At 34.0% G+C, this 56,966-nt stretch carries 70 protein-coding genes (1 of these 70 running past the window's edge); 15 read left to right on the forward strand and 55 right to left on the reverse strand.

Features of this window, described 5'->3' with window-relative positions:
- Positions 1-1,140: the 5' portion of a ParM/StbA family protein gene (locus tag AC1DKZ_RS11600; protein WP_002013097.1), read on the reverse strand. The gene continues 30 nt to the left of window position 1, outside the view; the window shows 1,140 of its 1,170 coding nt (coding positions 1-1,140); its start codon is at positions 1,138-1,140; its stop codon lies off the left edge, out of view.
- A gap of 209 nt (positions 1,141-1,349) precedes the next feature.
- Between AC1DKZ_RS11600 and AC1DKZ_RS11605 the strand changes: the two genes are divergently transcribed.
- Positions 1,350-1,751, forward strand: coding sequence for a hypothetical protein (locus AC1DKZ_RS11605; RefSeq protein WP_078185610.1), 402 nt, complete (start codon positions 1,350-1,352; stop codon positions 1,749-1,751).
- A gap of 41 nt (positions 1,752-1,792) precedes the next feature.
- Here AC1DKZ_RS11605 and AC1DKZ_RS11610 read toward each other — a convergent pair whose 3' ends face one another.
- From AC1DKZ_RS11610 to sleB, 6 genes are all read right to left on the reverse strand, one after another.
- Positions 1,793-2,329: a DUF1697 domain-containing protein gene (locus tag AC1DKZ_RS11610; protein ID WP_404492609.1), complete on the reverse strand. Its 537-nt coding sequence runs from the start codon at positions 2,327-2,329 to the stop codon at positions 1,793-1,795.
- Positions 2,330-2,493: 164 nt separating this feature from the next.
- On the reverse strand, positions 2,494-2,991 hold the full coding sequence (locus AC1DKZ_RS11615; protein ID WP_242245678.1) for a GNAT family N-acetyltransferase: 498 nt from the start codon (positions 2,989-2,991) through the stop codon (positions 2,494-2,496).
- Positions 2,992-3,018: 27 nt separating this feature from the next.
- Positions 3,019-3,375: a hypothetical protein gene (locus tag AC1DKZ_RS11620; protein ID WP_002085167.1), complete on the reverse strand. Its 357-nt coding sequence runs from the start codon at positions 3,373-3,375 to the stop codon at positions 3,019-3,021.
- Between the two features lie 104 nt (positions 3,376-3,479).
- Positions 3,480-4,076, reverse strand: a complete 597-nt coding sequence (locus AC1DKZ_RS11625) for a YhcN/YlaJ family sporulation lipoprotein (protein WP_002085166.1) — start codon at positions 4,074-4,076, stop codon at positions 3,480-3,482.
- 26 nt (positions 4,077-4,102) lie between these two features.
- A complete protein-coding gene (ypeB, locus tag AC1DKZ_RS11630) occupies positions 4,103-5,443 on the reverse strand; it encodes a germination protein YpeB (RefSeq protein WP_476996271.1) in 1,341 nt (446 codons plus the stop codon).
- A gap of 15 nt (positions 5,444-5,458) precedes the next feature.
- Positions 5,459-6,238 (reverse strand): spore cortex-lytic enzyme, encoded by a 780-nt coding sequence (sleB, locus tag AC1DKZ_RS11635; protein ID WP_113936330.1) that lies wholly within the window; start codon positions 6,236-6,238, stop codon positions 5,459-5,461.
- Positions 6,239-6,382: 144 nt separating this feature from the next.
- Here sleB and AC1DKZ_RS11640 point away from each other — a divergent pair, with 144 nt between their 5' ends.
- A complete protein-coding gene (locus AC1DKZ_RS11640) occupies positions 6,383-6,715 on the forward strand; it encodes a DUF3889 domain-containing protein (protein ID WP_002147449.1) in 333 nt (110 codons plus the stop codon).
- A gap of 66 nt (positions 6,716-6,781) precedes the next feature.
- On the opposite strand, the gene AC1DKZ_RS11645 is transcribed toward AC1DKZ_RS11640, so the two are convergent.
- From AC1DKZ_RS11645 to kynU, 5 genes are all read right to left on the reverse strand, one after another.
- Complete coding sequence (locus AC1DKZ_RS11645) at positions 6,782-7,405, reverse strand: Pr6Pr family membrane protein (protein ID WP_215575840.1); 624 nt, start codon at positions 7,403-7,405, stop codon at positions 6,782-6,784.
- A 20-nt stretch (positions 7,406-7,425) separates the two neighbouring features.
- Complete coding sequence (locus AC1DKZ_RS11650) at positions 7,426-8,343, reverse strand: serine hydrolase domain-containing protein (protein ID WP_476996272.1); 918 nt, start codon at positions 8,341-8,343, stop codon at positions 7,426-7,428.
- A 126-nt stretch (positions 8,344-8,469) separates the two neighbouring features.
- Positions 8,470-9,309, reverse strand: a complete 840-nt coding sequence (kynA, locus tag AC1DKZ_RS11655; protein WP_044444363.1) for a tryptophan 2,3-dioxygenase — start codon at positions 9,307-9,309, stop codon at positions 8,470-8,472.
- A 33-nt stretch (positions 9,310-9,342) separates the two neighbouring features.
- Positions 9,343-9,972 (reverse strand): arylformamidase, encoded by a 630-nt coding sequence (gene kynB / locus AC1DKZ_RS11660; RefSeq protein WP_476996273.1) that lies wholly within the window; start codon positions 9,970-9,972, stop codon positions 9,343-9,345.
- 2 nt (positions 9,973-9,974) lie between these two features.
- Positions 9,975-11,261 carry a kynureninase gene (kynU, locus tag AC1DKZ_RS11665; RefSeq protein ID WP_476996274.1) on the reverse strand — a complete coding sequence of 429 codons (1,287 nt, stop codon included), beginning with the start codon at positions 11,259-11,261 and terminating at the stop codon, positions 9,975-9,977.
- A 159-nt stretch (positions 11,262-11,420) separates the two neighbouring features.
- On the opposite strand from kynU, the gene AC1DKZ_RS11670 reads away from it, so the two are divergent.
- On the forward strand, positions 11,421-12,032 hold the full coding sequence (locus tag AC1DKZ_RS11670; RefSeq protein ID WP_476996275.1) for a TetR/AcrR family transcriptional regulator: 612 nt from the start codon (positions 11,421-11,423) through the stop codon (positions 12,030-12,032).
- A 47-nt stretch (positions 12,033-12,079) separates the two neighbouring features.
- On the opposite strand, the gene AC1DKZ_RS11675 is transcribed toward AC1DKZ_RS11670, so the two are convergent.
- The 6 genes from AC1DKZ_RS11675 to AC1DKZ_RS11700 form a co-directional block, all read right to left on the reverse strand.
- Entirely contained in the window at positions 12,080-12,319 is a 240-nt protein-coding gene (locus tag AC1DKZ_RS11675; RefSeq protein ID WP_002136675.1) for a DUF3953 domain-containing protein, read from the reverse strand.
- A 21-nt stretch (positions 12,320-12,340) separates the two neighbouring features.
- Positions 12,341-12,586: a DUF3977 family protein gene (locus tag AC1DKZ_RS11680; protein WP_000873838.1), complete on the reverse strand. Its 246-nt coding sequence runs from the start codon at positions 12,584-12,586 to the stop codon at positions 12,341-12,343.
- A 115-nt stretch (positions 12,587-12,701) separates the two neighbouring features.
- A complete protein-coding gene (locus tag AC1DKZ_RS11685; protein ID WP_476996276.1) occupies positions 12,702-14,552 on the reverse strand; it encodes a sigma-54-dependent Fis family transcriptional regulator in 1,851 nt (616 codons plus the stop codon).
- Between the two features lie 314 nt (positions 14,553-14,866).
- The gene (locus AC1DKZ_RS11690) at positions 14,867-15,205 is read right to left on the reverse strand and encodes an NIPSNAP family protein (protein ID WP_002127705.1); all 339 of its coding nucleotides are present in this window, start codon (positions 15,203-15,205) and stop codon (positions 14,867-14,869) included.
- Positions 15,178-15,774 carry a GNAT family N-acetyltransferase gene (locus AC1DKZ_RS11695; RefSeq protein WP_107886811.1) on the reverse strand — a complete coding sequence of 199 codons (597 nt, stop codon included), beginning with the start codon at positions 15,772-15,774 and terminating at the stop codon, positions 15,178-15,180. Before AC1DKZ_RS11695 ends, AC1DKZ_RS11690 begins: the two co-directional genes overlap by 28 nt.
- 12 nt (positions 15,775-15,786) lie before the next feature.
- Complete coding sequence (locus tag AC1DKZ_RS11700) at positions 15,787-16,557, reverse strand: DeoR/GlpR family DNA-binding transcription regulator (protein ID WP_476996277.1); 771 nt, start codon at positions 16,555-16,557, stop codon at positions 15,787-15,789.
- A gap of 251 nt (positions 16,558-16,808) precedes the next feature.
- On the opposite strand from AC1DKZ_RS11700, the gene AC1DKZ_RS11705 reads away from it, so the two are divergent.
- On the forward strand, positions 16,809-17,300 hold the full coding sequence (locus AC1DKZ_RS11705) for a hypothetical protein (RefSeq protein WP_060751402.1): 492 nt from the start codon (positions 16,809-16,811) through the stop codon (positions 17,298-17,300).
- Between the two features lie 49 nt (positions 17,301-17,349).
- On the opposite strand, the gene AC1DKZ_RS11710 is transcribed toward AC1DKZ_RS11705, so the two are convergent.
- Positions 17,350-18,006, reverse strand: a complete 657-nt coding sequence (locus AC1DKZ_RS11710) for a DUF4085 family protein (RefSeq protein ID WP_476996278.1) — start codon at positions 18,004-18,006, stop codon at positions 17,350-17,352.
- A 220-nt stretch (positions 18,007-18,226) separates the two neighbouring features.
- Between AC1DKZ_RS11710 and AC1DKZ_RS11715 the strand changes: the two genes are divergently transcribed.
- On the forward strand, positions 18,227-18,820 hold the full coding sequence (locus tag AC1DKZ_RS11715; protein ID WP_000914462.1) for a hypothetical protein: 594 nt from the start codon (positions 18,227-18,229) through the stop codon (positions 18,818-18,820).
- Positions 18,821-18,988: 168 nt separating this feature from the next.
- Here the strand turns inward: AC1DKZ_RS11715 and lpdA are convergent, their stop codons facing one another.
- The 7 genes from lpdA to AC1DKZ_RS11750 all read right to left on the reverse strand — a co-directional run bounded on the left by lpdA (position 18,989) and on the right by AC1DKZ_RS11750 (position 26,631).
- A complete protein-coding gene (gene lpdA / locus AC1DKZ_RS11720) occupies positions 18,989-20,368 on the reverse strand; it encodes a dihydrolipoyl dehydrogenase (RefSeq protein WP_431181749.1) in 1,380 nt (459 codons plus the stop codon).
- A gap of 15 nt (positions 20,369-20,383) precedes the next feature.
- Complete coding sequence (locus AC1DKZ_RS11725; RefSeq protein WP_476996279.1) at positions 20,384-21,583, reverse strand: dihydrolipoamide acetyltransferase family protein; 1,200 nt, start codon at positions 21,581-21,583, stop codon at positions 20,384-20,386.
- A 27-nt stretch (positions 21,584-21,610) separates the two neighbouring features.
- Positions 21,611-22,645, reverse strand: coding sequence for an acetoin:2,6-dichlorophenolindophenol oxidoreductase subunit beta (gene acoB / locus AC1DKZ_RS11730; protein ID WP_074608677.1), 1,035 nt, complete (start codon positions 22,643-22,645; stop codon positions 21,611-21,613).
- A 17-nt stretch (positions 22,646-22,662) separates the two neighbouring features.
- Positions 22,663-23,661 (reverse strand): acetoin:2,6-dichlorophenolindophenol oxidoreductase subunit alpha, encoded by a 999-nt coding sequence (acoA, locus tag AC1DKZ_RS11735; protein ID WP_476996280.1) that lies wholly within the window; start codon positions 23,659-23,661, stop codon positions 22,663-22,665.
- A gap of 169 nt (positions 23,662-23,830) precedes the next feature.
- Positions 23,831-24,310 carry a DinB family protein gene (locus tag AC1DKZ_RS11740; protein ID WP_476996281.1) on the reverse strand — a complete coding sequence of 160 codons (480 nt, stop codon included), beginning with the start codon at positions 24,308-24,310 and terminating at the stop codon, positions 23,831-23,833.
- Between the two features lie 41 nt (positions 24,311-24,351).
- Positions 24,352-25,548 (reverse strand): MFS transporter, encoded by a 1,197-nt coding sequence (locus tag AC1DKZ_RS11745; RefSeq protein WP_476996282.1) that lies wholly within the window; start codon positions 25,546-25,548, stop codon positions 24,352-24,354.
- Positions 25,549-25,671: 123 nt separating this feature from the next.
- On the reverse strand, positions 25,672-26,631 hold the full coding sequence (locus AC1DKZ_RS11750) for a helix-turn-helix domain-containing protein (protein ID WP_476996283.1): 960 nt from the start codon (positions 26,629-26,631) through the stop codon (positions 25,672-25,674).
- Between the two features lie 135 nt (positions 26,632-26,766).
- Here AC1DKZ_RS11750 and AC1DKZ_RS11755 point away from each other — a divergent pair, with 135 nt between their 5' ends.
- On the forward strand, positions 26,767-27,612 hold the full coding sequence (locus AC1DKZ_RS11755; protein WP_476996284.1) for an SDR family oxidoreductase: 846 nt from the start codon (positions 26,767-26,769) through the stop codon (positions 27,610-27,612).
- Between the two features lie 39 nt (positions 27,613-27,651).
- Complete coding sequence (locus tag AC1DKZ_RS11760) at positions 27,652-28,104, forward strand: GrpB family protein (RefSeq protein WP_476996285.1); 453 nt, start codon at positions 27,652-27,654, stop codon at positions 28,102-28,104.
- 108 nt (positions 28,105-28,212) lie between these two features.
- Here the strand turns inward: AC1DKZ_RS11760 and AC1DKZ_RS11765 are convergent, their stop codons facing one another.
- The 5 genes from AC1DKZ_RS11765 to AC1DKZ_RS11785 all read right to left on the reverse strand — a co-directional run bounded on the left by AC1DKZ_RS11765 (position 28,213) and on the right by AC1DKZ_RS11785 (position 30,731).
- Positions 28,213-28,596, reverse strand: coding sequence for a DUF4181 domain-containing protein (locus tag AC1DKZ_RS11765; protein ID WP_002142055.1), 384 nt, complete (start codon positions 28,594-28,596; stop codon positions 28,213-28,215).
- A 165-nt stretch (positions 28,597-28,761) separates the two neighbouring features.
- A complete protein-coding gene (locus tag AC1DKZ_RS11770) occupies positions 28,762-29,079 on the reverse strand; it encodes a DUF4181 domain-containing protein (protein ID WP_082180372.1) in 318 nt (105 codons plus the stop codon).
- A gap of 62 nt (positions 29,080-29,141) precedes the next feature.
- On the reverse strand, positions 29,142-29,984 hold the full coding sequence (locus AC1DKZ_RS11775) for a PP2C family serine/threonine-protein phosphatase (RefSeq protein WP_476996286.1): 843 nt from the start codon (positions 29,982-29,984) through the stop codon (positions 29,142-29,144).
- Positions 29,962-30,453, reverse strand: coding sequence for an HIT family protein (locus AC1DKZ_RS11780; RefSeq protein ID WP_219375864.1), 492 nt, complete (start codon positions 30,451-30,453; stop codon positions 29,962-29,964). The genes AC1DKZ_RS11775 and AC1DKZ_RS11780 overlap by 23 nt, the downstream gene beginning before the upstream one ends.
- Before the next feature lie 104 nt (positions 30,454-30,557).
- Positions 30,558-30,731, reverse strand: a complete 174-nt coding sequence (locus AC1DKZ_RS11785; RefSeq protein ID WP_002085128.1) for a glycine zipper domain-containing protein — start codon at positions 30,729-30,731, stop codon at positions 30,558-30,560.
- Positions 30,732-30,946: 215 nt separating this feature from the next.
- Here AC1DKZ_RS11785 and AC1DKZ_RS11790 point away from each other — a divergent pair, with 215 nt between their 5' ends.
- Positions 30,947-31,183 carry a hypothetical protein gene (locus tag AC1DKZ_RS11790; RefSeq protein WP_476996287.1) on the forward strand — a complete coding sequence of 79 codons (237 nt, stop codon included), beginning with the start codon at positions 30,947-30,949 and terminating at the stop codon, positions 31,181-31,183.
- Between the two features lie 47 nt (positions 31,184-31,230).
- On the opposite strand, the gene AC1DKZ_RS11795 is transcribed toward AC1DKZ_RS11790, so the two are convergent.
- Complete coding sequence (locus tag AC1DKZ_RS11795) at positions 31,231-32,067, reverse strand: ABC transporter permease (protein ID WP_476996288.1); 837 nt, start codon at positions 32,065-32,067, stop codon at positions 31,231-31,233.
- Positions 32,060-33,265 carry a quaternary amine ABC transporter ATP-binding protein gene (locus AC1DKZ_RS11800; RefSeq protein WP_476996289.1) on the reverse strand — a complete coding sequence of 402 codons (1,206 nt, stop codon included), beginning with the start codon at positions 33,263-33,265 and terminating at the stop codon, positions 32,060-32,062. Before AC1DKZ_RS11800 ends, AC1DKZ_RS11795 begins: the two co-directional genes overlap by 8 nt.
- A gap of 173 nt (positions 33,266-33,438) precedes the next feature.
- Between AC1DKZ_RS11800 and AC1DKZ_RS11805 the strand changes: the two genes are divergently transcribed.
- Positions 33,439-34,296 (forward strand): glycine betaine ABC transporter substrate-binding protein, encoded by an 858-nt coding sequence (locus AC1DKZ_RS11805; RefSeq protein WP_002085124.1) that lies wholly within the window; start codon positions 33,439-33,441, stop codon positions 34,294-34,296.
- Positions 34,297-34,349: 53 nt separating this feature from the next.
- Here AC1DKZ_RS11805 and clpP read toward each other — a convergent pair whose 3' ends face one another.
- A complete protein-coding gene (gene clpP / locus AC1DKZ_RS11810; RefSeq protein WP_476996290.1) occupies positions 34,350-34,931 on the reverse strand; it encodes an ATP-dependent Clp endopeptidase proteolytic subunit ClpP in 582 nt (193 codons plus the stop codon).
- A 20-nt stretch (positions 34,932-34,951) separates the two neighbouring features.
- The gene (locus tag AC1DKZ_RS11815) at positions 34,952-35,638 is read right to left on the reverse strand and encodes an RNA polymerase subunit sigma-70 (protein ID WP_002127730.1); all 687 of its coding nucleotides are present in this window, start codon (positions 35,636-35,638) and stop codon (positions 34,952-34,954) included.
- 143 nt (positions 35,639-35,781) lie between these two features.
- Between AC1DKZ_RS11815 and AC1DKZ_RS11820 the strand changes: the two genes are divergently transcribed.
- The 3 genes from AC1DKZ_RS11820 (at position 35,782) to AC1DKZ_RS11830 (ending at position 37,309) form a co-directional block, all read left to right on the forward strand.
- Positions 35,782-36,102 carry a 2Fe-2S iron-sulfur cluster-binding protein gene (locus AC1DKZ_RS11820; protein ID WP_002189833.1) on the forward strand — a complete coding sequence of 107 codons (321 nt, stop codon included), beginning with the start codon at positions 35,782-35,784 and terminating at the stop codon, positions 36,100-36,102.
- 4 nt (positions 36,103-36,106) lie between these two features.
- Positions 36,107-36,769: a ribose 5-phosphate isomerase A gene (gene rpiA / locus AC1DKZ_RS11825; protein WP_476996324.1), complete on the forward strand. Its 663-nt coding sequence runs from the start codon at positions 36,107-36,109 to the stop codon at positions 36,767-36,769.
- A gap of 105 nt (positions 36,770-36,874) precedes the next feature.
- On the forward strand, positions 36,875-37,309 hold the full coding sequence (locus AC1DKZ_RS11830; RefSeq protein ID WP_476996291.1) for a GNAT family N-acetyltransferase: 435 nt from the start codon (positions 36,875-36,877) through the stop codon (positions 37,307-37,309).
- A gap of 212 nt (positions 37,310-37,521) precedes the next feature.
- Here the strand turns inward: AC1DKZ_RS11830 and AC1DKZ_RS11835 are convergent, their stop codons facing one another.
- The 20 genes from AC1DKZ_RS11835 to recQ all read right to left on the reverse strand — a co-directional run bounded on the left by AC1DKZ_RS11835 (position 37,522) and on the right by recQ (position 54,653).
- Entirely contained in the window at positions 37,522-38,889 is a 1,368-nt protein-coding gene (locus AC1DKZ_RS11835) for a lytic polysaccharide monooxygenase (RefSeq protein ID WP_340775144.1), read from the reverse strand.
- 438 nt (positions 38,890-39,327) lie between these two features.
- A complete protein-coding gene (locus AC1DKZ_RS11840; protein ID WP_476996292.1) occupies positions 39,328-39,888 on the reverse strand; it encodes a phosphatase in 561 nt (186 codons plus the stop codon).
- A 76-nt stretch (positions 39,889-39,964) separates the two neighbouring features.
- Positions 39,965-41,161 (reverse strand): macrolide family glycosyltransferase, encoded by a 1,197-nt coding sequence (locus AC1DKZ_RS11845; protein ID WP_476996293.1) that lies wholly within the window; start codon positions 41,159-41,161, stop codon positions 39,965-39,967.
- Positions 41,162-41,253: 92 nt separating this feature from the next.
- Positions 41,254-41,931 carry a formylglycine-generating enzyme family protein gene (locus AC1DKZ_RS11850; RefSeq protein WP_476996294.1) on the reverse strand — a complete coding sequence of 226 codons (678 nt, stop codon included), beginning with the start codon at positions 41,929-41,931 and terminating at the stop codon, positions 41,254-41,256.
- 32 nt (positions 41,932-41,963) lie between these two features.
- Positions 41,964-42,482: a DNA topology modulation protein gene (locus tag AC1DKZ_RS11855; RefSeq protein WP_353825067.1), complete on the reverse strand. Its 519-nt coding sequence runs from the start codon at positions 42,480-42,482 to the stop codon at positions 41,964-41,966.
- On the reverse strand, positions 42,479-43,408 hold the full coding sequence (locus AC1DKZ_RS11860; protein WP_476996295.1) for a phosphotransferase enzyme family protein: 930 nt from the start codon (positions 43,406-43,408) through the stop codon (positions 42,479-42,481). Before AC1DKZ_RS11860 ends, AC1DKZ_RS11855 begins: the two co-directional genes overlap by 4 nt.
- Positions 43,409-43,434: 26 nt before the next feature.
- Positions 43,435-43,821, reverse strand: coding sequence for a ribosomal maturation YjgA family protein (locus AC1DKZ_RS11865; protein ID WP_476996296.1), 387 nt, complete (start codon positions 43,819-43,821; stop codon positions 43,435-43,437).
- A gap of 92 nt (positions 43,822-43,913) precedes the next feature.
- Positions 43,914-44,267, reverse strand: a complete 354-nt coding sequence (locus AC1DKZ_RS11870) for an MmcQ/YjbR family DNA-binding protein (protein WP_000994618.1) — start codon at positions 44,265-44,267, stop codon at positions 43,914-43,916.
- A gap of 15 nt (positions 44,268-44,282) precedes the next feature.
- Positions 44,283-44,687, reverse strand: coding sequence for a GNAT family N-acetyltransferase (locus AC1DKZ_RS11875; protein WP_476996297.1), 405 nt, complete (start codon positions 44,685-44,687; stop codon positions 44,283-44,285).
- Positions 44,688-44,720: 33 nt separating this feature from the next.
- Positions 44,721-45,137, reverse strand: coding sequence for a GNAT family N-acetyltransferase (locus tag AC1DKZ_RS11880; protein ID WP_476996298.1), 417 nt, complete (start codon positions 45,135-45,137; stop codon positions 44,721-44,723).
- 32 nt (positions 45,138-45,169) lie between these two features.
- The gene (locus tag AC1DKZ_RS11885) at positions 45,170-45,541 is read right to left on the reverse strand and encodes a hypothetical protein (protein WP_476996299.1); all 372 of its coding nucleotides are present in this window, start codon (positions 45,539-45,541) and stop codon (positions 45,170-45,172) included.
- Positions 45,538-46,314 carry a serine hydrolase gene (locus AC1DKZ_RS11890; RefSeq protein ID WP_476996300.1) on the reverse strand — a complete coding sequence of 259 codons (777 nt, stop codon included), beginning with the start codon at positions 46,312-46,314 and terminating at the stop codon, positions 45,538-45,540. The genes AC1DKZ_RS11885 and AC1DKZ_RS11890 overlap by 4 nt, the downstream gene beginning before the upstream one ends.
- A 185-nt stretch (positions 46,315-46,499) precedes the next feature.
- Positions 46,500-47,012: an N-acetyltransferase family protein gene (locus AC1DKZ_RS11895; protein ID WP_476996301.1), complete on the reverse strand. Its 513-nt coding sequence runs from the start codon at positions 47,010-47,012 to the stop codon at positions 46,500-46,502.
- A gap of 84 nt (positions 47,013-47,096) precedes the next feature.
- A complete protein-coding gene (locus tag AC1DKZ_RS11900) occupies positions 47,097-48,098 on the reverse strand; it encodes an HAAS signaling domain-containing protein (protein WP_002142072.1) in 1,002 nt (333 codons plus the stop codon).
- Positions 48,085-48,432, reverse strand: coding sequence for a PadR family transcriptional regulator (locus AC1DKZ_RS11905; protein WP_002085093.1), 348 nt, complete (start codon positions 48,430-48,432; stop codon positions 48,085-48,087). Before AC1DKZ_RS11905 ends, AC1DKZ_RS11900 begins: the two co-directional genes overlap by 14 nt.
- 168 nt (positions 48,433-48,600) lie before the next feature.
- Complete coding sequence (locus AC1DKZ_RS11910; RefSeq protein ID WP_476996302.1) at positions 48,601-48,933, reverse strand: DUF952 domain-containing protein; 333 nt, start codon at positions 48,931-48,933, stop codon at positions 48,601-48,603.
- Between the two features lie 74 nt (positions 48,934-49,007).
- On the reverse strand, positions 49,008-51,083 hold the full coding sequence (locus AC1DKZ_RS11915) for a HelD family protein (protein WP_476996303.1): 2,076 nt from the start codon (positions 51,081-51,083) through the stop codon (positions 49,008-49,010).
- 117 nt (positions 51,084-51,200) lie between these two features.
- On the reverse strand, positions 51,201-51,944 hold the full coding sequence (locus AC1DKZ_RS11920; protein ID WP_476996304.1) for a class I SAM-dependent methyltransferase: 744 nt from the start codon (positions 51,942-51,944) through the stop codon (positions 51,201-51,203).
- A gap of 182 nt (positions 51,945-52,126) precedes the next feature.
- On the reverse strand, positions 52,127-52,510 hold the full coding sequence (locus AC1DKZ_RS11925) for a gamma-glutamylcyclotransferase family protein (protein ID WP_476996305.1): 384 nt from the start codon (positions 52,508-52,510) through the stop codon (positions 52,127-52,129).
- A 25-nt stretch (positions 52,511-52,535) separates the two neighbouring features.
- Entirely contained in the window at positions 52,536-54,653 is a 2,118-nt protein-coding gene (gene recQ, locus AC1DKZ_RS11930) for a DNA helicase RecQ (protein ID WP_002085084.1), read from the reverse strand.
- A gap of 232 nt (positions 54,654-54,885) precedes the next feature.
- Between recQ and AC1DKZ_RS11935 the strand changes: the two genes are divergently transcribed.
- From AC1DKZ_RS11935 to AC1DKZ_RS11945, 3 genes are all read left to right on the forward strand, one after another.
- Positions 54,886-55,047 carry a hypothetical protein gene (locus tag AC1DKZ_RS11935; RefSeq protein ID WP_476996306.1) on the forward strand — a complete coding sequence of 54 codons (162 nt, stop codon included), beginning with the start codon at positions 54,886-54,888 and terminating at the stop codon, positions 55,045-55,047.
- A 698-nt stretch (positions 55,048-55,745) separates the two neighbouring features.
- Positions 55,746-56,369: a hypothetical protein gene (locus AC1DKZ_RS11940; RefSeq protein ID WP_002085083.1), complete on the forward strand. Its 624-nt coding sequence runs from the start codon at positions 55,746-55,748 to the stop codon at positions 56,367-56,369.
- 129 nt (positions 56,370-56,498) lie between these two features.
- A complete protein-coding gene (locus AC1DKZ_RS11945; protein WP_000606233.1) occupies positions 56,499-56,855 on the forward strand; it encodes a hypothetical protein in 357 nt (118 codons plus the stop codon).
- Positions 56,856-56,966 lie beyond the last annotated feature (111 nt).

Below are 56,966 nucleotides of genomic sequence, written 5' to 3' on the forward strand. Positions count from 1 at the left end.
CTCTTTTTGCTTATGCTCTCTATATTTTGGCGAGCATGTATATACTAATAACCCGCGAGCATTGGTGAATAACGGGTTATCTACAAAAATCACATTTTTCAAGCGTCCTTTTTGTTTCAAAATCATTTTTAAGCTATTTTTAATAATAACTGCGCCCCCACCATAAATAAATACATATGGATCGTCTTTCATATCATCAATTTTGTTAATAATATCCGTTGCGACACGTGCTGCTAAACCTAAAAATGCTGGCTGCGATTCCTCAACTAACAATGCATTTCTTGGGTGCTTTTCATTTAAATAAATTTGGTTAAATTCTGTAATGCTATCAATTGTTTTCGTAGGATATTTCCGATTCCATCTCGTAATAATTTGTAGTAACGTTTCTTTTACACCGTACGATAATCCTTTACTTAATTGCGGACGGAAATTTACCCCTAATGAAACAACTTCTTCCGTTGTCCCCGCGCCAATATCAAAAGACAATAAAGTTTTATCTACAAAATCAATTTCTGAAACTTGATTTTGTTCACATTCTATTTTATGTTTCACAACATTTCCTTCCTCATCATATACAATCCCCCACGTCCCAGAAGCGCCTTCAGGTAGACATTTACAAAACTCAATAGAAACATTAATCGTAACATCGCGTCCATTTGGATAATGGAATATGACCTTGTGATTACCCATATACCGTTTCGCATTTTCAGCAGCAATTTCCTGTGTAATAAGTTGCATTGGAAGAGCAACAGATAAATCATAACGAATATTAATATGACTTGAAGTTGGACTTTGACGCATAGCACTTATCGCTAAACCTGAAAGGATTGTAATGACCATTAATTCATCAGTAGATTTATTTGATTTCTTCTCCACTTCAGTACCTTTTAATTGATCTTGAATCACTTTTTCTCCAACGATGTATCGTACATTATTTAACATTAGCGATGGAGAACTAATGGTCACATCAATGTGATTCTCTAATTCTGACGATGAAACTTCACCCTCATCTAACAACCCCGTAGACTCACCTATATATAAAGAATAAATACTCGGAATAAAAATAGGTTCCTGCCCTTTCACCATTAACTTCAAACCATTATTTCCTGCATCTGCACCCGCTTTTAAAAGAATAGACATAACTACCCCCTAAATTAATCTGACATCCCTTCCAAATATATGCGAGCCCATTCTTTTACATTCAAATGTATTGTAATTTTTTATTTATCTCAAAAATAAAACATCCTAAACATTCACTTCATATGTAAAAAACGTTTGACATGAAGCTTTTCCAATTTTATACTATGGATGTAAAGAGTTTTTTACAAAAGTGGAGGTGCAATTATATATTGAATACTAAAAAAATTATTTTTGTAATCATAACTTTATCTTTAATCGCTATACTTGTACATGGCACATACAAATACATAACTGAAGGTTCAATTTTGGGCGGGACTATTTTCGCTGCCTCTTTAATACTTAGTAATTTAATAAATCATATTACATGGGGAAATCCAAACGGAGTATCGGAAGAAAGTCAAGATGAGATGGGACAACAAATTACCTATAAAAGCTTTAAAATTTCTTATTTTGTACTTATGTGTGTGATGTTTCTTATTTTAATATTTTCTGAAGGATTTTCATCCCTATTACTCGATGAAATAAAGAACCTACCTCTGTTTATCGCACTTTGTTCTTCATTTTTTATTTATCCTATCGTTGAACTCATTGTCGCAAAACAATATAAATAAAAAAAGTGGTTTTCTAAATGCAGAAAACCACTTTTTTATGTTTAAATACCTTCTGCTATTGCTTTCAGTTTATTCACAGTCCGCCAGTTCCTTACTGTAGCTGGCGTATGTAATTTTTGAAACTGGTTCATTAGTTTAGAATTCCGAATACTTTTTTTGAAAAATAAATACACTACTCTTCCTTCGATATGGCAGTCTTCTATGTCACTTTTGTACATAAGTAACCGCTTACTGTCTTCTTCAGAAAGTAGATTAGCTAAAAAGGCCACATGTACACTTTCTCCTTCTAATAACGAATGGGTCTCGTAAGGACACTTTTTAATAATATTAATAAATTCATCATTTGCTCGTAACATGACTGGAACATTGAAATCAAAAACGTTGTTAATTTCACATTCAATTCGTTCCTTTAAAAAACTTATCTCTTCTTCTGACTCAAACACTACATTTCCACTTTGAATATATGTTTTCACTCTTTTTAACCCTATTGATTCAAACATTATTTTCAAATCTGCCATTTTGATTACTTTATGTCCACCTACATTAATTCCCCGTAGTAGTGCAATATAAATTGTCATATGCTTACCCCTCACGTATTTACATGCTTAACAAGCGAATTGTTTTGCACCTTCATGTTTCTCGAATACTTACTTTAATACATCTAACATATCATGTACGGAAAATATCTCAAATTAAAAAACTTACTACATGATTTTTTTCAAGAGTAAGCTTTGTTATCTCATTATCTCGTTATAGGTAAATGTAATATGAATTGTTGTCCAATTGGTCCCATTCTTCTAAACCCTTTATCTTGAAATCCAACTTTCTCATATAACTTTTGTGCCGGAATATTTTTTTCATTTACAGCGAGAATCACTTCATTTTTTATTGGATAATAATATTTTACAAAGTCTTGTAATAACGCCAATGATTTTTTAGCATATCCTTTCTTTTGTTTATTGTGATTAACGGAAAAAGAAGTTAAAAGTATGGCATCCTTATTTTCTGTAAACTCCTGTACCCTATCACCTGTTTGTAATATAAATACACCGACAGGTACTCCGTTATAGTCTAAAATAACAACTACATTTTTCGTTCGATCATTTTTCGCTTTCTCCAGTAATTCACCTGGATTCGCTGTAAATTGAACTTGTTCACTTGGTAAAGTAAATGATTGTATTATCTCTTTATATTGCTCCTTATACGGCACTAATTGTATTTCGCTTGTATGTATGTTCATGCTTAACTCTCCCATTCCTTCAAGTTATTAACTTAAACCTTGCTGTGTTTTAGAATGCACTTTTCCATCCAAAAATGTTATTTTAGCAAATGATTTTGGATCGTTTCCTTTCCAAGCAAAAATTTGCTTAATTCGTGTAGAATGTTCTTCCCCTTCTTCTATGAGTAAATCCCCTTCAAAACCGATTAAATCTTTCACTTCTAAATAAGTCATTCCTTCATTAATATTTGAGAAATGATTTATATTAATGGTCTCTTGCTTTTTATTTTCCGTTATAGTAGAAGACATAGCTGTTTTCTTCTTCACTTCTTTCTTCTGGTCACACGCTGTCATACTAAAACCTATGCATAAACTACCTAATATGAGTGCGCTTTTTTTAATCATAACGGCTGTCCCTCCCCTCATTATTAAACCATATATTCCCTTGAAAATAAACTGAATATTTAATCTTACAGAAAAACCCCGTACAATTTAGTACGGGGTTTTCACTATTTTTTCAAATGGTTATTTGACTGATCTTCTTGTTCTTTTCGTAGTTCTTGTTCTTCATCTTTTGGTAATTGTTTATCATTATCTTTAATCGGATTCGTTTCTCTATTTTCAATCATATCATTTGGAACTTGCGGCATTACTCGGCCAACAATTGCTGCTAATTCATCAAGTATGCCTTCACCAGTTTTACCTTTTTTAATTTGCTTGCCTATTTGTTTTAGTCTTTCATACGTATCAACATCTGCTACAACGACTGCATTTGCACCGTTCGGGTCATTCTTTAAACTTTCTGCAACAGAATACTTAATTGACTCAACGCGAGTTCGATCAAGTTTCGCTTTCACATCAATACCTACAACAGCATATTTCCCAACTACTACTGCTGTCGCATCGTTTACACCAGGTATACTTGCAGCTAAAGATGCCAGATGATCAGCAGCTTTTTCATTTGGCTTATTTGATTTATTTGTATACGTAACATTTTTCATCGAGACATTTTTTTGTTCTGGCTTTTCATTAGGATTGTCTTTTTTTCCAATGCTACATCCAGTAATAACGAAACAAAGCATTAACATATATATAATGATTTTCATTATTTTCACCACTTTATCATTGATGTTTAATCATAAATTTTTTCAACAGCTTGCATCTTCTTCACTTTTTCTTCTGCTCCGCTATTTGCGTTAATGAAAATTTGGTACGTATCTTTCCCTAAAGTACCAATATATTCATAACAAAGTACTTCATTATGCAAGTCATTTACTACTACAGCTTTACGTTCTTCCATAACTTTTACATCGGGGTTAATTTTCTTTCTCGCCTCAGCAGCGGTTAGCTTCGCACTCGGAATCTTTCGTTTTTGATGTGATGCTAAATATTCCTTTGCGGAAAAACCAACAATCGACCCATCATCTAAAGCAATTTTCATTTGGATTGCTTCTGGATAAATACGCACTCCATTTTCACTTGCAACGTACGTAAACACACCGATATTATCATATTGAGAGCTATCAAACAGCTCCATATTTGTAAACTTGTGATCCTTTAAAAATGTTAATCCTTTACTTCCTGCATCATTTAAACTAATTTTTTGCTCTTTAATTTCTCGGTTGTTCATTACCCAAATTGGATATCCACCTTTTCCGGTAATATCCATATAATACTCATTGTTCGTTGCTGGATCTTGAATTTTCACACTGTAGAATGATTCTTTTGCACCTTTTCCACTTTTCTCAACTTCTACTTTTTCATTCCCTTTTAAGTTTAAAAATGATTTCGCGATTTTTTCCGCTTCCTCTTTCGAAATCGCCTTTCCTTTTGCCTCAAATCCGCCTTTTTTATTCTTTTGTGCACTTGTAAAAGTCGGTCCAAAGTTTGTGGACGAGTATGAGGTTACATTCTTTTCTACCGTCTTTAATCCATCGATAATTGTGTTATCTGCTGGGTCTTGGTTTGACGCAAGAGCCATTTCTACATCCATCCAGCGAAGATTATTTTTCAATACAAGATGCTGCACTTTTCTCAGTTCATCTTGTATATTTGCTGCATTTGAATATAAACCTTGTAACGTTTTATATTCTTGATCATTTAACGGATCTTTTTCTAAATCACGAACCGCTGCACGATAACTAAAATCACCGATATTCGCAAGAAACTCTTCCGTTTTATTAAATGGCATTAATGTTAAAGGTAATTGTCCTACATCAGAACGAGCCTCTGATGTTAAACGCCATACATCTACTAAAGCTGGCGATAATGAGGAACGTGAATTCATCGCCAGTGTTGTTCCAATTTTATCGTGTAATAAATCAACTTCATATGCTAAATCATGAAACGCACGCTGATAACTATTTTCCGCTCGAATTAATACTGCATTTTTCTCTTGATGCTCTTTATAGCCCCAATACCCTGTTCCGACTACACCTACTGTTAACAATACGATGATAATACCTCGTAACATGTTTCCACCTCCGCTCTATTTACAGAAAATATGCTTACCAATTTTTTTAATTTGTGGACGAGTCCAAATCCATTTACTTGTCGCAGTATCTGGGTTGAAATAATATAATGCATTCCCAGTTGGGTCCCATCCATTGATCGCATCTAATACGGCTTTTTTTGCATTTTCATTTGGCGTTAAATATATTTGTCCATCTGCTACTGCTGTAAATGCTCTCGGCTCAAAGATTACTCCTGAAACAGTATTTGGAAATGATGCACTTGTGACACGGTTTAAAATAACCGCAGCTACTGCAACTTGTCCTAAATACGGCTCACCACGGGATTCTCCGTATACAGCGTTTGCCATTAACTGAATGTCATTTTGAGAATAACCGTTTGGAACATTTGTCCCTGTACTTTTTGGCGGCTTATTTTCCTGTGTACCTCCACCACTGTTCCCTTTATTAGTTGTAGTATCTTTATTAGCGGTCGACTTATCATACTTCGTTGCCTTTACAAGCATTTGCTTCGTTTTAGCACCCGCTAAACCATCAACTGGTAATCCGAATTTTTGCTGAAAGTTTCGAAGTGCCCAATATGTACCCCATCCGAAAACACCATCAACTTTCCCCGTATAAAATCCGTTATATTTCAAACGAGTTTGCAGTTCAATGACATCTTCTCCAGAAGCTCCCCTTTGAATCACTTGATTAGAAAAGGCTTCTACATTTTTGGTTTGTATACTACTGACCATCAAAGATAGTCCCACAAATACAAGCAAAATCGCTATCTTGAAAACAGCTTTTTGACGCATGTATTTCCCTCCTTAATTACGGAAATGATTTCATGGTTATGTTTTGTAAAACCCTCGTTTTTATGTAAAGAAGACAAAAAAATCCAAACTTATATGCATAAAGAAATATGTAAATAATATAAAAAAAGACAAAAGGAGCTTATTATGAGGCATTTCTTCGCACGCACAGCATTTATAATTTTTTTAATAACAACATGTTCAACTATATATACTGGTCCATCTATAGTTCACGCACAGCCACCCTATGCAAAATGGGGTAAACTGGCCGTTGAAAAAACGAAAGAACAATATCCGAAAGCAGAGATTATTGATTACCTTCATATAGGTAGAAAACCAAAAACTGTTCAAATAACAGTTGAAAAATTTAAGCTGTGGCTGCGTGAAGGTGGGAAAGAATATGGTGTTTTTGTTGATGTAGAATTCGATACGAAAACAGAGAAATTTTTAAAGATGTCCTTTCACAAAACAAATCGGTAGAACAAATAAACCCCTCTGTTTTACTTAAAACAGAGGGGTTTATTCATACACATTTAATAATGAAAGTTATTGTTTTAAACTTAAAGATCGATTCCCTAACATTTTCACCAATCCACAAATACCTCCAATAACAACTGCTATCCCTATACTATATAAAAACACTCTACCATATCCCCCTATTCTCGGATCTAAAAACGGATATGGGTACCAATTAACGAATGGACCTCGTATTAAGCTATAGACAACATATAAAAGCGGGAAAACAAGCCAACTCGCAGCCTGTTTCCATGTAATGGTCTTCGTAGGTGGATTTATAACCCAATCTAAAATCATCGCTAATGGCATGATGTAATGAAGCACAGTATTTACCCACGGTATTGGTGTTTGAAGTGACTCTTCTAATCCCCTTAATAACAAAAAATAAATAAGCCCTGTAGTCAGTATGTATACTGTAGCTGCACCTCGAAGAACTCCAAACTGCTCCGAACGTCCAAATAGGGTTGTCCCTAAACTACTTAATAGAAGAATTACCGCCACTAAAATGTTGCTTTCAATTGTGAAGTAACTAAAAAAATTAACTGGATTGAACGGTTTCACTTGTGCTCTTGTAACAAATTGAGTAACAAGTGCACTAAACGCTAAAAGACTTAAAAATAATCTTAATATCGCTATCATTTTTGCACTTCTCATAAAACACCTCCTGTCTCTTCTTATTTATGATTGGAATTCTCTTTTATATGCTCTATAAATAACTTTAATGGTACGAGGCCACGTTTAGGCATGTGACTACTAATTACTGCTACGATCTCTAACTGTGGAATGATAATAATGTATTGCCCTCCGTATCCCATAGCAAAATACATACAATACGGTATGTGAAATCTTTCGTTATTTAACACCCACCAGTGATATCCATATGCCCCGACATGTTCATACGTTTCAAATAGAGCTGTACTTGATTGCTCTAACCATTTCGATGATATAATTTCATTTCCCTTCGAATATCCATTCTGCAAACATAATTTTCCTAACTTTAATAAATCTATAGATTTCATTTTCATACCAAATCCGCCGACATATGTACCTTGCGGGTCTTGTTGCCACTCATATTCCGTAATGTCTAACGGCCCAAATAAATATTTTTTGGCAAACTGCTCTGTCGACATACCAGTTGCTTGTTGAATGATATAACTAAGTAAGTGAGAAGAACCTGAATTATAATTCATTTTCGTACCCATTTCTTCAATAATCGGCTTTTCTAAAATGTATTGCACCCAATTGTCTGATTCCACAAAATCATTCGGGAAAACAACCCCATTTCCGAACTCTTTCCAATCTTCTCCTGTTGTCATCGTTAATAAATGATACAGCGTTAGTTCCCTCTTTTCCTCCGGCACATTTGGAATCCATGTTGTGATTTGTGTATGTATATTATTTATAAATCCTTTATCAATTGCGATACCAATTAATATAGATACGATACTTTTTGTAATCGAATTAATTTTAAATAAGTCATTTGCACAGTCTATCGTTTTATAGTACTCAGTCGTTAATTCCCCCTTTTGATAAACAAGAAATGTATTAACCTTTTTCTTTTCAAATTTATTTTGTAATTGCTCGAAATTCAAGAAATCTTCCTCCATCTAAATGGTTATGTAATATTTGTAGTTCATCTCGTTCTCTCTATTAAATCATATTTGTTATTAAAACAAAAAAATAAACTTGCCAGCCTTTATTAGCTGACAAGTTTATTTTTATAATTTCGTTCGAACGTTCCAAAGCTCTGGGAAGAAGCATTGATCAAGCACTCGTTTTAAATAAGATACACCAGAAGAGCCACCTGTTCCCATTTTATGACCAATAATTCGTTCTACCGTTTTCATATGACGGAAACGCCATTGTTGCAGCCAGTCTTCAATATCGATTAATTTCTCTGCAAGCTGATATAAATCCCAATATTTCTGCACGTCCGCATACACTTCTATCCAAGCCGCTTCTACCGTTGCATCCTCTTCGTAAGGCTGCGTAATATCACGATTTAACACATCTTTATGAATTGGGAATCCTTCTTTAACAAGCGCTTGTATCGCCACATCATACAAACTTGGTGCATGAAGTGCTTTATGAAGACGAGCATGTAATTCTGGGTCCTTTTCATAAATTTTTAATGCATGTGGTGTTTTATAACCAAGTGCATATTCAATCATTCGATATTGATACGATTGAAAACCTGAAGCCTGACCAAGTGAATCGCGGAACTCAATATATTCTGATGGCGTTAATGTCGCAAGAATATCCCAAGATTGAATAATTTGCGACTGAATTTTTGATACACGTGCTAACATTTTAAAGGCTGGTGGTAATTTATCTTGTTTAATAGATTCAATCGCCGCATTCAGTTCATGTAAAATTAATTTCATCCAAAGCTCACTCGCTTGATGGATGACGATAAATAACATTTCATCATGATGATCTGATAATCTTTGTTGACTAGATAATAAGCTATCTAGCTGTAAATACTCTCCGTACGTCATATTCTCCTTAAAATCCGTATGAATCCCTTTTTCCATAATTACCTTTTCATTTTCTTTCATATTAGCCAAACGCCCCTTTGTGTTCATTTCTACTTATATTGGTCTAATAACAGCTCGAACTGGACTCCCATCCGCATCTGTTAATGCAAGTGGTAATGCAATAAGTTCGTAATCGCCGTCTACTACGTGATCTAGTACGACATTTTCTAAAATGTGTATTCCATGTTTAAATAATTGATGATGCGCTGCTAGTTCTTTATCATCTAAAGGATCAACAGATGGTACATCTACTCCGATTAAACGTATACCTTTCTCTGAAAGAAACGGTGCTATATCTGCGCGTAAATGCGGGATTACATCTGGGAATTCATTTGCTTTACCATGTGAAGATGTACGTAATAACAATCGTTCTACACCTTCTAAATGAAAGTTTTCTAATTCTTTTTTCCCGATGCTTTCAAGATTAGAAACGTCAATGATTCGCGCTGGGCCAACATAAACTTGAATATCTAAATCCAACACCTTCTTACCGTCATTATCAAAATGAAAAGGTGCATCAATATGAGTACCTGTATGGATACTCATCGTTAACTTTCCGACATTTACTGAACCACTGTTTTCTTTTGACCATGAAACTTCATACGAGAACGGTGTATCCCCTGGCCATGTCGCGATATCATTATTTAGCGGTTGTGAAATATCAATCCACTGCGATGTTTTCATGCTTACGCCACAACCTCTCGCTTATTTTCAAAGTTCTTATATTCTTCCTCTTTCATAATTTTCTTTAAAATTTGTACAGAGTTCCATACTTCCTCATACGTATTGTATAAAGCAACTGGCGCAAGTCTAACTCCATTTGGAGCTCTAAAGTCTGGAATAACCCCATTTGCTTTTAACGCTTTACAAATACGTGCCGCCTCAGCATGTTCTAAATAAATATGCCCGCCTCGTTTTTCATCCTCTAATGGATTTCCAATTGTAAATTCAAAGCCTTTTAATTCATGTTCAATTAAATCAAGCATATATCTCGTAATATGTAATGATTTTTCACGTAACTTTTCAATGCCAGCTTCTTTAAAAATTTCAAGAGAACCAATTAATGGTGCCGTACTCAATACGTGAGGTGTCCCTATTTGATAAGCTCCAGCATGGTCAGCCGCAGTTAATGAATGCTCCATATCAAATTGCTTATCTTTTCTAGAACTAAACCAACCAGATAATCCTGGGAGTCTATTAAAGTGTTTATTATTTACATAAAGGCCTGCAACACCACCAGGACCTGCATTTAAATATTTATAATTACACCATACAGCGAAATCTACATCCCACTCTTTGAAATGATGTGGAATAGATCCAATTGAATGACATAAATCAAATCCAATATGAATACCACGTTTATGAGCTTCAGTTGTTAATCGCTTCATATCAAGAATTTGTCCGCTTCTATATAGTACAGAAGGCAATAAAATTAAAGCGATATCATCAGTCATCGCATGAATGATATCTTCCTCATTTAATGTTCTACCATCTCTGCTCTTTACTCTCATTAGGTGCTCATCTGGATCTAATCCTTTTAAACGAATTTGACTTTGGAGCGCATATATATCTGACGGGAACGTTAATTCATCCGCAAGAATCTTTGTCCGAATCCCTTTTGGTTCATAAAAAGTTGCGATTACTTGATGAATATTCGTTGTCGTGGAGCCGGTTACAATCGTCTCTTCTGACAAAGCTCCAATAAGAGGTGCAGTCAATTCCCCTAGCTTTTCTGATAGGAAGAACCAAGGATGTTCTCCTTCAGTCCATCCATCAATTCCATACTCTTTCCATGAATCTAGCAAAGTAAGTAATGATTTTTCTGCTCTTTTTGAAAGCAACCCTAAAGAGTTACCATCTAAATATATTGTTCCTTCTTTTTTATAAAATTCAGATTGAAAATCTTTCAGTTCATCATGTTTATCACATTCAAGCGCATACTCATAAGCTGGTTGAAATGGTTCTTTATACATGGTGTCACCTTCTTTTAATTTTCTTTTTATTCTAACTAATTGAAATATATCACTTAAATTGATATAACGTCAATGATATTATGTCAGTTGACTTTATATACGAACTTCTTTTACAATACAATTATATTTTCAGATATTTCAGTATAAAGAGGTGATTCCTTGAAAAATTCTACTCTTTCAACAAGAAAACACCGCTCCTTAGAAACAAAAAAGAAACTATTACATTCCGGTTATACTATGTTTATAAAAAACGGATTTCAGAAAACTACAATCACGCAAATTATTAAACATGCAGAAACTGGTTATGGAACAGCATATGTATATTTTAAAAACAAAGATGCTCTCCTCGTCGTTTTGATGGAAGATGTTATGCATCGCTTTTATGATATTGCTGATCGCTCTTTTTTACCTCAAACAAAGGCCGAAGCACGAGATATGATTCAGAATCAAGTGCGCGCTTTTTTACAGTTAGCACAAGAAGAAAGAGCTATATTACAAGTTGTTGAAGAAGCAATAAGAACCTCAAAAGAAATACGTCAAAAATGGGATGAGATTCGCGAACGCTTTGTAACACGGATTATACAAGACATTACTCATTCCCAGGAAAATGAATTAGTACGAACTAAGTTAAATAAAGAGATTGTCGCATGCGGCTGGTTCTCTATGAATGAAACGTTTCTTTGGACAATCGTGCAAAATGATAAAGAACTGGAATTAGAAGAAATTGTACATACTTTAACGGTAATGTATACGACGGGGTTATATAAATAGCACATTATAACCTCAAACAACCGTTACTCAATATGCTTAGTAACGGTTTATTTAAAATATTTTATTAACGATACAATAATACAAAAAAGTGATGTAAGTAATAGCAGAATCCCCATATTCTTATTCTCTTTTTCATCCTTCTTAACGTTGTGTATCCCCATACCGGCAAGCATAAAACCTAAAAGTAATTGTAAAATGAGCATACTTTGCTTCGAATCATCATTCCAACTGTAAATAGAATAGCCCATTATAATAAAAGCGAGTATGAATGTGATAATTCTAATCATAAAAACACCCCCTGTTTGATTCTATTGTTTTAACCTACTCACCATCCCAACAATAAACTTATACTCAGCTCTACTTTTTCTTACTTTCTTAAAGCCCTCTTTCGTATCAAAAATAAAACACGTTTTCCGAAACCAAATCCGTACATATAAAGACTCAAAATAAATTGGTTTAATAATTCCTCGTTCCTCGAATTCAGTTCCATCTTTATTTTCGGTTTCCGTTCGAATGAACCACCTATTCCCGATTCCAATTTCAATATACTTCACATGCTAACCCTCTTCAGGAAATCTTCTTTCTAATTATTCTATTATTTCCCTGGCAAGCGCACATTCCGACAGAACGTGAGCCCATAAAGAAAAAGTAGATTACAAAAATCTACTTTTATAGCCTAAATTTTTGCATTCGTTTATAAAACGTACTGCGCGGCACAGCTAATAGTTTTGCAGCTAATGAAACATTTCCGTTCGTCTTTTGCAACGCTTCAATCATGCTATCACGCTGTATTTTTTCACGGAAATTTAATGTATGCTCCGTTTTATTTTCTGCTTGCAATTCAAGTTGATGTTGATTTCCCATCATTGTTTGTAATAAAAAAGAGATTTGTTTTTCGCATATTTCCCGTCCTTGCGACAAAATATATATGCGTTCTAATACATTTAATAATTCTCGAATATTTCCGGGCCATGTATGCTGTGAAAATTGATTACAAATACTCTTTGGAAATACAACATTCCAATCTTTTCGTTCACAAAAATGTTGTATGAAGTACGGAATATCCTCTTTTCTTTCTATTAACGACGGAACATATAGCGGATAAACATGTAAACGATAATATAAATCTTGACGGAATTTCCCTTCTTCTACTAATCGTAGTAAATCTTTATGTGTCGCAGTAATAATACGAATATTTACTGGTACCTCTTTTGAACTACCAATTGGGGTTACTGTTCGTTCTTGCAAAACACGCAATAATGCCACTTGCATCTCTGGCGGTACTTCACCAATTTCATCTAAAAATATTGTTCCTCCATCTGCTTGTTCGAATTTCCCTTTATATCCTTGGCGCCGCGCACCTGTAAACGCACCTTCAGCATAACCGAATAATTCACTTTCCATTAATTCTTTCGGTAATGAACCGCAGTTAACAGCTATAAAAGGACCATTTTTTCTTGGACTATTTTCATGAATCGCTCTCGCTACATGTTCTTTCCCTACACCTGTTTCACCACATACATATACACTAGCGTCAGTTGGTGAAACAAGCTTAATTTCTTCTAAAGTATGTTGAAATACGCTGCTTGTCCCAATAACTCCAGGAAAAGTAATTCCGTTTATAAATGGGTAAGTAGAAAATAAATTTTCTTGTTTATTTTCCTTTAAGTAAATACATTTCCCGATCATTCTATCATTACTATATACCGGTACCTCTAATTTAGGTTTCAATCCATTGTGCATTAAATCTTCAAGTTTCATTCGTGACCAATTACATACTCGTTCACGAACCCTCTTGCTCGCAGAAACGATAACATCACGATGGTTACAAATAACAACTTGTTCATCACTGTCAATTACATCTAAAAAACGGTGGATTAAATGCAGTTCATTTTGATGTACTCGAATACTACATTCACGTTCAATCGCATGCGCGATCGAAGTTACCATTCCGAGCATATATGGATGTGAAAACTCAATTGGACAGGAGAAATCTAGAACACCAATTAATTTCCCATCATCATTATGAATCGGAGAGGCCGCACAGCTCCAGCTATGAGATGCGACAGAATAATGCTCTGTACCACTTATCATAATAGCCTCTTCAATCTGTAACGCTGTTCCTATCGCATTTGTACCAACAGCTGCTTCCGTCCATTTCACACCTTCAATAAAATTAATATGTTTCGCTCGTTTCAACGTTTGCTGATTCCCACTTAATGATAGAACATAACCATCTGGATCAATTAATAATGCCATCATTTGCAGTTCATCAATGGTTTTTCTCATATTTTGTATTTGAGGTATTGCTATATCAAGGAAGATTTCACTCTTTTTCTTTTGATCCTGAAAAATATCAGAAGACAAAATTTTCTGACCTTTATTCATGTGAGGATTCACATTTGCTTGTTTACATCGATGCCATGACTCTGAAATTCTTTCGTTTATACGGTTCGAATCAAGGACTCCTTCATCAACAAACTTTTTCCATGTATGTAAGTAAAACGGTGAAGCTAACATTGTATCATCTCCCCTATTAATTGTTTTGGAGATTTATAAAACATACTTTTATTATAAAACTGAATAAAAGCGTTTTCAATGCAACTAGAAAGATGACACAAATATGTTAATAATTTGAATATCTTAATGAACTTCTTTATTCTTTTTTAGTAGAACTATATTTTGTATAATGGACGCAAAGAAAATACATAACCAAAACCACTTTTGTGGATTGCCGTTTATAAAGAAAACTATCACCGCTATTGCAAATAAAATGGTGGATGCTAAACTAAAATATAATTTTGTTTTAATTCCCATTATTCCTCACCCCTCTATCACTTTACAGTACATACTAACTCTTCATTTTTTAACTCTAATATGTACTCCTGTAAAACATATTCTTTCCCGCCATGTTTTTCATACCAATCATGTATTCTTTTAACATGTATCTTGTCGCTTCTAATTTTTGATTCAATTTCTTTATACTGTTCATAACTATCATATTCCCATATTGCAAATACTTCAGTCGTACCATCATTATTATCTTTCATCCAGCGTCCTATTAAACGAGAACCATATTTTATTTGATTAGGTAAATTAGTATCATTGAAATGATCATTAAATATTTCTATGAATTCATTTTTTACTACATAGTATTTCCTTCTGTAAAACATACTTCTTCACCTCTTTTATGAAAAGTATCAGTAAACCTTCCCATTACTACCGTATTATAATACTTACCATCCGACAGTTTTTTATCATTTTTTAGAATACCTTCTACCTCCAAACCTAATTTTTTATAAAGTTGGATGGCTTTTTCATTTGTCTCTAACACTTGCAATGATATCTTTTTCACTTCATTTTCATCAGCCCACTGAATAGATTGTTGCAATAGACTCTTACCCATTCCATATCCCCAAAACTCTCTTAAAATACAAACACCAAACTCTACTTTATGGGATAATCTCTTCAAATTTGATCCTTCACATCTCGAAAATCCTACGATTCGGTTGTGCACTTCTGCAACTAAAAAAAGATTCTTCATCTCTTCACTATCTGTTTTTACTATTTTTTGAAACCCTATCTTATCAATAAACCCCTCTCCAGCTTCTCTATCCATATTTTCAGTTTCGCCATCGATCTGAACTCTAATTTCTGATAACTGCTCAGCATCCGTTTGAACTGCAGAACGAACTGTATAAGTTAATCCATTTATATGAAACTCTTGTCCTTTTATAATCATTTCAAACTCCTTTTAAATGAGGTCTATTGACGCTATTACAATTTCTTTACCTTGTTTCTCAAATTGTTGAATCGTTTCTTTACTAGCCCCTTCATCTGTTATTATAAGGTCAATTTCTAACAGTGACTCTCCTTTTATAAAGCAGTCTATTCCAAGTTTATTATGAGGAGCTAAACAAATATTTCTTCTAGCAATTTTACTTACTGTTTTTCCAAAATAAGCAACTTCCGGTGTCGCAGTACTTATACCATTCAATGAAATACCGCCACCTGTAGAGAAATAAAGATCAATAGAGAATCTACTTATCAATTCAGAGGCCAGTGTATCTGTCATATTTCCTGATGGTTTCACTTTTCCACCAATTAAGTACGTATCAATGTTCTTATATTCTCGTAACTTACTAGCAATTTCTAAAGCATTCGTAATAACTATAAATGATGTTTCAGGTAAATACTTTAACATGGCATAATGAATGGAAGCCCCGCCAATAAAAACGGAATCTCCTTCTTGTATGTAGGATACAGCAACTTTCGCAATCGCATCTTCATCTATTGAACTACCACGATAACGTTTCGATGGTTCGGCAGCTAAGTTTCTCACTCGCGTAAGTTCAACTGCACCTCCGTGCGTTCTTTTTAATAAATTCTCTTTCTCCATAATAGATAGATCTCTTCTTATAGAATCAATAGACATATCAAAAATTTCAGCAAGATCCTTTGCGATTACTCTTCCATCTTTCTTAAGTAACTCTAAAATTTTCTCTCTACGCTCTTCAGTAAACATGTTCCCACCACCATTATTGAAGATTCAGAAATTTAATCTTTATTTTAATTATATGCATGCTTTTTCTGTATTACAATATTTTCAATTCTTATTTATTCAGCTTTATACAGTTTTTCTCCCTCTTTCTATCCCATTAACTTAAAAACGAAATAAGTGTATATTTGCATATTCCACAAACATACTTCCATTTACCTTCCTACTGATGTAAAATTATTCCTATGTTTTACTTTTTAATACAGAAAGGGATTACTATGAAATCTATAATTAAAGTAACTTGTACAGCATTATTATTTACAGGAATAATGGCAGGATGTAGTGGAAATACTGCACCAAAACAAGAAAAGAGCGCTTTTGAAAAGAATGCAATGCACTATGGGGAAATATTTAAAAACGAATACTATAGAGCAACTGTTGAAAATGCAAAATTCGATAAAATAGACAAAGAGTGGCGTCTCACAGCTCGCGTTACTATAAATAATGCTCGTGCTGACGGACAAACGATAGATCTTTCAGAAATAAAATATTTCATAAAAGATGAAAAAACGGGTGAAAAATACGAAGGTGAATTTATACAAAATGAAAATGCTAAAAAGGTTCCATCTGAGTTTTCTTTAACTACCGACATTGTATTTAATATGAAAACTTCTCCAAAAGATTTAAATAATATGTATTTATACATAGATAGCAAAGCTGCGCCGTTAACAGATACATATTGGAAACTTGATAATTTAGCATCTAAATAAAAAACAGTCATATAAGACTGTTTTTTTGTTTGTAAAGTTATAAAGTTTACTAGTTACTTTTCTCAAGCAATACATCTTTTGCACAAATCGTCACTTCTTCAAATGGGCAATCAAATAAAACACCCAATTCGAAACCTTCATTAGTAAGATCTATTTCATGACATAACCACCAAGCACCTTCAAAATTTTCCGGAATAGAACATTTCGTTACGCCTGTAAAAGTTACTTCCAGTTTGTCAAATTCACTGCAAGTACCACTGCAATCTAAAGTAATAATTAGCGTATCTTTTGATCTTCTCTCTACTGATTTGACTACACTGTCATGTAGTGAGTATTCATGTAGTTGAACGACATTCTGAGCGAGCTTTTCTTTTATAGCATTATAATTATCTATATAAGCTTGTTCTAAATCATTCATTCTTTTCTCATAATCTTCTGTCCAATCAAGCATAAGTTTCTTTAACTTTTCTGATGGGTATTCTGACTTAATTGTATTATCATGAATGTATGGATGTAGTGACTTAGGTAGAAACTTTAATAAATCTTCTTTCTTTTCTTCCACGTCTTCTCTCAAACTTTTCTTATAATCCATTCCTACCTTTTCGCTCTCTCGCAAAATCTCTTCCCATTCTTCTAATGTTTCTGAGAAAATTAAAAATCCAGATACTTGCATTTCTTTATACCAATCTTTATTGAAATACTGCAATGGCTTTCCTCCTAAAACATTTTAACATCCAACAAAAGCAATGTATCTATTTATTATATCATTCCAATAGCTATTTTTTCTAAAGAATAAATGCAAAACTGTAAATATTCCGCCTATTATTTCTAAAACTTCAGAATATTTACAAAAATCCGAAATTAGAATACATTTTACATGTACAAGTTTTACCTGTACAAAAATCTAAACAAAAAGGGATGGTTATATGTTGAAGAAATTAGTAGCAGGGACATTAGTAGCAGGTTTTGCATTAACTGGAGGATTAGGAGTAGTAAGTGCTGCAGAAAAAGATAATACAATTAAATCATTTGATTATTTAAAAGTTGATGAAAAGAATGTTAATTCATTCACAAAATTAAGCGATCAATCAAAAAAAGACATCCAAATTACTATGGTACTACCTAAGCAAAATGAAAATGGAGATTGGTTAGCTTATGGCTTTACTAGCAGAGAAACATTGAATGCTTTTATTGAAAAGGATAAAAAGGCACTTAAAAATCAAATTAACCCTTTAGGTAGTGGTGCTGGTAGTACCGATTTTTATGAGCATCAAAATAAAGGTGGACAGTATATTTATTGGAGCAGTGGCTTTAAAAACCTACCTTCTAGCTGGAACGACAGAATTTCTTCTGTAAGTACAGCTTCACCTTCTGCAAGTTATTCAACAACACTATGGGAACATTCTTCAACTCAAGGATATGGAAAAGGTGTCTCCTTTAGACACTCTGATTGGTATGGTCAAACTGCTAATTTAGCTGCAGATTGGAACGATATAACTTCAGCTATTGAAATTAAATAGTAACAGCGCATTTCAATTAAATAAGTGAAGAAGTTTCAAAATCACTATACTCTCATCGATTAAAAAAACATGAGAGTATAGTGATTTTTCTAGTATCTTTTTATACATATTGCTACTTAAATATTATTTACTAAAAAGACCAGTCATATTAGACTGATCTTTTTACCTTCAAGCATGTACAGCATGTCCTACTGCCTGCAATAATGCTTCATGGATTGCTTCAGATAAAGTTGGATGTGCTGCAATATAATCTCTCATTATATCAGCGGTTACTTCTGTATGAATCATTACAGTCCCTTGTCCGATTAGTTCGGTTGCACGAGGACCGATAATAGAAATCCCTACAATTTCTTGATATTTAGGTTCCACAATAACTTTTACTTTCCCCGTTTGTTCTCCAATAATAAGCGCTTTTCCGTTCGCTGTAAAAGGAAATTCTCCAATAAGTATATCCCCATATTGCTCTCTTGCTCCTTTTTCTGTTAAACCGACACTAGCAATTTCTGGAGCTGTATAAATACAGCGAGGTACAGCATGATAGTTTACTTTCACATCTTCTCCGCTCGCGTGTAATGCCGCTGTCGTTCCTTCATGGAATGCAACGTGAGCAAGCTGTATTCCACCAATCACATCACCCGCTGCGTAAATATGTGATTTGTTTGTTTGCATATGTTCATTCACAGAAATTCCTTTATTTGAAAATTGAATGCTTGCTTTTTCTAAATCTAATTCTTGTACACGTGGTTTTCGACCGACAGAAACGAGAACAAATTCCGGATTGGCTTCTTGGATACTTCCTTCATATTCAAATGAAGCCTGCTTCTTATAATTATTTAATCCTTTTAAAGCTGCTCCTGTAAATATTTTCACGCCATCATTTTCTAGTTTCTCTCTTAAAATATGTGCGATATCTTCATCTTCACCAGGTAATAATTGCGGTGCCATTTCAACAATCGTAACTTTTGTTCCAAGACGACTATAAATACTTGCAAACTCGCAACCTATTACACCACCGCCAACGATTAATAATGATTTCGGTATATTTTCTAGGGACATTGCATGACTACTATTTAAAATCCACTTCCCATCAAATGGAGCAAAAGGTAATTCAGTTGGTTCTGATCCTGCCGCTATAATGAACTGTTCTCCATCTACTACCTCTTCTTTATCACCGTGTGTAACTCGCATACGGTGATCCGTTTCAAATTTCGCTTTACCTTGTATAACTTTTATTTTATTTTTCTTCATTAAATATTGGATTCCTTGGACGAGCTGCGTTACGATTTGTGATTTCCTCGCCTGTATTTGCTTCCAATCAATTGATATACTTCCTTCGTTAAGTGTAACTCCATAATTATTCGCTTTTCTCACAATGTCATGCACTTCCGCACTTTCTAACAATGATTTCGTAGGCATACAACCGACATTTAAACAAGTCCCACCAAGATCAGCTTCATCAATAAGAGTGACATCTTTTCCATTTTGAGCCGCGGTAATTGCCGCTACATAACCAGCAGGTCCGCCCCCAATAACAACTAAATTACTCATTTTCTCACCTTCTCTTTATAAAAGAATTGTTACAGGCTCTTCTAAATAACGTTTAATTGTGCGTAAAAATGCAGCTGCTGGTGCACCGTCTAGTACACGATGATCAAATGTTAAACTTAAAGGTAACATACTTCCTTTTCTTAATTTTTTCCCTTTATATACAGGAACACGTTCAATTGCACCTACACCTAAAATACCAGTTTCAGGTGTATTTAATACTGGCGTAAAATATTCAATACCGAAGCTACCTAAATTACTAATTGTAAATGTTGTCCCTTGCATATCATCACTACTTAAACTGCCTGCTCGTGCCTTTTGTGCCACATTTTTAATCTCTTTAGATAACTCTACTAAAGATAGATTATTAGCAAAGCGAATAGCTGGAACGACTAATCCTTTTTCTAACGCGACCGCCATACCTAAATGAACATGTTCAAATTGATGAATGGCATCATTTATATACGCGCTGTTCATTTCTTTATGCTCTCTAAGCGCTAATACAACAGCACGAGAAACGAAATCAGTAATAGTTAGTTTGTTATCGTATCGTTTTTGTACAACTTCCGCTATTTCTTTATGTAAAGCAACTAAATCTGTAACATTTACTTTCATCGTTAATGTTAATTGCGCACTATTTTGTAGGCTTGCATGCATACGGTTCGCAATTGCTTTTCGCATACCAGTAATAGGAATGACTTTACTTTCTTCTTGTTCAAGTACTTCTGGAATTGCTACTCTTTCTTCAAGCGCCTTTAATACATCTACCTTTGTAATTCTTCCGCCAGGTCCTGTACCAATTAATGATCTAATATCGAGATTTTCAGTTTTTGCAATTTTCTTTGCTACTGGAGATATTTTAACTCTTTGCTTCGTCACATCTATCGCATATGGTTCTGGATGTTGTACCTTTTTAGGTTCTGGATTAGATGCTTTTTCTTCTACAACATGTATGTTTTCATGAACTTCTACTTTTTCGTTCGGTTTACCGATGTAGCAAATTACAGTACCCGGCGGCACTCCCTCATCTTCACTTACAGCTATATCAAGAACAGTTCCATCAGCTGGTGCTTCTATTTCAGTTTCGATTTTTTCCGAGTTAATACTAGCAATTAGTTCACCTTTTTCTACATTATCACCTGCTTTAATATTCCAGCTCGTAATAATACCTTCTTTCATCGCCATACCTAACTTCGGCATTACAACTTCTACAGCCATGTTTCTCTCTCCCTTCTCATCGTTTCATTACACATGTAATAAAGATTGGTCTCCGATCATTTCTGATACAGTTTCAATTACTTTCTCCGGCGTTGGTAAATATAACTTTTCAAGTGGTGGCGAAAACGGAACTGGTGTATGTGGTGCTGTAATTCGTTTAATAGGTGCATCTAACAAATCGAATCCTTTATCCGCTACAATTGCCGCAATATCTGTTGCGATACTACATCTTGGATTTGCTTCGTCAATAACAATCAGGCGATTCGTTTTTTCAACAGATGCTAAAATCGTATCTTCATCAAGTGGTGATAAAGAACGCGGATCGATTACTTCTACTTCAAGTCCTTTTTTCGCTAATTGCTCAGCAGCAGCGAGCGCTGTATGAACTTGTTTTCCAATTGCAACGATTGTTACATCAGAACCTTCACGTTTAATATCTGCTTTTCCTAAAGGAATTGTATAGTACCCTTCTGGTACTTCGCCTTTCATATTGTAAAGTGTTTTATCTTCAAAGAAGATTACTGGGTCATCATCTTCAATTGCCGCTAATAATAAGCCTTTTGCGTCATAAGGAGTGGAAGGAACGACAACTTTTATACCTGGAATGCTCGTAAATAACGCATATAAACTTTGTGAATGCTGTGCCGCTGCGCTAAATCCAGCACCGTGCATCGTACGTACTGTAACTGGCACTTTCGCTTTACCACCGAACATATAGCGGAACTTTGCACCTTGGTTTAATACTTGATCAAGACAACTTCCGATAAAATCATTAAACATTAATTCAGCTATCGGACGTAAACCTGTTGCCGCAGCTGCCATCGCCGCTCCCATATAACCCGCTTCTGAAATTGGAGTATCTAAAATACGATTTCGGCCAAATTCTTGTACAAGTCCTTTCGTAACACCGAGTACACCGCCCCATGCTTCATCATCTTGCAAGTGATCCACTTGTGCACCGCCTGCAACATCTTCTCCGATTAAAATTACATTTTCATCACGACGCATTGATATTTTCATCGCTTCATTGATTGCAGTTGACATACTTACTGTTCTAGTCATTATTTTTCACCCTCCTCTTATTTGTAAGAAACGTATACATCTTTTAATAATTCTTCATCCTCTGGATATGGACTATTTTCACTAAATTCAATCGATCTTTGCACTGCTTCATCTACTGCCTTTTCCATATCCACAAGTTCAGATTCCGTTAATAAAGCTTCATGAATTAAATGCTTACGGAAATTCACAATCGCATCTTTTTCATTTAAATGTTCTTCTTTTTCTTCTGAAGTTTTATATGTTTGCGCTTCACCTTCGAAATGACCGTAATTACGATATGTCATACATTCAATTATTGTTGGGCCACCGCCATTACGCGCACGTTCTACTGCTTCTTCCGCCGCTTTATACACTGCAAGTAAATCTTTTCCATCCACTTGAACACCTGGAATATTGTAAGCTTTCGCTCGATCTGCAATGGAATCACAACTTGACGCATATTCAAATGTTGTTGCTTCACCGTAGCCGTTATTTTCTGCGATAAAAATAACTGGTAACTTCCAAATCGCTGCTAAATTAACCCCTTCGTGAAATGTCCCTTCATTATTTGCTCCGTCGCCGAAGAAGCAAACACTCACATCTTTCGTTCCTTTATATTTAGCTGTTAATGCTGAACCACAAGCAAGTGGAAAACCTCCGCCTACAATCCCATTTGCACCAAGCATTCCTTTATCTAAATCGGCAATATGCATGGAACCGCCTTTACCTTTACATAACCCTGTCACTTTCCCAAAAAGTTCAGCCATCATTCCGTTTAAATCACAGCCTTTTGCGATACAATGCCCATGTCCTCTATGCGTACTTGTAATACTGTCACTATCCGTTAAGTGGGCACATACACCAACTGCTACCGCTTCTTCACCTGCGTATAAATGAACGAAACCTGGCAGAACGCCTTGGGCGAATAATTCATGCACCTTATCTTCAAACTTACGAATCTCTAACATTTTTTCATACATCCAACGAGCTTGTTCTTTCGTAATTTCATTCCCTTTACTTTCAGTTGTTTTTAACATGTTCAGCCCTCCTATTTTCTTGTTCATCTTTTATATCGCAAGTACTGTGCCAAATTCTAATCCCTGATTTAATAGGTTTTCTCTTTTCTTTCATAATAAAAAAGTGGACAAAATGAGACATCTGTCTCGTTTTGTCCACTTTTGTTCACCTAATTTGAGAATTATTATCTTATTCATTATCAAAACTCTTCTGTAATTTCCGAATATAAATAATTTGACCAATGTGATACGCGTTATGAGTCGTTACATTAGCTAATACTTCCCACCACTTCGCAGATACAGAAAATCCAATTACATCACTTTCAACTTTGTCTTCATTTATGAGACTTTGCCACTGTAACAGTTTCTCTAATAGTTTTTCTCTTAACTCTTCAAATGTTTGATTATCTGCTAGCATAAAACTTTTGTTATTATCACCAATAGCGGGCACAGCATTAACATTTGATTCTTTGTACCTAGTTTGCCACGTCGTATTCCAATAAAGTAAATGTTGTACAATTTCAGCTATACTATTACACTCTTCATTCGGTTTCCAGAAAGCTTCTCTCTCAGATAAATCCTTAACTGCATCTGAAAATGGAATATACCAACTGGGATCATTCGCATTTGCTAATAACTGATCTGCTAAAACGTCTTTAACATGGAACACTTTACTTCCCCCCGTTAAAAAGATTCATTTCAAGACAATACTCACTTCTCTATATACGCTGAGTTTGCCAGATCCCCTCTTTTTAGCCTTAATCCCAAACATATGCACATAAAGAAACCGAAAGCACCTAATCCATAAGCTGTTGTATAACCACTTTCCCCGATAATCCATCCTGCAAGTCCTGGTCCAATCATTTGACCAACTGCATAGAAAACGGATATAAAACTAATTGCCATTGAGACATATTTCGGAGATACTTGCTTTGAAGCAGCAACTTGAATTAATAAAAGGATACCTCCGAGGCTGGAACCCCAAATAATTGCCGACATGATAAAGCCAATGATATGTCCAAATATAATTGGAATCATATCACCTATTACAGCTAATAAAAGTGCAATACATAACGTCTTCTTTATACCAATCCGATCCGAAATAAATCCCCAGACAGGAGCTCCTACGATTGAAAACATTCCTGCAATCGCATAAACAGTTCCCGAAATTGATGCCGAAATACCATTATTAATCATAAAACTAGTTTGATATAAATTTGGAATTAAATAAACAACGCCCACAATAAAATACATCCATGCAATGATGTATAACTCTTTCGTTTTCCATAAAAACGACTTATTATTCATTTCCCCCTCATCTTCAGTAACTTCTGGATTTTTCAAAACAATTGAGGCAACGAATACAACAATACATGTAATAACGCCAAACAAAAGCCATGAACCACGCCAACTATACTCTGGAAATATACGTACTATATAAGGAACAATTATTCCACTAAATAGCATGCCTATGCCAGCACCGCTTAATAACAGCCCCATTGCAGTTCCTCTTTTTTCTGGAAACCATCCTACTGTTATTGACATGAGTGGTGTATATACAAGAGCGCTTCCAGCTCCAGCACATAACATACAAATAGAGGCTATCCAAAATGAGGAAACAAATGCTAATCCTATTAAACTTATAACGACGAGCCAACTCCCTATTAATAAAACTGATTTTGCTCCAAAACGGATAGTAAGTATTCCAGATGTTCCGACTGTTAATAAATACCCTAAAAAGAGTATAGTTCCTAACATACCTGCTTGAGCTGTAGATAAATGGAGTCCTTCTTGCATAAACGGCAATATAATTCCATATGCCATACGTGCAAAACCCGTCGTTGTTATAATAAGAAACATTCCTGTTAATACAAATATCCAAAAATGACTTTCATTCCGTTCTTTCATTTAAATTCCTCCATAAAAAGTTATTTCCAATTGGATGTTGTTTGTAATTATAATGACCATTACAAAAAGCAACTACCAAATGACGGAGGAATTTACGGTATAACGGATTATTCCTGTTTTACGTTAATAAATACGTAAAAGTTCTGATGGATTCATTCCATACTTTTTACGAAATAACTCTGAAAAATGACTGACATTATTGTATCCAACTGCAAATGCCGTTTCGGTCACATTACTATTTCCCGAACACAGTAAATCTATCGCATGTTCCATACGTTTTTCTCGTAAATATGCAAATGTGGACATCCCAAATAATTCTTTAAACCCAATTTTTAATTTATAATCATTTAACTCTACTATTTTAGCTAATTCTAATAATGATGGGGGTGATTCCATTCGTTGAAGTAAAATTTCTTCAGCCTGTTTTATTTTATTCAAATCCTGTTTTGATAATTGACTCCTTTTATTTGCGTCACAATCATTAAGCAACACTCTCCCAAAATGTATAGAAAGCAATTCGAGCGCTTTACTTTCTATTTCTAGTTGATTAATACGATCCTTTTGGGGATACTCTATCATTCTCTTAATAAGATTAGATGTTATAGAATCAATTGGATTTTGAAACTTTTTAAAAGATTGATTTCCTAATATAGAATGAAAATCAAGACTTTTTTCAATAGCATTATTCATCATGAAATGATTAAACAATTGTACAGGAATCCCAATCGCTAATGAATATAGAGGCGTTTCTTTTTCATATTCAAATACTACATCAAAATCATTCATAAAATATAAATAGCTATTTCCAGTCATTAATTCATACGAAGAATGACCAACTTGCACTTCTCCGAACCCTTGTAAACAAAAATTAAGCTCCACCATTGCTGCGTCCGATGCAAACTGAATGCGATGGTTATTATGAAATTGATAATTTGATAACACAATTTCCATACCTGAAAATGAAGTCCATCTTCGTATTTCACCCATACCTATTGTTTTGGGCATATTCATATGTTTTTCCTCTACAACTTGTAATCCATGAAAGTATTTATGAAAAATATCATGAAAACCGTTAGTCTTCATGAAATCCACACTCCTTTTATATAAAACCAAAATTCAATTGATAATTATTTTCAATTATAACAAATATCTTTATACAATAAATAGATTTTATTCCCATAACTCGTTATGATAAAAGAAAAAGAAAGCGAGCGAACAATGAATAAAAAAATCGCGATTATTACAGGGGCATCAAGTGGATTCGGACTTTTAACGACACTTGAACTTGCGAAAAAAGACTATTTTGTCATTGCTACAATGCGAAATCTTGAAAAACAAGTAGACTTAATATCTCAAGCTACTAAACTCCACTTACAACAAAATATAAAAGTTCAACAATTAGATGTAACAGATCAAGGTTCTATACATAACTTCCAATTATTTTTAAACGAAATAAACAGAATAGACATTCTCATAAATAATGCAGGATATGCAAATGGGGGCTTTATCGAAGAAATCCCAGTGGAGGAATACCGAAAACAATTTGAAACAAATCTTTTTGGAGCTATATCCATCACGCAACTTGTCTTACCATATATGAGAAAGCAGAAAAGCGGAAAAATCATTAATATAAGCAGTATTAGCGGGCAAGTAGGATTCCCTGGTTTATCCCCTTACGTTTCTTCAAAGTATGCATTAGAAGGCTGGAGTGAATCCCTTCGCTTAGAAGTAAAGCCTTTCGGAATAGACGTTGCCTTACTTGAACCTGGTTCTTATAACACGAACATATGGGAAGTTGGTAAACAATTAGCTGAAAACCAATCTGATACAACCTCTCCTTACAAAGAATATATGGATAAAATACAAAAGCACATAAACAATGGCAACGATACACTTGGTAATCCGATGGATGTTGCAAATAAAATCGTAGAAATTGCTGAAGCAAGGCGTACTACATTACGATACCCAATTGGGAAAGGTGTAAAATTTATGATCTTTGCGAAGAAGGTTCTTCCTTGGAGATTGTGGGAGTTTCTTGTATTGAGGAGCTTTAAGAAAATGTAAGTAACTTTATTGAAAAAATATGTAAGGGGTGCTAATTAAATGCTAGGTTTACCCTATGGTAAAGTGTTTTTAGTTCCGTGGTCCGAAGAGTGGGAATTTGAGTTTTCAAAAGAAAAACAATTAATTGAGGAACACATTGGAAAATATATTTTAGCGATACACCATATTGGAAGTACTTCCATCCCGCATTTAAGCGCAAAACCTATTATTGATATTGCGATGGAATTAAGAGATTCCAAAAGTGGTCTAAAATGTATTACAAACCTAGAACAATTAAATTATAAATATAGAAAAGATGTATTACCAGAAAGGTATTATTTCAATAAAGGTGAGCCAAGAACCCATCAAATTCATATGTATGAACAAGGGAATCCATATTTAATAGAACAGTTAAAGATTCAACTTTCAAAAGCTAATCCTAATGATAAACATAAGTATGCAGAAGATAAGACAAGTTTCGTTAAATCCATATTAGCCAAAATAAATGATTAAATTGCGAAGACCGAACTTCGTACACATAATAAGAAACCATTCATGTATAGATGAATGGTTTCTTATTAATTAGTTATTTCATTATTTATACCTTCAAAAATCATTTTATTATGCAGCAGGTGGAACGAAGTAAAATAGCATCGAAGTCATAAAAATAAATGCAAATAATCCAATTATCGAAAAAATATATTCTTTCGATTCTCTATCATACTTCCATTCCATCCATGTCCTTAGGATCCACGTAACCCCTAAATAAGTGAAAATGATAAACCAAATATTAGTGCTTTCGAATTTAAAGATGTAAATAAAACTAATTATTAAATAAACAAAAAGCAGTCCTATTTCCAATTTTTTATGTAAGCTATTTACATATTTATTATATCCCCAAAACCCGCTCTTTGGCATATTCAATTTTTTTCTTAAAAATCGATCCAAAAAGTAGCCCGCTATACAAAAAACAAAAATTATAATCCAAAATGTATAGGTTCTCAATATAATTCCTCCTATTACTTCATTGAATTGTTTAAAATAAAGTGGACTATAGTAACGGTTATTGAACGAGTATTCTTGAATGATCTTCATTAAAAATGATCGATTCTGCACGTAAGAAAGGTTTTTTCATTTCTTCTCTCCTTCTTGCTTTAAATTCATACTATATTAAAGGAAGAAATATAGTATGAATCCTGTTATTATTAATGCTACAACTCCTAATAATGAAATCAAAAACTCACGTGATTCCTTATCATATTTCCACTCCATATATGATTGAAATCCATATAACGTAATAAAAAATAAAAGAGGTACATAGCCCATAAATATACGATTTGGAAGAAAAGTGCTTATAGCAATAACAACTATATAAGAGGAAATAATAATTCTATTTCCCCATTTATGTGTATCATTCACATATTGGTTATTCCATCCTTTTTGTTTCGGTATATTTAACTGTCTTCTCGCAATTCTTTCAAAAACCAATAAAGATAGTACCCATAAAATTAATAAGGCTATTTTTGTAATTGACAGAAAACCCCTCCTTTTTATTTTCTCACTTTAATTTTCTCCGGCTGATCACTCGGATACGTAGCATGTATTTTATTTTCTACGTCCCAACTAATAATTGTCGCACTATCTCGTCCGAATTGATGATGAACATGTTCTAACACATTATGAATATTTTCTTTTAACTCAATATTATTTCCATTCATATCATTATAAAGATTTAATGGCGTTTCATAACGGCGTTCCCCGCATTCTAATACCCCATCTGTCACCATTACAATTCGATTCTTTCCAGTACGTAGTTCACGAATTCCTGAAGAATAGCAAGGAACGGGTAAATCAAACGTGTTTACATTTCCAATCCATTCGTAAAAGTGGCGCTGATTCAATGTATATTGTCCTAGTTTATGTAATTCATCATGAAATACATAAACTAGGCAATCACCAATAGATAGCCACCATATGTAATTTTCTTTTCTTACGCATATTAAGCAAGCAGTTTCACCTTTTACTCTTTTACAGTTTTCTTTAAATGGGGAGGATTGAAAAATTGTAAGTATATGATTTTCAACAGATCGAAATACTGTTTTAATTGATTCTTTCATAATCGCTTTTATATTTTCATATTCTCTTTGGATTGTATTTACTACTAATTCAACACTTTCTGCACTATTATGTCCGTCTAATATAACGGTGAATTCCCAATCACCATTCGACCAAACTAGTGCACCGTCTTCATTCTTTTTTGCTCCGGCACTTATATTTCCGCCGTATTTACCAAGTACAATATCACCATATTGCTTGACTGAAACTTCGTCTAAACACATTTCTCTACTTCCAACCCATGAATATTGTGTATTATTTGTTGTATGCATACTCATTCACCATATACTTTCGTATTCTTTCGCATAATTTTTTTATTTTCTCTGAATCTCCATATGGTGCACCAGTCCAATTTGCTACTTCAGTCGGTGACCAAAACTCTTTTGGTGTATTTGGATAACGCGGAATAATGTGCATATGCAAATGTGGTACACCATTGCCTGAAACAAAAGTGTAAATATGTTCTGCTCCTTCGCTTTCTTTAAGCGCTTTACTTACTCTACTTGTTATCAGTCCGAATGCTTTTGCCTCATTTTCAGTTAATTCAGCAAGACCAGGTACATGTCTTTTTATATCAATCATTACATAACCAAGATATGTTTCTTCTGCATCCCAATGGACATGTCCAACGTAAACGAGTTCATCTTCGTAAATAGCTCCACCCGGAACTGTAATATTCCCTTTGTGTTTTTCACAAATGAAGCAGTTTTGTTCTGCTTGATTGTTTATTGGCATATTCATCACCATCCTTTGCATATATAATATCATAAAAAAAGGAAAAACAGGTTTTATATTCCGAAAATTCAATCTCTTGAAATGAGAATTTTCACATTAAAATAATTTACAACTCATTATTTCTTCAAAAGCGTAATCCCCATTCCAACTGCAATCCCAATCGCTATTCCGATTGCTATATTATCATTAAATACACCAGGAATTACACCGATTACAACACCTATAGCGACACCAATTGTCATAGCATCATTTCTTTTTTTATTATTAGCCAAAATAGCATCTCCTCTCATAATTTCTCCCCATATAATATCCATTTACATGAACTTTGCTGTCTACTAATATATTTGCTATTCCGCTTGAAAATTTCCAAAAAATGTACTTTATTACTTTTCCATTCCCCCTACATAATCCTCTTCGTTTGAAAGAATTTTTAAGTCACCATTACATATACATAGGCATTTACTATAAGAAAGATCAGTAATTTATTGAAGGAGGAACGATTCAAATGTATCCTCATTGGAATCCAAATATAAATCAACAATATGCTTACTCCCCCCATCCAGTAAAGAATACACTGCATTATGATTCGCAATACATGATGCAGCGCATCGCAAGCCTTGAAAGCCAATTAGCTAAATTAATCTCATTAATCGAAGAAAATAATCAATTAATAAAATCAATGGAACAACAGCAAAACCAAGTTTGTGCACCAGCTGGTGGATCTGTTATTGTTCGGATGTAATTCGAATTCAAAAAACACACTTTGTAGTATAAAGTGTGTTTTTTGAATTATTTTCTTTTTGTATAAAACCCTTGCGTAATTCGGTCTAATATAATCGCAATCACGACGATAGCTAGTCCAGCTTCAAATCCCATTCCGATATTTACTTGTGTTACAGAGCGATATACATCGACGCCAAGTCCTGGCGCTCCTACAAGTGAAGCTGTTACAACCATTGATAACGAAAGCATAATACTTTGATTCACGCCAGCCATGATCGTTCCGGTTGCGAGCGGTAATTGTACTTTAAATAATTTTTGTGATGCGGTAGAGCCAAATGCATTCGCAGCTTCAATTAAATCTTCTGGAACTTGTCTAATTCCTAAGTCTGTAAATCTGATTGTCGGTGGCATAGCAAAAATAACGGAAGCAATAATACCTGGTACAACGCCTACTCCAAAAAATGTTATCGCGGGAATGAGATAGACGAATGCCGGCATTGTTTGCATAAAATCTAATGTCGGCTTTAAAAATTTTGAGAAACGTTCATTTTGAGATGCTAAAATGCCAATGGGAATTCCGATAATAATTGAAATAATAACTGACGTAAGTACGAGCGCTAATGTTTGCATCGTTTGTGCCCAGTAGTTAATATTTAAAATAAATATTAATCCGATGAGCGTAAAAATGACTAAAGATAATTTCCTCGTTGTGTACCAAATGAGGAAACATAAGATGATAATCATCACTATGGCTGGTATTATTGTTAAAAAATTAGTGAGTAAATCAACAAATCCACCGATAATATAGGAGAATCCTCGGAACAAGCCTTCAAAGTGCTCATATAAACTTGCAACAAATGAATCGACCCATTCGCCTAATGGAATGCGCGGAATATTATTCACCGTCTTTCACCTCTTCCTCGATGTTTCCTGCAAGAGCTTGAATGACACTTTCACGTTTAATAATTCCTCTCAACCTTTTCTTTTCATCAATTACGGGTAATGGATATTTCATCTCCGCCATTTTTGCATACGTTTCTTCCAGTAATGTATCTAGATAAACGTGTGGAATATCGTTAAGTAATAAATCAGCAATTGGCCATTGTTTTTTCATTGCTTTACTTGCATCATCCGCTGTTAAAATACCTAAAAACTCATACTTTTTGTTCACAACATATACCGTAGAAACACCTGCATTTCTCATAATTTGCAGAGCTACACGCGGCCCACGATCGATTAATAACGTTTCTGGTCTTTTTAAAATAGATTCTGCCGTAATTACTTTTCCTAAATTCACATCCGCAACGAATTTCTCTACAAATTCATTTGCAGGGCTCATCATAATTTCTTCCGGTGTTCCAATTTGGACAATTTCTCCATCTTTCATTAATGCGATACGATCACCAATTCGAAGAGCTTCATCTAAATCATGTGTAATAAAAATAATTGTTTTTTCCATTTTATCTTGTAACTCTAACAATTCATCTTGCATTTCTTTTCGAATTAGTGGATCTAATGCACTAAATGACTCGTCCATTAGTAATACATCTGGATTATTCGTTAGTGCCCTTGCAATTCCAACACGCTGCTGCATACCACCACTAAGTTGACTAGGGTAATTATCTTTATGATGATCGAGTCCTACTAACTGTAGCGATTCTAACGCCTTATTTTCTCGTTCCTCTACTGGAACTCCTTGAATTTCTAACCCGTACGCAACGTTTTGTATTACCGTACGATGTGGAAATAAAGCAAACTTCTGAAAAACCATACTCATTTTCGTCCTTCTTACTCTTCGCAATTCTTCTTTTCCCATTGTTGCGATGTCTTCACCATCTATGTATATATGCCCCGCTGTCGGTTTAATTAATTGATTTAGCATTCGAACTAGCGTTGATTTTCCACTACCAGACAAACCCATAATAACGAAAATTTCTCCAGTGTATACTTCAAACGTTGCCTTTTTCACACCAACGTTCATTCCTGTCTCCTTTAAAATTTCCGATTTGCTTTTTCCTTCTTTTAATAAGGTAAGCGCTCGTTGCGGATGTTTCCCAAAGACTTTTGTTACATTTTCAACACGTACCTTTGTATTATCCATGTCACTACTCCTTTTCTACCCATCTATTTACATAGTGTTGCGATTTTACAGAGAAATATTACATAAAAATGACATATATAAGATTTCTTTAAAAATTCTTGTTTCCGTTCATAATAAGAAGGTTCACTTATAGATTAATTTATAAAAAGCAAAAGCTTCACAGGAGGTTTTGAATGCGAAAAAAAATATGGATTATAAGTCTGTTACTATTTATTAGTATGATTTTCACTTCTTGTAATGCAACAAATGCAAATTCGAAAGGAAAAATTAAACTTGGTGTAACAAGTTGGAAAGAAAATATCGCAACCGCAAATATGTGGAAAGTTTTATTAGAAGAAAAAGGCTATAAAGTTGAACTCATGTATTTAGAAAAAGCTGCGATATGGACTGGCGTCGCACGTGGTGATGTTGATGCGAATCTAGAAGTATGGCTTCCTGTTACAGATAAACCATTAAATGCCCGTTACAAAGATGACTTCGTCTTAAAATCAAAATGGTATGAAGGTACTGGGCTTGGTTTAGTCGTCCCTTCTTATGTGAAAAACGTTAACAGTATTGAAGATTTAAATGCACATAAAGATGAGCTAGATAATAAAATTGTTGGGATTGAACCTGGTAGTAGCCTAATGAATTTAACGAATAAAGCAATGAAGGAATATGATATAAAACTAAAACTTGTCCAATCTTCAGAAGCTGCGATGATGAGCGAACTAAAGAAGGCATATACGAAAAAGAAACCAATCGCTGTTACGCTTTGGAATCCTCATTGGGGCTTTTCAGAATTTGACTTAAAATATTTAAAAGACCCTAAGAAAGTATATGGTGAAAAAGATGACATTTATTACTCAGTTCGTAAAGGTTTCGAAAAAGATCATCCGGATATTGTGAAATACTTTGATCAATGGAAAATGAACGATGAACAACTAGGTACTTTAATGGTCATGCTAAATAAAACGAAAGATCCGGAAGAAGCCGCGCGAAAATGGATTAAAAAGAATCAAGCTTTAGTTGATGAATGGATAAAAGAATAAAGAATGACAAAAACAGGCTAGAGAATTTAGTATATTCTCTAGCCTGTTTTATGTTATTTTTTCTCAATAACTGCATCGACAATTCCATATTCCTTCGCTTCTTCTGCCGTCATAAAATAATCTCTTTCTGTATCATGTGCTACTTTTTCAACTGGTTGCCCTGTTCGCTCTGCGATAATTTTATTTATATCGTGTTTTAACTTTAAAATTCTTTTTGCTGTAATTTCAATCTCCGTCGCTTGCCCTTTTACACCGCCAAGCGGTTGATGAATCATGATTTCACTGTTAGGGAGCGCAAATCTTTTTCCTTTTGCGCCAGCTAATAGTAAAAGCGCACCAAATGATGCCGCAAAGCCCATACAAAGTGTTTGCACATCTGGTTTAATAAGGTTCATCGTATCTAATATTGCAAATCCCGCTGTCGTTGAACCACCCGGACTATTGATATACAGGAATATATCTTTTTCTGCATCGTCCGCTTCTAAAAACAATAATTGTGCTACTACACTGCTTGCAACTTGATCGTTAATTTCTGAACCAATCATAATAATTCGGTCTTTTAATAATCTTGAATATATATCATAGGAGCGTTCTCCTAATTTCGTTTGTTCTATTACGTAAGGAATTACACTCATTATAAATCCCTCCATCTGTTTTATGCCGCATTAAGCATACAACTGTAAGAAGAAGATTGTTTCATACTGAAGAATAACACTGGTTGTATTGATGGTAACTTAGTGAAATCTATTGTTGGGAGAAGTTTCGTCAACAATTCAGGTCTTTCTTCTCGAATAGAAGTTACAACGATTTCAACATCATCCGTGTACTCCACTATTTCAATGCCTTCTTCATTTACAGTTTTCAGCCTATTTCTACTCCTAAATAAAGATGCTTTCACTGCCCCTTCTGATACAGAGCATATCTTTGCAATATCCGCGATACTATATTGAAAAACATCCTTCAATAATAAAATTACGGATTGTTGCACATTTAACGAAGACAATACTTTCCCTACCATTTCATGCAAATCTGCAATTTTCCCATGTGGTTCTTCAAATGTATTTTGCTGTTCTAACTTTTCTTGAACGGATTTTGATTTCATTTGATCTAACCATTGATTTCGAGCAATTTTATACAGAAGCGTTATACAAATTTCCTTCTCACTATACTTTTGAAGAACTTTGCAAATTGCTTCTTGGGCAAGGTCTTCCCCATCCCATTTGTTTTTCGTCAAAAACGTACAGTATCTTTTTACCTCTGCATAATGTGTAATTAAAAAATTTATATTTGAATGATTCATATCGATATGATCCTTTAAAACCTGAGTTACTTTTGTGCACAAAATAACCACTCCTTTTCAGCGCTTACTTAATAAACGATTGAACAAATAAAAAAGTTACGGGGCTTATAATTAATTTTATGTTTATGTTCATGAATACGGGTCATAAATATGTTATATAGCATTTTACATGAGGAGGAATCAATTTGCCAAAATTAACAGTTGAAGGTACCGGAACTTTCGATATTAAAGAAGGAACGAAATTAGTCTTAGCACTTGAAGATAACGGTGTACACATTCTTCATCGTTGCGGTGGCAAAGCAAGATGTACAACTTGTAGAGTTGAAGTCATTGCAGGTGATTTTTGTGAGGCGACAAATGATGAAAAACAAGCTATTACGGAAAAAGGAATTGAAGACCACTTACGATTATCGTGCCAAATGCGTGTACATAAAGATATTACCGTTCGCCCTATACTTACAGTTGAAAATTCCGGTTTAGATGCTGGATCACGCCCGGCGGAGTAAAATGATGAATTTAAAACAGCTTGCAGGCGAATATGCTGCTGGCTTTGTAAGAGATGGTATGACGATTGGACTTGGTACGGGTTCAACCGTATATTGGACGATACAAAAATTAGGTCACCGTGTACAAGAAGGGTTATCTATTCAAGCTGCACCGACATCAAAAGAAACTGAAGTATTAGCAAAACAATTATCTATTCCGCTAATCTCTTTAAATGAAATTGATATACTTGATCTCACAATTGATGGAGCAGATGAAATCAATAATGATTTACAATTAATAAAAGGTGGTGGTGGTGCATTACTTCGCGAAAAGATTGTTGCCACCTCCTCTAAAGAACTTATTATTATTGCAGATGAATCCAAACTCGTTTCACATTTAGGTACCTTTCCACTTCCTATTGAAATCATCCCCTTCTCTTGGAAGCAAACTGAAAAAAGAATTCAATCTTTAGGATGCGAAACGCGTTTACGTATGAAAGATGGCGGACCATTTATAACTGATAACGGCAATTTAATTATTGATTGTATTTTTCAAAACAAAATATTGAATCCAAATGATACACATACAGAGTTAAAGATGATTACCGGTGTAGTTGAAACAGGATTATTTATCAATATAACGAGCAAAGCGATCATCGGAACAAAAAACGGTATAAAAGAATATTAAGCATTTTAAAGGCTGACTTTTGCAAGTCAGTTTTTTCTTTTATAGCATTACAGTATGATATACTATGAAAACACATTCATATCACACTAGAAAGGGCTGAACAATTTGCAATCCAAACTCATAACAGAACTTACAGATTTAGAAACTGCCTTTTACATTCGAAAAGAAGTCTTTGTAAAAGAACAAGGTGTACCTCTTGAAGATGAATTCGATACATATGACCAAATTGGCGAGGCATGCAAACATATATTAGTTTATTATAATGAACTTCCTGTAGGAACTGGCCGTATACGATTCGTTGAAGGAATGGGTAAACTAGAAAGAATTTGTATTTTAAAAGACTATCGCAAATACGGATTAGGCAAAGTAATGATTCAAAAGTTAGAAGAGATTGCTCGTAACAAAGAAGCAAACAAAGTTAAACTACACGGTCAAACACAAGCTGAAGGGTTTTATGAAAAATTAGGCTATCAAACTTCTTCCGACGTATTTATGGAAGATGGAATTCCACATATCCTTATGACGAAAGTGTTATCATAATAGAAAGGTTACTATATGGTTCTACATTATGTATTCGTATAGTAACCTTTCTGTAGCTTATTCGTTTGAAAGTCTCTTTGATGAATATTCTAGATTAATACAAAAAGACGACGCTGAATACGTCGTCTTTTTTATAAGCAGAAAAGTTAACTCTCAAACTTCCTTTTTTTGCATCAAAGCCCATCATCTTTCATTTCATTTTGAGGTAAAGCTTACACTGTTTTCCATAAGGATAAAGCAAAAATCCAGTTTGGATCCCCATGTCCTTCATAATTCTGGACTGCTTCATACACTTTTCCCTCGTGTAAAACTCTATCCCCCTTTTTATATGCTTTCTTTGCATCCCACGCTTCATATGAAGCGCTTTCAGTTTTTGTAGTAATTGTGAACGTATCACTTTGTACGGATTCATTTCCAACTACATCCACTGCTTTCACTGCATATTTATAAGTAGTATTAGCGAGTAAATTTTTATCCATATAAGAAGTCGTATTGGATGTTGCAATTTTTTTCATTGTTCCTTCTATTTCTCTATAAATATCGTAATAGTCTACTCCAACGTTATCATCAGATGGGCTCCACATTAGATCCACACTTGACGCTGTTGTTCCCATGCTATGTAATCCTTTTGGTTGTGTTGGTGCTTCTGTATCAGGAGCTTCAACTGTTGTTTTCACTGTAAGCGCTGTACTTTCTTTCGATACATTGCCAGCTGCGTCAATTGCTTTTACAGTATAAGTGTATTCTGTGCTTGGTTGTAATTTCTTATCAATAAAATAAGTGCCTGGTACTGTGTCAATCATCTCTCCGTTACGGAAGATTTGGTACCCTTTTACTCCTACATTATCCGTAGAAACGTTCCATGTTAGTTCTATACTATTTGCTGTTACTTTTTGCGCCTGAATTCCATTTGGAATACTTGGCGCTTCTGTGTCTGGTTTCACATTATTGATGAGATTCACATCAATTACATTATAGAACGCATTTGCTGTATCAGCTACATCCCATACAGCTAAAATCACATGATATCCACTACGGTCAGTAGGTACATTGATTTTATGAGTTAAATTATTTGAAGCTGCAGAACCATCATGTTGTACAGTGCCAATTGGCTCAAAGTCTGCTCTTGTTAGTGCTTTATTTGGATTCCATCCTTTTTTTGTAATATAGTAGTGCCATTTGCTTGTTAAGTGAGGTGCTGTATACTTCCAAGTAAATGTATTTTCCCCACCAGTGATTGTATTTTTAAACCAACGATTTGCTGTTTGTTGATCTAAAATACCGCCAAATTTTCCACCTGCAGAAGCGATTTGCCCATCAACTGGGCCACCTTGTGGGAATCCTTTTGGAGCTTCTAAACTTTGTGGTTCATACATAACACTTCCACAGTTTACATTTAGAGCACCATAAGTTGGACTACATAAAGCGGAACGGCTACCAGGCTTTTCAACAAAGCCGTGCGCGTATGCATTTTGAGGAATAAGTGTCGTGCTGATAATTCCAGCTGTTAATGCAACAGCTCCTATACTTTTTTTGTTCATTTTCAAGTTTTGTAGTTGTTTTAAAAATCGGTTATTCATGTTCCTGTCCCCTTCTTGTTATACTTCGTAGTGTAATGTGGGCTTTGATGTAAAAGAATAACAAGAGTCAATCTTATTTCGTGTATGCGTAAATATGCATACACCGTCGTAAAGAAACATTTCATTTCTTGTGAAATATTTCACTTATGGAATATATCATGACATAGAAATCACCTAAATGTGTGCAGAAGTTGTGCAGAAACAGTGAAATTACTACTAACACGTAAAACTACATCCTAAATTTATAAAGTAAAAGTGAGCAATAGAAATTGTAGTACTTGTAATGAAAAATTTTAGGTATATATATGGATGAATTGCACCAAGTCGTCTTGAAACCCTTCATCGTTAACTTAAAACGCATGGCAATGTGAGATCACATTATTTTAAAACAACGTGCCATCTCCATTTTCCATATATCTTTCTATCAATACTTTGAAATCACTTATCACTTGTAAACATTTCCCAATCCGTCAATATAGTTTCATAAAACTTATCATATTCTTCACTGTATTGAAGTTTTAACTTTTCTATTAAACTTGTATCTGGTGAAACAATGTCAATAACGTCTGTACTTATATACAATAAATAAGTATCGTTATAAAAAGAAATATACGCTTGCTGACCACCATTAACGACATACTTGCAATACTTATATACTTCATCTTCATGTACACCTTTAATCGTAGTAAATATGATTGTACTTTCAAGATCATCAACGTCTACTTTCGTTTCTGCCCAATTCTTAATCTTCATGAACCTTCCAATTTTTGTTTTCTCATTTATTCTCTTACTTTTACCATATGTTATGTAACCGGAAATAAATGAAACATCAATTGTATCAGGACTTTTAAAAAGTTCAGTCAAAATCCCTCTTAATCCTCTCAAATTACCCTCAAATAATTCTATATCGAATCTAATTCTATTTTTCGCCTCCACTTGAAAAAATGGTGTAGCTGTCATGTCAGCAAAATTTACATCTAGTATTTTCATTCTTTCCATTTCATCAATTCCTCGCTTCATATAACATAAAAGTGTCTATATCATTTAATATAGACACCCTTTCACATGTATAGTTTTAATAACAGCCTGTAAATTTAAAAATTTCATCAACTGCTTGCTTATACCCACCTGATTTTCGGAGAGACTCCTTCAAATTCAAAACAGCTTCTTTACATGACGGATTATTTAATACTATTTCTACACTTTCACTTAGTTGATCCGCAATTAATCCTTGCATTTGCAATTTAACTCCTGCCCCGAGACTCTCCACTTGCTTTGCGATTACTGGCTGATCTGCACTTTGCGGAATTACAACGAGTGGAACACCGTTATATATCCCTTCATGCGTACTGTTCATACCGCCGTGTGTAATAAATAGTTTCGTATATTTGAGAAGTTCAGTTTGTGGTACATAGTTTTTCACAATGAAGTTTTTAGGGATATTACCTAAATCACTTATTTCCGTTTTGTTGCCAATAGACATAACAATTGTATGCTTACTATTCTCGAACGCCTTCATACAAAGTTTATAAAAATCAAGCGCTTCATTAAAAACAGTACCTAATGAAATGTAAATCAGGCTTTTTTCTTCAATTGAAGTGTAATCAAAACCTTCATTTTTCACTTGTGTAGAGATAGATGGACCCACAAATTTGAATGTTTCATTAAATGTATCCCCAAAAGGTTGGAACTCCTTAATTGTATACACAATAGTAAGTGAAGCTGGATTACAGAAAACTTCATACGGTGAGTTTATATTAACACCATATTTTTCTGTAATTCCATTAGTTAAGTTTTCAAAATCATTATGTATTCTATCCTGAACTTCCAGTGGGATATTTTTAGAAAGATGGTCTAACATTTGTTTAAATGATTTTTCATCTTGTGCAAAAGATGTGCATGAATTTATGGCTGGAAGATTAAGAATTTGGGCAATTAAGCGACCACAGCCAAACATCGAATCATGAATAATATAATCAAAATGTTCTCCTTCAATTTGTTCTAGAACACTTGGTATAATAACATCTGCTGTATGTAAAAGACCATTTATTCTTTCCTGTAAATAATTCCGACCACCGGAAAGAAATGCTTGTATAAATTTTTGATCATCAATCGTTCGTACAGTAGCACCTGTCTTCTCAATACGCTCCCTGAACGCCTCTATTGAAAAATAAACTACCTCTTCACCGCGAGAAATCAGTTCTTCTACAACATGTAATGTTGGATTTATATGTCCTTCTGATCCAGCGTTAATGAATAAAACACGTGCCATTCAAAACACTCCTTAAATTTTAAAATTTCTATGTTGTAAAGAATATGGATACTTTCCATACTCTTTACGGAGTTATATGTATCATTTTCCTGCTAAATTGACCTAGCGAGCCTAAACCCAAGATCATCTATATGAAATGTAGGATGGCTACGACGGCGACAAGTGGCACCGCAACCTCTAGCTGCTTCAGCCCAACTACCACCACGAAAAATGCGGTATGACCCGTACACTGTTTCATCATACAAATCATAACACCATTCCCAAACGTTCCCTAACATATCATATACTCCCCATGCATTCGGTTCTTTTTTACCGACCTCATGAATTTTCCCATCCGAGTTTTTATTATACCAAGCTATCTTATCAAGTTCTCCATATGTATACCCAGTAGTCCCTGCTTTACATGCATATTGCCACTCTGCCTCAGAAGGTAATCGATAGCCACTGGATTCTACATTACAACTAACCTTTTGGCCGTCATCACTAATAGAATAATACTCTGTTTCTCCCAACTTTTTAGAAAGTAAATTACAAAAAGCGATTGCATCATTCCATGAAATATTTACAACAGGTTTATTACCATTTTCATTACCATTTAGTGCACGATTCGTAATCGCGTAATATAATTCCGCTGTTACAACATACTTTGCAAGAAGATATGGTTTTATTTGAACTTGCCATTCTTTTTTTATTCGATCATCTCTTAATTCTACTTTTCCTGCTGGAATTTTCACCATATTAGAATCAACCGGGCCAATGAATCTATTCAAACCTATCCCCCCATGTTACTTCTTTTTATAATCTAACTATTTATGGTATCATGCTTCTCTAAAAATAGTCTTACTTCATTTGAAGATTTTAAAATAATAACATCTGTATCCTTACTCAATTGATTTAGCCTCTTTAAAATCGAAGGGCGTTTAGTTTTAGGATATTCCCATATCCATTTAAAAAATTGCAAGTCAAACCTTTCTTCACATCCAGCACCCATATCCGGTCTTGTTTTATTACGATATTGCACAATTCTTTTAAAAGCACGATAAACACATATTGTTCTATGAATATCAAGGAAGATAATTGTATCAGCTGCGTTAATTCTTATGTCCATTGTCCCGCCATAATTCCCATCAATAATCCACTTTTCCCCTTTAACTAATTCATTTTGAACCGTTCTTTGCTCCTCTTTCGGTACACCCTCCCAATTTGGTTTCCAAAATAGTGCATCAAGATGATGCACCTTAATATTTAGCTTATTACCTAACTGCCTTGCTAATGTGGATTTTCCTGAACCACCAGAACCAATTAATATAATTTTTTTCATATGAGTACGCTTCTTTCTATAGATTCTTCAATATCTTCCTTATTAGCAAAAATCCATAAAAACATCTCTTCATTTAACTTTAGTAAATCTTTTAACTGAACAAAATAAGTAATAAATATAATTTGAATTGAAAGCATTACATACCAAATTGATTGTAGTTCTGCTCTCGTTAAAATGTTTTGCTTATAATATCCTTTAAAAATTTCACTTACAATTTGTAACCATTTCCCTCTTAATGTTTCATCACTAAATATCTCACTTAAAATACTTGTACAGCAATAGCATAAATCGAATACTCTAACGTTTTCTTCTAGAAGCTCAAAATCGATAAACCCTTGAAAATCACTTTCTCTAAAGATTACATTTGATAAGTGCATATCGCGATGAATAATTTGTTTCGGTAATGAGTGAATCGTTTCCTTAAAAGTTGTATGTATTTGATCCATTTTTTGAATTACATCCTGATGAACATGCTCATTCTTTACTAAATTCGGTAAAGCCCATTCGTATACCACTTTATATAACTCTCTTTTTATTAACTCGTTAGCACTATTCACTGAATTTAGTTCGTGATGTAAATTAGCCAATTCCTCTCCAATTGTGCTTCCTAGCACTTTTAGCTTTTCTGTATCTTTGATTTCTAGTACACTTCCGGCAACATATTCGTACAAACAATAATTCTTCTCTTTATACAATACGTACCTTTCATCATTTCTCGTTTTTACTAATTTTTGTACTTTAACTCCTTTTTCATCAAGCTGTTCTAATACATTTAGTTCAACTAGAAACTGTTTTATCGATCCCTTTCCCTTTAAAATATACGCTTTATTATTACAATGAATCTTCGTTACGTTTGGTTGAATTTCAGTAGCTGTGACACCTTTATCTTGAAACCAAAACTTTGCAATTTCTAATATATCCTTCATGTACAAATCCCCCTTTTTAAAGTCACTTATTTCTTCCCTAGCATAAACTCACCAAGCATTCCTACTCCAACACCAATTGTGTAAGCCACTAAATCACTCCATAAAAATCCGTAACCTAATACGAGTCCACCTAAAGTCGTTGCTCGAATGCTATCTATCCATTCCGCATGGTACAATTGACTAATTTCAATCCCATAGCAAAATATTAAACTAATAAAAGCTAATTTCTTCGTTTCTATTTTAGGAAACAAAAATCCGAATCCAACGAAAATCATTAATGCCCATAAAGCATCACCTAAGTAATCATTTAATAAATCTGGTAACGCAAAAGCAAACTTTCTTGAACTAAGACCTAACATAATAACAACTATAGTAAACACCGCATATAGTAATCTATTTCGTTTCGTATTCATTTCAAAATCCCCTAATATATAATGTAAAACTGCAAATAGCTAGTAAAATATAATCATTTTACTAGCTATTTATAGTCGAATTCACTTTGTATTTAATCCAATAACTCTTGCTGCTTTTTCTTTGAAAATGATTGTAATACTAAATCATACGACCAATCTATCATTTTATTAATTTGTTCTTGTCCTACATCCTTATGTATGTACACTGTATTCCAATGCTTTTTATTCATATGATATCCAGGAATTATTGTTTCTGGGTAATCTTCTCTTATTCGTAAAGAAAGTTCTGGATCACATTTTAATGTAATCGCAGCTTTTTCACCTTCTTCATGATTCACTATCGCAAATATTTTATTATTTAACCTCATACATGTTGCACTCCAGCCATCTGGAGAATCTTCTGTCGCTTTTCTTTTCGATAAACAATATGCTCTTGTTGCATTCATTCTAATTGGCACCTCTTATTCTTTCACTATTTGATTACGATGCATCACAATTTGCTTCGTCGCTTTAAATTGCTGTTCACCATAGAACTTTATTAGTTTCTCTCCGCAAAATAGACTAACAATATCAATATGGGATACCTCTTGAAGTAACATTGTAAGCATCTTCTCACCAATTCCCTTGTTTCTTACACTCTCATGTACGACAACATCTTCAATATACGCCCGAAAAACACCGTCAGTAACAACTCTAGCAAATCCAATTAATTCGTTTTCTTCCCATACTCCAATTGCTATACTATTCTTTAACATTTTTTGAATATCGACTTCTTTTCTTTCTGGCCACCAACCTACAGAATCGTAAAGTTTCTTTATTTTTTCTACACAGATTGGTTGTTCATATTGTAATTTATACGTGTACATTTTTTCTCCCCTCAACCAGTATACATAATATTATTATAATCTCTTTTCTAAAAAGTGTTGACTATGCCCTTTAGGATGATCTTCAACAACACCATATTCTCGGTATCCGTGCTTTTTATAAAAATCTGGTGCTTGGAAACTAAATGAATCTAGTAAAATGAGTCTACATCCTTTTTCCATCGCAATTCCTTCTATTTTATGTAACAATTGACTACCATAACCATCATGACGAACAGATTCATCAACCCATAAAAAATCGATATGAAGATGATAAAAATACATCGTTCCTGTTACCCCGCCAAAGATTTTTCCATCTTCATCTTTCACTACGAAGCTTACTTGTTCCATCGGTTGCTTTACTTCATCTGTTAAAATAGACATGTTATATCGAATTACTTTATTTTTAATGTATTCTCCTTCAGTGCGAGTACCATTCTCTATGCTTTTCATATATTTCTTCCTTTCAACTTAGTAAGCTACATTTAATTTTTACTTCTTCTCTTTAATATACTGATGAATATAAATCCAGCATATGTAACAAAGCATGAAAAACCAATTATGCCTGGTACAGAGACATAGCCTGTTCTCACATAACTTATAACGGCAAAACTAGCGATTAATAATAAAATAGATGGCCAAAATATAAGAGCTGTTTTTCTTCGTCTTTGTCTCGATGTACTTTCTTTCACTTCAGAAACACGTGTGCCAAAAAGCAATACAATACAAATGAGAATCGCTGCAAAGTAAATAGTATCTAATGACAAAGTGCGATCGTATAGCGCAATTCCAACTTCAAGAGCAATAATCGTAATGATTAAAATAATGATTGTTGAAGTCTTTAAGTTTCGTTTCAATCACTCACCCCTAATATACTTTTACTGTATTCTTTGTACACGTACCTCAAAGCTTCTATAACGGTTTCATCAACTTGTTTATTATCAAATCGATTAGGTAAATCTCTTCCCCAAATTACATAAAGAAACGGAAATTTATGAAACATTCCTATTATACCAATATTTATTATAGCGGTGGATAAACCACCTGTCATATGAGCTAAATGATAATAAGGTATACCTTCATACTCTCCTTGTTGTCTTACCATTCCATTAATAATGGGTTCCCATAATTCTGGTGCGGATTTATATCCTTGGAAAATATGTACTAAAAGTGAAAGAACTTGATTTAACTCTCCGACATTTTGCTCATCTCTAGGGTTTTCCTGTATATGAATCTTTGAAAAGTACGTTAAAACATTTTCTCTGACAGTTTCCCATCCTCCGCAGTGCATTACAACCGAGTGAGCAATATAACTGTCGTGACAAGCTATCATTACTTCTACTGCTTTACTAAGTGCTAATGTATTTCTTTCTTGTAAATGTGGATATAACTGCGCACTATCTTCATTTGGATTAAACTTAATGTGATGAAGTGTATCATTCCAATTAATTTGTTTGTCCTTTACCATCTTTGCTACTGTAAATCCAATTGCCACTTTTGCTGCTGATGCTAAAGGAACGTATAGCTCATTGTTATGGGTAGCAACTATATTTCCATTCTTTGTTGAATAAACAAGTATTCCAACTTGACCAATTTGTATTTCTTTTATTTTTCTAATGACAGCCTGCATATTCATCCCTCTTCTTATATCGTTTTATCATCTTCTCAAAATTCGATATAGAATATAAGAATCCTTTTTTGTTAAATGATAATCATGAATACAATAAGAAAAAGATAGCATGAGATTTCTTCATACTATCTTTTGAAGTATATACAATTTCCTTTTAAAATTATTTTTTACAGTAATAGATACAGCTATTCTTCAGTAGGATTTTTAGGACCATTAAGATCCAATTGATAAAAAGCTAAATCTAGCCATCCATTGAACTTATAACCAGCCTTTTTTATTGCTCCCGAATAAACAAATCCGAAGTTTTTATGCATTGCAATGCTTTTTTCATTTTCCGCATCAATTCCAGCAATTAAGGTCATATATTCTCTTTCTTTTGCAATTGTAATTAATTCTTCCATTAAAGAGGACCCAATTCCATTTTTTCTATATTCCTTATCAACATACACAGAATGTTCAACTGAATATTTATAGGCAGGCCATGCCCTAAAGGGGCCAAATGTCGCAAATCCTACTACTTTATTATCTAGCTCGTAGACTAAAATTGGATAGCCATCAGCCTTTTTTTGTTCATACCAATCTATTCTATTTTCAAGGGTTACAGGTTTGTACGCATATACAGCTGTTGAATTAAGGATTGCATCATTATAAATATCTAAAATAAATGTTACATCTTTTTTCATTGCTTCCCTTATCATTGTTTTCTTCCTTTCATAATGATCTTTCTCTGTACCTTTCTTTCAACTGATCTACCTAATAAAAATAATAATACAAACTTATTTTTACAACCGAATTCTAGATTTTCGAAAACCATCAATTGCATTTAGTACCGCAGATAATATGAAGATAATTATCCCTCCACCAATTAACCACGTTTTAAATTCCTCTGGAGAAATTGTAAACACATTTGCCACATACGTAATGAATCCTTCGTTAAATAAATGAGGATTTACTACGATTACAATGAATACTATTGTTGCAGCTAGCTGTAGTATTGCATTCCCAATTGCCACTCTTTTCGTCCATTGTCCTTGCACTAACTTATAAAGAGATATACCTATTTCGAAAACAATCATAATTACAACGATTGGCCAGTACTGAAGTAAAACATCTTGATTAAAAGTTGGCGCGACAAACTTCAATCCATTTGCCGTACCATTATATACGCCAACAAGATAATTCGCATAAAAGTAAAGTGTAGCCCACACTGCCGTCCACATCAAACCTCCAAAAACTTCAAACTTTGAAATTGACTTTTTCTTTGGCACATACGAGATATTTTTCAAATCATCAGGTGTCCATTTTTTTAAACTTGTCGTCAACGGTTGGGTGCTTTTGTCTTTATCTGTTCTTTCTAAAATAGCAAATACAAGTGTCAACCAGAAAAATACATGGAGGCCTACTTCGACAATTTCCCCAATTCCTTTACCTATCAATTGTAAAATAACATTTAAAACTGCCTGATCACCAGTATAGCCTATAAAATTTTCTGCAACCATTGAAATGAGTGCGATAACAGCTGCAATTGGTATGATCATTTTTAATAATGTCGTATACACATCAAAATAACGTGGTCCAATTAAATGCATCGGTCTATCCAAATACCCATTAGCCAATGAAACTGGGCTCCCCAATTTTTCAAGGACACTCTTTACATCTTCCTCATTGTACTCATCAGGTAACATATCCTCTATTGTCGACCGTAGTTCAAGCGTAATATCTTCACGATTTTTTTCAGGTAATCTCTTCGCAACTTCATGGACATACATATCAATCAAACTCATTCTCGTCCTCCTCCTTTAATAGGTTATAAAGTTCTTTCGAATCCTTTATCCACTCCTTTTTCAATTGTAAAAATATCTCTAATCCATATTCACTTAAAACATAATACTTACGAGGTCTACTCTCCGTTTTATCCCAACTACTCGTCACTAGCTCCTGCTTTTCTAATCGGCGAAGTAGTGGATATAAAGTACTTTGATCTATCATGATTCCTGATTGCTCCAATAATTGGACAAGCGAATATCCATATTGTGGCGTTCTTAGTTGACTTAAAACCGCTAATGTCAATGTCCCTCTCCTTAGCTCAGTAATTAATGAATTTAATAAAGTATCCATTCACCCACCTCATTCCCATTACTATATGTCATACAGTATGTGTGTTATACTATGTATCGTACAGTATTATTGTGACAAAAACAATAATTTTCCAAAAAATATATACAATAAAAAGCACAAACTATATAATTTGCACTTTTCTAGCTAACTTAAATACCTATAACACTCTTAATTTTGTCCCTCTGGTAATAAAAAATCTCCCTTTTCTTTAAGAAATGGAGCAACACCTACAATTGCCTCAAAATTGATTACTCCATATACATGCGGGTATTCTTGACCGTTAGAAGCAAGTTCATATTTTATTTCTGCTTTTACTAGGGATGGATCAATTGTAAGTAATAATACATCTTCTTCATGACTGAAATGTGTTTCCGCAACTTTTAAAGCTTGGTCTAATAATGAACAATGAATGAACCCCTCTTCTTTAAGCGAGGCTTCATTAATCTCTCTAGTTGTTTTTGCGATTTCCCAATTTCTTTTTGTTATTACTTTTGTAATCATATCCATTCCCCCTATATCTTTATATAGAAAAAAAGAGGTTTTTCTGTTTATTACTAGAAAATCCTCTTTTTTATTTATTTTAATCCCTTAATTAATGGCGACGCTTCCCCACTATGGAAAATCCATAAATCATGAAGCGATCTCGTACATCCGACATACAATAATTTCGCATCATGTTTTGTATTTTTGTAATGTTCCTCATCAACGTCGATTAGAAGTACGGCATCAAATTCTAAACCTTTCGCCAAATATACAGGTACTACCGAAATACCACCTTCATATTTACTTTGATCTGCTTCAATGACATTAACAGTCAACCCTGCATTTGTTAACTTCTCATATATATCACGGCATTCATCATCTGTTCTTCCGATTACCGCAATTGTTTTCACATCTTCATTTTGCAAATGCTGTAATGTCTTTAAAACTTCAGTAAATTGGTCCTCTGCCGGAATTACTTTCACGCCTTCACCGCTACGGAAAACTGGAGTTGCGAGCCCCACTGGAATCTCTGCATTTTTAATTATTTCATTCGCGAATTCAATAATTTCTTTTGTAGAACGATAACTTCTCGTCAATTCATAATAACCTGTTTCTTGGAATACTTCCTTAAAAGCACCCCAGTCTTCAATTCCTTGATAATCATAAATCGCTTGAGATAAATCACCTAATATAGTGAAAGAATTACCTAGTGTAATTTCTTTTAATACATATACTTGGAATGGCGAGAAATCTTGCGCTTCATCAATAACGACGTGATGGAACTTTTGTCCAATTTCAATTCCTGTTATGCGATGTTGTATGTAAATTAAAGCTGGTAAGTCTTCTACATACACTTCTTTTTTACGACAATTCTTTTCTGTTTCTTGAACAAGTTCTTCAGGTAATACTTCGAGTATTTCTTTACTCTTTATCATTGAATTATATAGTGAAAGCGGGCTCATTTTCGGCCAAAAATTCATATATGTGTTCAATCTCTTTGTCGCTTCTTTTTTTAGTAATTTTTTCTCGTTTGTTTCTCCAAATTTTTTAAGCTCAATTTCAATCCAGCGCTTCATACGGCCGACTAAACGTTCTCTTCTTTTCTTTAATGGATAGTGTTTATATTCAACCTGCATCCATTTTTTAACGTCTTCCACTGGAATAACAGCTTTATCCCATGCCTCAAAATCTTTTGTTGGCACTAAATCTTTTTCAAATTGAATCATTCTTTCTTCAATAAACGACTTAAATTCCAGCGTGCCTTTCAATTTACCTAGCATAACCTTTTTTTCATCGCGATTAATTGAGAAAGCTTCTTTCAATTTTTCTTCTGTCTGCTTCAGTTTCACCGAGCCATCTAACGTACGTAATGCCCAATCTGGAAACGTTGTTTGACTAATATTTCCTACACCTAACTCAGGAAGTACACTTGAAATATAGTCTAAAAACAAACTGTTTGGAGCGAATACGATCATTCTCTCCGCTTCAAGTTGTTCACGATATTCATAAATTAAAAAAGCAAGGCGATGTAAAGCGATCGTTGTTTTTCCGCTCCCTGCAACCCCTTGAATTAATAACGGTAAGTTTCTTTCCGCACGAATAATATCATTTTGCTCCGATTGTATAGTCGAAACGATATCTTTCAATTTATTATCTTTATTCTCACCTAATCGATATAGAAGAAAATCATCAGCATGTGAGACATCCTCATTTCCTTTCACATATGTATCAACAACACGTTCTAGTTCTCTCTTTCGAATCGAAATGTTTCGTTTTAAATAAACATCGCCTTCTACTAATCCGTCTGGTGAATGATAAAATGCTAATTCTTCACCACCGGTAAATGAATAAAACATACTTGCGACAGGTGCACGCCAATCAATTACAATTGGTTTCATCGTATCTTTATCCGAAACACCTACTTTACCGATGTAAATCGGCATTACGTCTTCCTTGCCATCTTCCTGAAAGTCTAATCTTCCAAAATATGGCTCATGTACACCAATACGTAAGCTTTGTCTATTAGACTCCCTCATACTTTCAAGAATTTGCTCTTTAAAATCTTCTCCATAATAAACCGGGATTTTTTCAAGCTGTTCTAATTGATCATCCATCGTACTTAAAGTATCTTTCATTTTTTGTAACTCTTCGTCAAAAATGTTGTTCATTTGATGATTCCCTCCTGTCCGTTCCAATTTTTTCAGTCGAAATATAATTGTATTAAAAATCCATTCATAAAGTCAATAGTTTTAGTAAGAATTTTCTAAATTAAAAAAGAGTAGAGATTAATCCCTACTCTTCCTTACTTTAATTCGATATGCCAAACATTCATTTAATGTTGCCAATTCTTTATATTTTCGTTTTTGAAAATCATATGCTCCCCCAGGGAAGAATCCCATAATACTTAAACCAGCTTCAGCACATAGATTGCTAATCTCATCTACCGTATAACATCGTAAAGACTGTGTTACTACATCATTTGGATAATTAGGGTCCCACCAATGATCTAACATTCTTTCATTTATACTATCATATTCGTATTTTCGCATAGCTGCACTTAAGGACATTTCTTGTCCACTTACTTTTTTCCAATACAATGGTTGATAAATATCAATAAGTGCACATCCATCATCCTTCATCCAATCTTTAATCCGTTTTAATAGAATCAATTGCTCATCATCTGTTCCTACACCAAATCCGTCTAAATAACTAACAACATCAAACTTTTCTTCAAAGTTAATTTTATAAAAATCAGCGCAATGAATATCTATATTATTAGTAGAATGTTCTTTTGCAAACATAACTAACTCTTGTACAAGTTCAACCGTAGTCATTTTCACTTGTAACCTAGACATCGCCCTTGCAAATCTACCATTTCCTGCTCCTAGTTCTAACATCGTTTGAAATGGATGACCAACTTGTTCTTGAACTTCTTTAGCAACCTGCTCTAACCAGCTTTCTGTATTGATATCGTAATTCGACAGTTCGAATTGTTTTTGGTAAAATTCCTTCACATTTAATTCGTTCATTATTATTTTCCTCCTGCACTAGATTTTTCTGCTACAGGTGAGAAACTAAATTTCTGACACCCATGAAAAAAAACCATTCTTATTTCTCTATATTTACAATTCATCAAAATAATAAGAATTTTGAAAGTACCAATATAAAAAGCAGATAATGGTCGATTCCACTATCTGCTCTATAGCTGCTTTTATTTTCCTTGTTGATACTCCACCCAATCACCAGAAATGATAACTTTCTTTAGCATCTCTTTATCTTGAGCAATATACACAAATGCACGTATTTCTCTATCACCTAAATAAAGCGTTTCGGTGATTCGGTCATATAAATCACTCTCTGCATTACCTGTGTATTCTTCAAGTTCATCTAACTTTTGCAGAACATCATCATTTACTTCATAAACTTCTCCGTATACCTTTTCCCCATTTGAACAAATCATCGCAGGATACCCTTCGTATGTATCAAATAATTTACCATACGTCCATGCTTCGTCTGCGATGCATATTGCACCTTGCATAATATGAGCATTCGTTTGCTCTTTTCTTAACGTGCCATACACGAAAACGTGATGCATAAATCCCTATCCCCTTTATATGTCTCTACTTTCTAATTTGTAAATAAGCACGAATCATAAAGTAACTCACTTCATTTGGAAGTTGGTCCTTAATCGATTTCAGACCACCCTCTGCATTTTGCACGGCAGTTTCAATTAGAGCTTCATACTCTGCTGGAACAAAGCTATTCCAGTCTACTTCCATTCCATCTTCAAAGCAGCGAATTAAATGATTTTCAATTGTTTGTCTTGATAAGCTACGTTCTTTAGCAATTTCATCTAGATCAATGCCTTGTTTATACATTTCATACGTTTCTAAATGAGAATTCGCTGACGCTTTTCCTGATTTTTTACTCTCTGAAACAACTTCAGTCTTAATTGTTTCCGCATAGTTTGGGTTATCCTCAATAAAGTGCTGAACTGCTTGTAAGAAATGAGACCCGTACTTCACAAGTTTGTGTTCTCCGATTCCTTTTACAGTTAGGAGTTCGGAGTCACTTTGTGGCATTTTCGCACACATATCTTTTAACGTTTGGTCAGAGAAAATAACGAACGGCGGTACACCTTCTCCTTGTGCAATTTCTTTACGTACTTCACGAAGCACTTCAAATAAAGGATGATCTTGAACAATTTGTCTCGTTTCTACTCGTTCTTTGCGTAAAACATTCTCTTTACCAAGTAATACTTCTTTTCCTTTTTCCGTTACTTTTAATGTTGGATACGTACCATGTTCAACTGCAATTAACTCATCTGAAATTAAAAACTCAATAAACTCACTGACTTCTTTTACACTACGGTTTGATAAAAGACCGTACGTTGGCAAAGTATGAAAATTAAATTCAATGACTTTCTTATTTTTAGATCCAGTTAATACTTGTGCAATCATTTGCTTTCCGAATCGTTGGTTCGTCCTAATCATACAAGATAGTACCATTTGGGATTCTCTCGTCACATCGATACTTTCACGGTCATCCGTACAATTACCGCAGCGACCACAATCTTCCTTCGGCTCTTCTCCGAAGTATTGCAAAATAAATGATTGTAAACATTGTTCTGTATGACAGTAATCGGTCATATTTTGGAGTTTTTCAAGCTCATTTGAAAAACGTGATTCTCCAGTTGATTGATCGATTAAAAAGCGTTGTACTTGCACATCTTGAGAAGAATATAACAAAATACATTCACTATCTAATCCATCACGACCAGCACGTCCTGCTTCTTGATAGTAACTTTCCATATTTTTTGGAAGTTGATAATGGATAACGTAACGTATATTCGATTTATCTATACCCATTCCAAATGCAGATGTTGCCACCATAACACTTATTTCATCTCGTAAAAAGAGTTCTTGCTGTTCATTTCGATCGTGGTCGCTCATACCAGCATGATATTTCGATACAGAAACTCCTGCTTTCCCTAAATCTTCATATAACTGATCGACAACTTTTCTTGTAGCTGCATATATAATCCCAGATTCCTTCTGATTTTGACGAATATAATCCGCTAAATAAGCATTACGATCCTGTCCTTTAATGACAGAGAATGATAAGTTCTCGCGCTCAAACGTTGTCATAATCGTGTTTTCTTGATTAATTCCAAGCGTGTTGCAAATATCTTCACGAACTTGTGGTGTTGCCGTAGCAGTTAACGCTAATACGAGCGGCTTTTCTGGAAGATAATCTAATATGCGATGTATATGTAAATAACTAGGACGGAAATCATGTCCCCACTGCGAAATACAGTGCGCCTCATCAATTGCAATCATCGGGATTTTCATATCGATAAGTTGATCAACAAATTCCATTGAATCAAGACGCTCAGGCGCCACATAAAGTAACTTATAATGGCCTTGTTTCGCTAATTGAATTCGTTGATTTGCTTCTGTAATAGAAATAGAACTATTAATATAAGTAGCTGAAATACCGTTTTGTACTAATGTATCTACTTGGTCTTTCATAAGTGAAATCAAAGGTGAAATAACTAATGTCGTTCCTTCTAATACTAATGCGGGAATTTGATAACAAATTGACTTACCACCACCCGTAGGCATAATACAGACTGTATCTTTCCCATCTAATACATTTTTAATTGTTTCATCTTGTCCTCTTCGGAATGACGAATAACCGAAATAAGACGCTAAAAGTTCTTGTGCTTTTGTAAACAAAAAAGAGTCACCTGCTTTTCTTTATCTTTCATCTATTCCCATTATATCATCAAACTGATTCTCGCCACTTTGAATTTTATAAGTATTTTAGTTCTATTTGCTTCCTACGTTTTCCAACATAAAAAAACAAATCTAGTACACAAGAAGAAAGAATTTCAAAATAAATATTCATTTAATTTACCTTCCTAGAATACTACTAATCGTATACATATGAATTTGAGGAGGTTAAATTATGAAGAGTCGTTACAATAATTCCAACAAACCTAAAGCGTCAAATAAACAACTCCAATTATCTAATAATGATGCGTGGAAATATGAATCATTTTATAAGTATCAGCCCTTATTTTCTTATAGCAAGCTTATGAATTTCCTTTCTCAACTTTTTAAACGTTAATACATGTGCCAAATATATATCATTCAAACAAATTTTCTCAACATATAACTTATAGACTTACTACAATACAGTTGTTACCATATATAATAATCTGTTAGATAAACCCCTTATGTTGACCTGCTGAAATTAGCAGGTCTTTTTTTATAATTATATATCGCGATATATCGTAGCCTGACTGAAAAGTCTTTTCTCCATTTTAGAACCCTATTCCGCTCTCCACAAATGATTATAATTCCAAAAAGCAAAATATAAATCCGCTACATTCATACAAGCAATTCATTTTTTCTCAATACACAAAGTGAATTTCATTTGTTACTATAAAAGTACTCTAGATGAGTTTTTGCTCATCAACATTATCTAGTTAAAGGGGTCTGCCGCGGGAAGCAGACCCCTTTAACTTTATTAAAAAGTACCCTTCTTATTTGGACACATTTACCAGGTTTTTTTGAAAGAATTTTATGTTAATATTACGTAGTCGAGTCCGACATCTCGACAATACCCTTTAGAGGTCCTGTAATTTCCCTTGCAGGACCTCTATTATTTTAAAATTCTTTTGATTTATATATATCATAAGTATATTTTTCATTCCCCTTCAACTTTCTCCTTTTCCAACTCTCAAAAAAACTCTTGGACACGTAACTTAAAAATAACGTTTATCATATTGTGAGATATACATGTTCAAAGGAGTGTAACTATTTATGTATACTTATTGGCAATCGTATTACTCCCCTTATCATATCACTAATGGAAACTTCGATTCATTTGTAAGAAATTACCGAGTTAGTAAAAACGAAAACTTTCTAAAAGGATATATGCGTTCTTTATGGGAACAACACGTTGCTTGGACACGATTAGCCATTATAGGCATCATCTTTAACTTACCCGACGTAAACGTTACCGTTGGACGTCTTCTACAAAATGCAACACACATGGGGCTATCACTTGAACCATTCTACGGAGAAAATGCAGTAAAAAAATATAGTGCATTAATTAAAGACCACTTAACAATCGCTGCTGATCTTGTTAAAGCCGCAAAAGCTGGTGATCAAAACGCAGCGGCCGCTATAGAAAAGAAATGGTACGCTAATGGAGACGAAATTGTTGAGTTTCTAACTAGTATCAATCCATATATAGAAAAAGAAGAATTTAGAAAAATGTTTTATGAGCATTTAGCGTTAACGAAAGCGGAAGCACTTGCCTTCCTAAATAAAGATTATGATGCCAGTGTAAAACTATACGATAAAATTGAAAAAGAAGCATTAGAAATGGCCGACATGATAACAGACGCAATCGTAAAACAATTTCCGCAAGTATTTCAATAAAAATAAGCCGATTTGAAAAAACAAATCGGCTTATTTAGCTTTCTATCAATGATATTTCACTACTCCTCTTTACATTTAACGTATATCGATATATTTTATTAATATCCGTTTTTTATAGGAGGAAATAGTTTGATTAACGCAATTGGTCTCGTATTTATTCTCACAAATAAGCACGAGAAAAAGAAGAAAGTTTATCTGAATGAAAAATTCGCATTAATAGACATTATTGATTCTAAAGAAGTATTTGATGATGAAGGTAACTCATTAGTAGAACTAACATGTAAATACAGCATATACTTAGACGAAAAATACTACTGTAAATCTCTCGATGATTATACTGGACAAGTATTCCCCTTCTTAAGCGCAAAAATAGGAAAGGGACTTCTTAGAAACTTAAATTATTACTTTTCTTACGTTGATGCCTATGATAAAAAACCACCTGTTAAAGAAATAAGACCGCTTATGAAACAAGTAACTAACAGATAACGGACAGTATTCAAAAAGAAAGCACCTAACTTCAGATGCTTTCTTTTTTTGAATCAGTAACTCTCTAACTTTCATCTCCTTCTAAATATATATACCCACGCATACTTTAAA

This window comes from Bacillus sp. 05T21 (assembly GCF_056396785.1).

Coding starts and splice junctions, on each gene's coding strand:
- kynA (WP_044444363.1), bottom strand. CDS start 9,309: ATGAAAGAAAATGAAAAGGTAATTATGGAAAAAGGGATTCATACGGAT.
- AC1DKZ_RS11875 (WP_476996297.1), bottom strand. CDS start 44,687: ATGTACACGTATAAATTACAATATGAACAACCAATCTGTGTAGAAAAA.
- AC1DKZ_RS11805 (WP_002085124.1), top strand. CDS start 33,439: ATGCGAAAAAAAATATGGATTATAAGTCTGTTACTATTTATTAGTATG.
- AC1DKZ_RS11625 (WP_002085166.1), bottom strand. CDS start 4,076: ATGAAAATCATTATATATATGTTAATGCTTTGTTTCGTTATTACTGGA.
- AC1DKZ_RS11940 (WP_002085083.1), top strand. CDS start 55,746: ATGTATACTTATTGGCAATCGTATTACTCCCCTTATCATATCACTAAT.
- AC1DKZ_RS11620 (WP_002085167.1), bottom strand. CDS start 3,375: ATGATTAAAAAAAGCGCACTCATATTAGGTAGTTTATGCATAGGTTTT.
- AC1DKZ_RS11690 (WP_002127705.1), bottom strand. CDS start 15,205: ATGTTTTACAGAAGGAAATACTATGTAGTAAAAAATGAATTCATAGAA.
- AC1DKZ_RS11905 (WP_002085093.1), bottom strand. CDS start 48,432: ATGGATACTTTATTAAATTCATTAATTACTGAGCTAAGGAGAGGGACA.
- AC1DKZ_RS11870 (WP_000994618.1), bottom strand. CDS start 44,267: ATGAATGCAACAAGAGCATATTGTTTATCGAAAAGAAAAGCGACAGAA.
- AC1DKZ_RS11760 (WP_476996285.1), top strand. CDS start 27,652: ATGCTAGGTTTACCCTATGGTAAAGTGTTTTTAGTTCCGTGGTCCGAA.
- AC1DKZ_RS11755 (WP_476996284.1), top strand. CDS start 26,767: ATGAATAAAAAAATCGCGATTATTACAGGGGCATCAAGTGGATTCGGA.
- AC1DKZ_RS11915 (WP_476996303.1), bottom strand. CDS start 51,083: ATGAACAACATTTTTGACGAAGAGTTACAAAAAATGAAAGATACTTTA.
- AC1DKZ_RS11935 (WP_476996306.1), top strand. CDS start 54,886: ATGAAGAGTCGTTACAATAATTCCAACAAACCTAAAGCGTCAAATAAA.
- lpdA (WP_431181749.1), bottom strand. CDS start 20,368: ATGAGTAATTTAGTTGTTATTGGGGGCGGACCTGCTGGTTATGTAGCG.
- AC1DKZ_RS11640 (WP_002147449.1), top strand. CDS start 6,383: ATGAGGCATTTCTTCGCACGCACAGCATTTATAATTTTTTTAATAACA.
- AC1DKZ_RS11895 (WP_476996301.1), bottom strand. CDS start 47,012: ATGATAAGGGAAGCAATGAAAAAAGATGTAACATTTATTTTAGATATT.
- AC1DKZ_RS11855 (WP_353825067.1), bottom strand. CDS start 42,482: ATGAAAAAAATTATATTAATTGGTTCTGGTGGTTCAGGAAAATCCACA.
- AC1DKZ_RS11715 (WP_000914462.1), top strand. CDS start 18,227: ATGTTGAAGAAATTAGTAGCAGGGACATTAGTAGCAGGTTTTGCATTA.
- AC1DKZ_RS11725 (WP_476996279.1), bottom strand. CDS start 21,583: ATGGCTGTAGAAGTTGTAATGCCGAAGTTAGGTATGGCGATGAAAGAA.
- AC1DKZ_RS11920 (WP_476996304.1), bottom strand. CDS start 51,944: ATGAACGAATTAAATGTGAAGGAATTTTACCAAAAACAATTCGAACTG.
- acoA (WP_476996280.1), bottom strand. CDS start 23,661: ATGTTAAAAACAACTGAAAGTAAAGGGAATGAAATTACGAAAGAACAA.
- AC1DKZ_RS11785 (WP_002085128.1), bottom strand. CDS start 30,731: ATGAGAGGAGATGCTATTTTGGCTAATAATAAAAAAAGAAATGATGCT.
- AC1DKZ_RS11790 (WP_476996287.1), top strand. CDS start 30,947: ATGTATCCTCATTGGAATCCAAATATAAATCAACAATATGCTTACTCC.
- AC1DKZ_RS11840 (WP_476996292.1), bottom strand. CDS start 39,888: ATGGAAAGAATGAAAATACTAGATGTAAATTTTGCTGACATGACAGCT.
- AC1DKZ_RS11675 (WP_002136675.1), bottom strand. CDS start 12,319: ATGATTAGAATTATCACATTCATACTCGCTTTTATTATAATGGGCTAT.
- AC1DKZ_RS11890 (WP_476996300.1), bottom strand. CDS start 46,314: ATGCAGGCTGTCATTAGAAAAATAAAAGAAATACAAATTGGTCAAGTT.
- AC1DKZ_RS11860 (WP_476996295.1), bottom strand. CDS start 43,408: ATGAAGGATATATTAGAAATTGCAAAGTTTTGGTTTCAAGATAAAGGT.
- AC1DKZ_RS11780 (WP_219375864.1), bottom strand. CDS start 30,453: ATGGTGATGAATATGCCAATAAACAATCAAGCAGAACAAAACTGCTTC.
- AC1DKZ_RS11645 (WP_215575840.1), bottom strand. CDS start 7,405: ATGAGAAGTGCAAAAATGATAGCGATATTAAGATTATTTTTAAGTCTT.
- ypeB (WP_476996271.1), bottom strand. CDS start 5,443: ATGTTACGAGGTATTATCATCGTATTGTTAACAGTAGGTGTAGTCGGA.
- AC1DKZ_RS11610 (WP_404492609.1), bottom strand. CDS start 2,329: ATGACAATTTATATTGCACTACTACGGGGAATTAATGTAGGTGGACAT.
- AC1DKZ_RS11900 (WP_002142072.1), bottom strand. CDS start 48,098: ATGAGTTTGATTGATATGTATGTCCATGAAGTTGCGAAGAGATTACCT.
- AC1DKZ_RS11745 (WP_476996282.1), bottom strand. CDS start 25,548: ATGAAAGAACGGAATGAAAGTCATTTTTGGATATTTGTATTAACAGGA.
- AC1DKZ_RS11865 (WP_476996296.1), bottom strand. CDS start 43,821: ATGAATACGAAACGAAATAGATTACTATATGCGGTGTTTACTATAGTT.
- AC1DKZ_RS11835 (WP_340775144.1), bottom strand. CDS start 38,889: ATGAATAACCGATTTTTAAAACAACTACAAAACTTGAAAATGAACAAA.
- AC1DKZ_RS11775 (WP_476996286.1), bottom strand. CDS start 29,984: ATGAGTATGCATACAACAAATAATACACAATATTCATGGGTTGGAAGT.
- AC1DKZ_RS11750 (WP_476996283.1), bottom strand. CDS start 26,631: ATGAAGACTAACGGTTTTCATGATATTTTTCATAAATACTTTCATGGA.
- sleB (WP_113936330.1), bottom strand. CDS start 6,238: ATGCGTCAAAAAGCTGTTTTCAAGATAGCGATTTTGCTTGTATTTGTG.
- AC1DKZ_RS11925 (WP_476996305.1), bottom strand. CDS start 52,510: ATGCATCACGTTTTCGTGTATGGCACGTTAAGAAAAGAGCAAACGAAT.
- AC1DKZ_RS11615 (WP_242245678.1), bottom strand. CDS start 2,991: ATGAACATACATACAAGCGAAATACAATTAGTGCCGTATAAGGAGCAA.
- AC1DKZ_RS11845 (WP_476996293.1), bottom strand. CDS start 41,161: ATGGCACGTGTTTTATTCATTAACGCTGGATCAGAAGGACATATAAAT.
- AC1DKZ_RS11685 (WP_476996276.1), bottom strand. CDS start 14,552: ATGTTAGCTTCACCGTTTTACTTACATACATGGAAAAAGTTTGTTGAT.
- kynB (WP_476996273.1), bottom strand. CDS start 9,972: ATGAAAACATCGCAGTGGATTGATATTTCACAACCGCTAAATAATGAT.
- rpiA (WP_476996324.1), top strand. CDS start 36,107: ATGAATTTAAAACAGCTTGCAGGCGAATATGCTGCTGGCTTTGTAAGA.
- clpP (WP_476996290.1), bottom strand. CDS start 34,931: ATGAGTGTAATTCCTTACGTAATAGAACAAACGAAATTAGGAGAACGC.
- AC1DKZ_RS11800 (WP_476996289.1), bottom strand. CDS start 33,265: ATGGATAATACAAAGGTACGTGTTGAAAATGTAACAAAAGTCTTTGGG.
- AC1DKZ_RS11700 (WP_476996277.1), bottom strand. CDS start 16,557: ATGTTTACTGAAGAGCGTAGAGAGAAAATTTTAGAGTTACTTAAGAAA.
- AC1DKZ_RS11695 (WP_107886811.1), bottom strand. CDS start 15,774: ATGATTATAAAAGGACAAGAGTTTCATATAAATGGATTAACTTATACA.
- acoB (WP_074608677.1), bottom strand. CDS start 22,645: ATGACTAGAACAGTAAGTATGTCAACTGCAATCAATGAAGCGATGAAA.
- AC1DKZ_RS11910 (WP_476996302.1), bottom strand. CDS start 48,933: ATGATTACAAAAGTAATAACAAAAAGAAATTGGGAAATCGCAAAAACA.
- AC1DKZ_RS11880 (WP_476996298.1), bottom strand. CDS start 45,137: ATGAAAAGCATAGAGAATGGTACTCGCACTGAAGGAGAATACATTAAA.
- kynU (WP_476996274.1), bottom strand. CDS start 11,261: ATGTATAAAGAACCATTTCAACCAGCTTATGAGTATGCGCTTGAATGT.
- AC1DKZ_RS11705 (WP_060751402.1), top strand. CDS start 16,809: ATGAAATCTATAATTAAAGTAACTTGTACAGCATTATTATTTACAGGA.